This window comes from Bacillus sp. HY001, assembly GCF_007558965.1.
Lineage (GTDB): Bacteria > Bacillota > Bacilli > Bacillales > Bacillaceae_G > Bacillus_A > Bacillus_A mobilis.
In genome coordinates this window covers 56,165-106,383 of sequence record NZ_VLTE01000026.1, presented here as the reverse complement: position 1 = coordinate 106,383, position 50,219 = coordinate 56,165, and the positions used below count along the sequence as shown (strand labels likewise).

50 protein-coding genes, 1 pseudogene, 1 riboswitch and 1 other annotated feature (1 of these 53 cut by a window edge) are annotated in these 50,219 nt (G+C 36.5%); of the genes and pseudogenes, 34 read left to right on the top strand and 17 right to left on the bottom strand.

Annotated elements, in window-relative coordinates; genetic code table 11:
* Nucleotides 1-1,026: 1,026 nt before the first annotated feature.
* The 8 genes from FOT98_RS13710 to FOT98_RS13675 all read left to right on the top strand — a co-directional run bounded on the left by FOT98_RS13710 (nucleotide 1,027) and on the right by FOT98_RS13675 (nucleotide 10,119).
* Nucleotides 1,027-2,346, top strand: a complete 1,320-nt coding sequence (locus tag FOT98_RS13710) for an aromatic amino acid transport family protein (protein ID WP_001014164.1) — start codon at nucleotides 1,027-1,029, stop codon at nucleotides 2,344-2,346.
* Between the two features lie 111 nt (nucleotides 2,347-2,457).
* Complete coding sequence (locus FOT98_RS13705; RefSeq protein WP_080467655.1) at nucleotides 2,458-2,880, top strand: SpoIIAA family protein; 423 nt, start codon at nucleotides 2,458-2,460, stop codon at nucleotides 2,878-2,880.
* A gap of 223 nt (nucleotides 2,881-3,103) precedes the next feature.
* Nucleotides 3,104-3,580, top strand: coding sequence for a heme-degrading domain-containing protein (locus FOT98_RS13700; RefSeq protein WP_061678964.1), 477 nt, complete (start codon nucleotides 3,104-3,106; stop codon nucleotides 3,578-3,580).
* Nucleotides 3,581-3,965: 385 nt separating this feature from the next.
* A complete protein-coding gene (gene zwf / locus FOT98_RS13695; RefSeq protein WP_063261542.1) occupies nucleotides 3,966-5,450 on the top strand; it encodes a glucose-6-phosphate dehydrogenase in 1,485 nt (494 codons plus the stop codon).
* 96 nt (nucleotides 5,451-5,546) lie between these two features.
* Nucleotides 5,547-6,440 (top strand): phosphogluconate dehydrogenase (NAD(+)-dependent, decarboxylating), encoded by an 894-nt coding sequence (gene gnd, locus FOT98_RS13690; protein ID WP_063261541.1) that lies wholly within the window; start codon nucleotides 5,547-5,549, stop codon nucleotides 6,438-6,440.
* 38 nt (nucleotides 6,441-6,478) lie between these two features.
* Nucleotides 6,479-7,147 (top strand): fructose-6-phosphate aldolase, encoded by a 669-nt coding sequence (fsa, locus tag FOT98_RS13685; RefSeq protein WP_063261540.1) that lies wholly within the window; start codon nucleotides 6,479-6,481, stop codon nucleotides 7,145-7,147.
* A gap of 245 nt (nucleotides 7,148-7,392) precedes the next feature.
* Nucleotides 7,393-8,934 (top strand): gluconokinase, encoded by a 1,542-nt coding sequence (gene gntK, locus FOT98_RS13680; RefSeq protein WP_063261539.1) that lies wholly within the window; start codon nucleotides 7,393-7,395, stop codon nucleotides 8,932-8,934.
* A gap of 126 nt (nucleotides 8,935-9,060) precedes the next feature.
* Nucleotides 9,061-10,119 carry a lactonase family protein gene (locus FOT98_RS13675; protein WP_063261547.1) on the top strand — a complete coding sequence of 353 codons (1,059 nt, stop codon included), beginning with the start codon at nucleotides 9,061-9,063 and terminating at the stop codon, nucleotides 10,117-10,119.
* Nucleotides 10,120-10,303: 184 nt separating this feature from the next.
* Here the strand turns inward: FOT98_RS13675 and FOT98_RS13670 are convergent, their stop codons facing one another.
* Complete coding sequence (locus FOT98_RS13670) at nucleotides 10,304-10,480, bottom strand: DUF1272 domain-containing protein (RefSeq protein WP_063261538.1); 177 nt, start codon at nucleotides 10,478-10,480, stop codon at nucleotides 10,304-10,306.
* Between the two features lie 195 nt (nucleotides 10,481-10,675).
* Between FOT98_RS13670 and FOT98_RS13665 the strand changes: the two genes are divergently transcribed.
* On the top strand, nucleotides 10,676-11,497 hold the full coding sequence (locus FOT98_RS13665; RefSeq protein WP_063261537.1) for a pentapeptide repeat-containing protein: 822 nt from the start codon (nucleotides 10,676-10,678) through the stop codon (nucleotides 11,495-11,497).
* A 42-nt stretch (nucleotides 11,498-11,539) separates the two neighbouring features.
* On the opposite strand, the gene FOT98_RS13660 is transcribed toward FOT98_RS13665, so the two are convergent.
* Nucleotides 11,540-12,424, bottom strand: coding sequence for a DMT family transporter (locus FOT98_RS13660; RefSeq protein ID WP_063261536.1), 885 nt, complete (start codon nucleotides 12,422-12,424; stop codon nucleotides 11,540-11,542).
* Between the two features lie 325 nt (nucleotides 12,425-12,749).
* Between FOT98_RS13660 and FOT98_RS13655 the strand changes: the two genes are divergently transcribed.
* On the top strand, nucleotides 12,750-13,535 hold the full coding sequence (locus tag FOT98_RS13655) for a glycosyltransferase family 2 protein (RefSeq protein WP_080467647.1): 786 nt from the start codon (nucleotides 12,750-12,752) through the stop codon (nucleotides 13,533-13,535).
* Here the strand turns inward: FOT98_RS13655 and FOT98_RS13650 are convergent.
* The 5 genes from FOT98_RS13650 to FOT98_RS13630 form a co-directional block, all read right to left on the bottom strand.
* Nucleotides 13,504-14,427 carry an NAD-dependent epimerase/dehydratase family protein gene (locus FOT98_RS13650; protein ID WP_063261534.1) on the bottom strand — a complete coding sequence of 308 codons (924 nt, stop codon included), beginning with the start codon at nucleotides 14,425-14,427 and terminating at the stop codon, nucleotides 13,504-13,506. The two genes, FOT98_RS13655 and FOT98_RS13650, sit on opposite strands and share 32 nt — an antisense overlap.
* Nucleotides 14,424-15,647 (bottom strand): class I SAM-dependent methyltransferase, encoded by a 1,224-nt coding sequence (locus tag FOT98_RS13645; protein WP_063261533.1) that lies wholly within the window; start codon nucleotides 15,645-15,647, stop codon nucleotides 14,424-14,426. The genes FOT98_RS13650 and FOT98_RS13645 overlap by 4 nt, the downstream gene beginning before the upstream one ends.
* Nucleotides 15,648-15,659: 12 nt before the next feature.
* On the bottom strand, nucleotides 15,660-16,715 hold the full coding sequence (rfbG, locus tag FOT98_RS13640; protein ID WP_063261532.1) for a CDP-glucose 4,6-dehydratase: 1,056 nt from the start codon (nucleotides 16,713-16,715) through the stop codon (nucleotides 15,660-15,662).
* Between the two features lies 1 nt (nucleotide 16,716).
* Nucleotides 16,717-17,484: a glucose-1-phosphate cytidylyltransferase gene (gene rfbF, locus FOT98_RS13635; RefSeq protein ID WP_061678953.1), complete on the bottom strand. Its 768-nt coding sequence runs from the start codon at nucleotides 17,482-17,484 to the stop codon at nucleotides 16,717-16,719.
* 99 nt (nucleotides 17,485-17,583) lie between these two features.
* Nucleotides 17,584-18,297, bottom strand: coding sequence for a hypothetical protein (locus tag FOT98_RS13630; protein WP_063261531.1), 714 nt, complete (start codon nucleotides 18,295-18,297; stop codon nucleotides 17,584-17,586).
* A 357-nt stretch (nucleotides 18,298-18,654) separates the two neighbouring features.
* Between FOT98_RS13630 and FOT98_RS13625 the strand changes: the two genes are divergently transcribed.
* From FOT98_RS13625 to FOT98_RS13585, 9 genes and pseudogenes are all read left to right on the top strand, one after another.
* Nucleotides 18,655-19,062, top strand: coding sequence for a MerR family transcriptional regulator (locus FOT98_RS13625; protein ID WP_000285637.1), 408 nt, complete (start codon nucleotides 18,655-18,657; stop codon nucleotides 19,060-19,062).
* Nucleotides 19,063-19,183: 121 nt separating this feature from the next.
* Nucleotides 19,184-20,512 carry a hemolysin family protein gene (locus FOT98_RS13620; protein WP_063261530.1) on the top strand — a complete coding sequence of 443 codons (1,329 nt, stop codon included), beginning with the start codon at nucleotides 19,184-19,186 and terminating at the stop codon, nucleotides 20,510-20,512.
* 52 nt (nucleotides 20,513-20,564) lie between these two features.
* The gene (locus tag FOT98_RS13615) at nucleotides 20,565-20,978 is read left to right on the top strand and encodes an ATP synthase subunit I (RefSeq protein WP_063261529.1); all 414 of its coding nucleotides are present in this window, start codon (nucleotides 20,565-20,567) and stop codon (nucleotides 20,976-20,978) included.
* 199 nt (nucleotides 20,979-21,177) lie between these two features.
* A complete protein-coding gene (locus FOT98_RS13610) occupies nucleotides 21,178-21,726 on the top strand; it encodes a DUF2179 domain-containing protein (protein ID WP_002172712.1) in 549 nt (182 codons plus the stop codon).
* A gap of 165 nt (nucleotides 21,727-21,891) precedes the next feature.
* Nucleotides 21,892-22,806 carry a tetratricopeptide repeat protein gene (locus FOT98_RS13605; RefSeq protein WP_063261528.1) on the top strand — a complete coding sequence of 305 codons (915 nt, stop codon included), beginning with the start codon at nucleotides 21,892-21,894 and terminating at the stop codon, nucleotides 22,804-22,806.
* 77 nt (nucleotides 22,807-22,883) lie between these two features.
* A pseudogene (locus tag FOT98_RS13600) lies at nucleotides 22,884-22,970 on the top strand (CGNR zinc finger domain-containing protein); the annotation flags it as partial.
* Between the two features lie 41 nt (nucleotides 22,971-23,011).
* Nucleotides 23,012-23,767, top strand: a complete 756-nt coding sequence (locus tag FOT98_RS13595) for a class I SAM-dependent methyltransferase (protein ID WP_063261527.1) — start codon at nucleotides 23,012-23,014, stop codon at nucleotides 23,765-23,767.
* 148 nt (nucleotides 23,768-23,915) lie between these two features.
* Nucleotides 23,916-26,423 carry a collagen-like protein gene (locus FOT98_RS13590; RefSeq protein ID WP_063261526.1) on the top strand — a complete coding sequence of 836 codons (2,508 nt, stop codon included), beginning with the start codon at nucleotides 23,916-23,918 and terminating at the stop codon, nucleotides 26,421-26,423.
* Nucleotides 26,424-26,445: 22 nt separating this feature from the next.
* Nucleotides 26,446-28,959 carry a BC_3345 family exosporium-associated protein gene (locus tag FOT98_RS13585; RefSeq protein WP_080467646.1) on the top strand — a complete coding sequence of 838 codons (2,514 nt, stop codon included), beginning with the start codon at nucleotides 26,446-26,448 and terminating at the stop codon, nucleotides 28,957-28,959.
* 54 nt (nucleotides 28,960-29,013) lie between these two features.
* On the opposite strand, the gene FOT98_RS32370 is transcribed toward FOT98_RS13585, so the two are convergent.
* Nucleotides 29,014-29,157 carry a hypothetical protein gene (locus tag FOT98_RS32370; RefSeq protein WP_000945246.1) on the bottom strand — a complete coding sequence of 48 codons (144 nt, stop codon included), beginning with the start codon at nucleotides 29,155-29,157 and terminating at the stop codon, nucleotides 29,014-29,016.
* Nucleotides 29,158-29,253: 96 nt separating this feature from the next.
* Nucleotides 29,254-29,396: riboswitch (cyclic di-AMP (ydaO/yuaA leader) on the bottom strand.
* Nucleotides 29,397-29,434: 38 nt separating this feature from the next.
* Nucleotides 29,435-29,896 (bottom strand): GNAT family N-acetyltransferase, encoded by a 462-nt coding sequence (locus tag FOT98_RS13580; RefSeq protein ID WP_063261524.1) that lies wholly within the window; start codon nucleotides 29,894-29,896, stop codon nucleotides 29,435-29,437.
* Between the two features lie 136 nt (nucleotides 29,897-30,032).
* Here FOT98_RS13580 and FOT98_RS13575 point away from each other — a divergent pair, with 136 nt between their 5' ends.
* Entirely contained in the window at nucleotides 30,033-30,281 is a 249-nt protein-coding gene (locus FOT98_RS13575) for a GlsB/YeaQ/YmgE family stress response membrane protein (protein WP_000539721.1), read from the top strand.
* 63 nt (nucleotides 30,282-30,344) lie between these two features.
* On the top strand, nucleotides 30,345-31,466 hold the full coding sequence (locus FOT98_RS13570) for an AI-2E family transporter (protein ID WP_063261523.1): 1,122 nt from the start codon (nucleotides 30,345-30,347) through the stop codon (nucleotides 31,464-31,466).
* A 74-nt stretch (nucleotides 31,467-31,540) separates the two neighbouring features.
* Here the strand turns inward: FOT98_RS13570 and FOT98_RS13565 are convergent, their stop codons facing one another.
* Nucleotides 31,541-31,840, bottom strand: coding sequence for a hypothetical protein (locus FOT98_RS13565; protein WP_063261522.1), 300 nt, complete (start codon nucleotides 31,838-31,840; stop codon nucleotides 31,541-31,543).
* Nucleotides 31,841-31,992: 152 nt separating this feature from the next.
* Nucleotides 31,993-32,200 (top strand) — a binding site (T-box leader).
* 4 nt (nucleotides 32,201-32,204) lie between these two features.
* Here FOT98_RS13565 and FOT98_RS13560 point away from each other — a divergent pair.
* Complete coding sequence (locus FOT98_RS13560) at nucleotides 32,205-33,242, top strand: tryptophan--tRNA ligase (protein ID WP_144291072.1); 1,038 nt, start codon at nucleotides 32,205-32,207, stop codon at nucleotides 33,240-33,242.
* Here the strand turns inward: FOT98_RS13560 and FOT98_RS13555 are convergent.
* Both FOT98_RS13555 and FOT98_RS13550 read right to left on the bottom strand, forming a co-directional pair.
* Nucleotides 33,239-33,697: an NUDIX hydrolase gene (locus tag FOT98_RS13555; RefSeq protein WP_063261520.1), complete on the bottom strand. Its 459-nt coding sequence runs from the start codon at nucleotides 33,695-33,697 to the stop codon at nucleotides 33,239-33,241. The two genes, FOT98_RS13560 and FOT98_RS13555, sit on opposite strands and share 4 nt — an antisense overlap.
* Nucleotides 33,698-33,714: 17 nt before the next feature.
* Nucleotides 33,715-34,554: a DUF2785 domain-containing protein gene (locus FOT98_RS13550; protein ID WP_063261519.1), complete on the bottom strand. Its 840-nt coding sequence runs from the start codon at nucleotides 34,552-34,554 to the stop codon at nucleotides 33,715-33,717.
* Nucleotides 34,555-34,677: 123 nt separating this feature from the next.
* Between FOT98_RS13550 and FOT98_RS13545 the strand changes: the two genes are divergently transcribed.
* Both FOT98_RS13545 and FOT98_RS13540 read left to right on the top strand, forming a co-directional pair.
* Nucleotides 34,678-35,400, top strand: coding sequence for a GNAT family N-acetyltransferase (locus FOT98_RS13545; protein ID WP_063261518.1), 723 nt, complete (start codon nucleotides 34,678-34,680; stop codon nucleotides 35,398-35,400).
* Between the two features lie 172 nt (nucleotides 35,401-35,572).
* Nucleotides 35,573-36,595 (top strand): tyrosine-protein phosphatase, encoded by a 1,023-nt coding sequence (locus FOT98_RS13540; protein WP_063261517.1) that lies wholly within the window; start codon nucleotides 35,573-35,575, stop codon nucleotides 36,593-36,595.
* A gap of 38 nt (nucleotides 36,596-36,633) precedes the next feature.
* On the opposite strand, the gene FOT98_RS13535 is transcribed toward FOT98_RS13540, so the two are convergent.
* Nucleotides 36,634-37,059: a DUF1648 domain-containing protein gene (locus tag FOT98_RS13535; RefSeq protein WP_080467644.1), complete on the bottom strand. Its 426-nt coding sequence runs from the start codon at nucleotides 37,057-37,059 to the stop codon at nucleotides 36,634-36,636.
* A gap of 319 nt (nucleotides 37,060-37,378) precedes the next feature.
* Between FOT98_RS13535 and FOT98_RS13530 the strand changes: the two genes are divergently transcribed.
* The gene (locus FOT98_RS13530) at nucleotides 37,379-38,089 is read left to right on the top strand and encodes a YjjG family noncanonical pyrimidine nucleotidase (RefSeq protein ID WP_063261515.1); all 711 of its coding nucleotides are present in this window, start codon (nucleotides 37,379-37,381) and stop codon (nucleotides 38,087-38,089) included.
* Nucleotides 38,090-38,199: 110 nt separating this feature from the next.
* Nucleotides 38,200-39,162: a tubby C-terminal domain-like protein gene (locus FOT98_RS13525; protein ID WP_063261514.1), complete on the top strand. Its 963-nt coding sequence runs from the start codon at nucleotides 38,200-38,202 to the stop codon at nucleotides 39,160-39,162.
* Nucleotides 39,163-39,209: 47 nt separating this feature from the next.
* On the opposite strand, the gene FOT98_RS13520 is transcribed toward FOT98_RS13525, so the two are convergent.
* Together FOT98_RS13520 and FOT98_RS13515 are read right to left on the bottom strand one after the other, a co-directional pair.
* Nucleotides 39,210-39,413, bottom strand: coding sequence for a helix-turn-helix transcriptional regulator (locus FOT98_RS13520; protein WP_063261513.1), 204 nt, complete (start codon nucleotides 39,411-39,413; stop codon nucleotides 39,210-39,212).
* Nucleotides 39,401-39,760, bottom strand: coding sequence for a DUF3796 domain-containing protein (locus tag FOT98_RS13515; protein WP_063261512.1), 360 nt, complete (start codon nucleotides 39,758-39,760; stop codon nucleotides 39,401-39,403). The genes FOT98_RS13520 and FOT98_RS13515 overlap by 13 nt, the downstream gene beginning before the upstream one ends.
* A gap of 332 nt (nucleotides 39,761-40,092) precedes the next feature.
* Between FOT98_RS13515 and FOT98_RS13510 the strand changes: the two genes are divergently transcribed.
* From FOT98_RS13510 to FOT98_RS13475, 8 genes are all read left to right on the top strand, one after another.
* Nucleotides 40,093-40,287: a hypothetical protein gene (locus tag FOT98_RS13510; protein WP_063261511.1), complete on the top strand. Its 195-nt coding sequence runs from the start codon at nucleotides 40,093-40,095 to the stop codon at nucleotides 40,285-40,287.
* Nucleotides 40,288-40,375: 88 nt separating this feature from the next.
* A complete protein-coding gene (locus FOT98_RS13505) occupies nucleotides 40,376-41,101 on the top strand; it encodes an ABC transporter ATP-binding protein (protein WP_000570199.1) in 726 nt (241 codons plus the stop codon).
* Complete coding sequence (locus FOT98_RS13500) at nucleotides 41,094-42,752, top strand: putative ABC transporter permease subunit (protein WP_063261510.1); 1,659 nt, start codon at nucleotides 41,094-41,096, stop codon at nucleotides 42,750-42,752. Before FOT98_RS13505 ends, FOT98_RS13500 begins: the two co-directional genes overlap by 8 nt.
* A gap of 56 nt (nucleotides 42,753-42,808) precedes the next feature.
* Complete coding sequence (locus FOT98_RS13495) at nucleotides 42,809-43,567, top strand: SDR family oxidoreductase (RefSeq protein WP_063261509.1); 759 nt, start codon at nucleotides 42,809-42,811, stop codon at nucleotides 43,565-43,567.
* A gap of 338 nt (nucleotides 43,568-43,905) precedes the next feature.
* Nucleotides 43,906-44,616 carry a hypothetical protein gene (locus FOT98_RS13490; RefSeq protein ID WP_063261508.1) on the top strand — a complete coding sequence of 237 codons (711 nt, stop codon included), beginning with the start codon at nucleotides 43,906-43,908 and terminating at the stop codon, nucleotides 44,614-44,616.
* Nucleotides 44,617-44,844: 228 nt separating this feature from the next.
* Nucleotides 44,845-46,389: a hypothetical protein gene (locus tag FOT98_RS13485; RefSeq protein WP_063261507.1), complete on the top strand. Its 1,545-nt coding sequence runs from the start codon at nucleotides 44,845-44,847 to the stop codon at nucleotides 46,387-46,389.
* Nucleotides 46,386-47,645 (top strand): hypothetical protein, encoded by a 1,260-nt coding sequence (locus tag FOT98_RS13480; protein WP_063261506.1) that lies wholly within the window; start codon nucleotides 46,386-46,388, stop codon nucleotides 47,643-47,645. Before FOT98_RS13485 ends, FOT98_RS13480 begins: the two co-directional genes overlap by 4 nt.
* A 137-nt stretch (nucleotides 47,646-47,782) precedes the next feature.
* Entirely contained in the window at nucleotides 47,783-48,841 is a 1,059-nt protein-coding gene (locus FOT98_RS13475) for a pyruvate kinase (RefSeq protein WP_063261546.1), read from the top strand.
* A 47-nt stretch (nucleotides 48,842-48,888) separates the two neighbouring features.
* Here FOT98_RS13475 and FOT98_RS13470 read toward each other — a convergent pair whose 3' ends face one another.
* Complete coding sequence (locus FOT98_RS13470; protein WP_073515676.1) at nucleotides 48,889-49,173, bottom strand: DUF1292 domain-containing protein; 285 nt, start codon at nucleotides 49,171-49,173, stop codon at nucleotides 48,889-48,891.
* A gap of 232 nt (nucleotides 49,174-49,405) precedes the next feature.
* Nucleotides 49,406-50,219: the 3' portion of a LysR family transcriptional regulator gene (locus FOT98_RS13465; protein ID WP_063261504.1), read on the bottom strand. It continues 62 nt past the right edge of the window; 814 of the gene's 876 nt are visible here — the last part of the coding sequence; the start codon falls outside the window, past its right edge — the gene reads right to left on this strand; the stop codon is at nucleotides 49,406-49,408.

Below are 50,219 nucleotides of genomic sequence, written 5' to 3'. Positions count from 1 at the left end.
TATACATAAAATGGGTCATCCTTCCTTGCGGTATGCATGGAAGGATGACCCATTTAGTTAAATTTTATTCATTTCCTTAAGTTGATGGCTATGGTCCATATGGGCAGCTTATTTTATTTTTTCGTTTAGCAAAAGGTTAGCGGTTCTCTCGTTACCGATCAAGTTAAAAATGTATATGAATGCAACTTCTGTAATATATATCCTTAAAATCGGTTTATACATTTGAAGAGATGTTTCTTTTTAACCACATTAATTATTTAATAGAATATCTTTTTTAAATCAAAATAAAATTTTTCGGTAAAGAAATATATAAGTATTTTTAAAATAAGTAACTTAGATAAACAATATTTTACTGTGTTTTTTGCTGAAAAATTCCGTTTTAAGTGATAGGGACAAGGGTTTTGTGCTAACTGTAAAATATTATCCATGTAAAATTATATCCAATTAATATTTCTGAAAATATAAAAATATTAATTTTATAAATATACACGTTATAATGAGGGCGTCGAGAGAAATTTTATTATCTCTGGAGAAAATATAAAAAATGCGATTACTAGTAAGAAAGGTGTGTGGTTAGAGGCGAAATGTATGTAAAGTGCTTCAGTGGCTTGTGTAATCAATACCATAAATGCTGCCGAAGCTATTAAAGTGATGTATAGAATTGAGAAAGAAATGCCTCACAAATGATGAGAGGCTGGTTTAGCTAAAATTACTGTTAAAAGTAAAAAAGAGAAACCATTAAAGTAATACACTGTTATTAAAAATGTTGCAACGTATTATATGAAGTCTATTCTATATTGTTCTCTTAAGCGGTCTTTATATAAAGAGCGGATATTACGAGTAAACAATTTTGTGAACGCTAACAATTATATTAGGACGCTAACTAGCGAGTGTTTCAATTTGGATTCATTTTGATGAAGGACATACAATGTAGGGCAACTTGTAAGGAATTCATTTTCTAAAATAGGAAATGTTCGTTAGCGATAAAGAGAGACGCGAGAATAGAATACAAGGGGGAGCTATTATATGAACGGGAATACTGCAAAGAAAATAGAAGTTCAAGCTGAAAATACCGCACTAAAAAATGAGCAATATGCAGATCCGAAAAAGTGGCATAAGCAGGATACTACATGGGCATTGAGCCTATTTGGAACTGCAATTGGAGCAGGGGTGCTCTTTTTACCGATTAATGCAGGTTCAGGTGGATTATTATCATTACTACTAATTACATTGCTTGCATATCCAGTTATGTATTACTCACATAGGGCACTTGCTAAAATGATATACGCTTCTAATTCTGCTGATGAGGGGATCACAGGTACAATTAGAGAGTATTTCGGAAATAAAGCAAGTATCATTTTTAACATCGTATATTTCGGTTCAATTTATACAATCGTACTAATGTATTCGGTTGCGCTTACAAATACTGCAAGTAGTTTTATCGTACATCAATTGCACATGCCAGAACCTCCAAGGGCTATTTTATCACTTGTATTAGTTCTTGGTCTTATCGCTATACTGAATTTTGGGCAAGATATTACTGTAAAGATCATGAGTATGCTAGTGTATCCTTTCATAGCTTCTCTACTGTTTATCGCAATATCTTTAATTCCACAGTGGAATACGTCAATGCTTAGCTTCTCAGCTGTTTCTACTGCTTCAACAGGAACAGGATATTTTGGAACGATATTGTTGGTTCTACCAATCATCGTATTCTCATTTAATCATTCACCTATGATTTCATCATTTGTTGTGAAGCAGAGAGCTACGTATGGCATAGAAGCTACTGATGCTAAATGTGCGCAAATACAAAAAGTTTGTTATATCATGACATTCGCTGTAGTTATGTTCTTCGTTTGGAGTAGTACATTAAGCTTGACTCCAGAGGATTTAAAAATGGCAAAAGAGCAAAACTTATCAATTCTTTCATATCTTGCGAATGAGCTTAATTCACCTGTAATTACGATTGCAGCTCCAATCATTGCTTTTGTGGCTATTACAAAGTCTTTCCTTGGCCATTATATCGGAGCGTTTGAAGTAATGCGTGACATGATTATTAAGTTCGGTAAATCACGTGGGAAAGTAATTGAAGAAAAAACAATTAAGACAATCGTTCTTACTTTTGTTGTATTATCATGCTGGTTTGTTGCTTATACAAATCCAAGTATCCTTGGACTTATTGATTCTCTAAGTGGTCCATTAGTTGCTGCTATCTTATGTCTATTACCGATGTATGCAATCAATAAAGTACCAGTACTAGCTAAATACAAAGGGAAAATGAGTAACGTATTTGTTATTATTGTAGGTGTACTTACTGTTTTAGCAAGTATTAAATCATTATTCTAATTCACGATTGTTAGTTCTAATGCAAAATAAAATAGAACGATTTTGGGACAGGCTTCTCCGTTTGGAGAGTCTGTCCTTTTTAATGCGCTACATTTTTATCTTGTTGATTTTATGAGATATTTCCGCATAATTGTAGCTAAGGGAGATGATTTTAGGTTGAGTAAACTGAATATTAGTACAACGGTTTCGGGAGATATAATTGTTACCCGTCTTATCGGCAAGATTAAAACAGATGATGTGTATGAATGGTTTAATTGCTTCGAGCAAGTTTGTCAGCAATTCATTTCTGAGGGGCGGAAATACAAATTACTGGTCGATAGAAAAGGATACATACCAGATCATTTTTCTGTTCAAAAAGCATGGAAAGATAAGTTTTTCAATGAAACGATTTTGAGTCATAGTAAGGCAATTGCTTTTCTTCTTGAAGAAGGAGAGATACTAAATTATTTACAACAATCTAATACAAAAGAAGCTGTGAAATTTTTTGGTGATTATGAACAAGCATTCCTTTGGTTGAATGAATATTCCATATGAAATTGTTAGCGAACCGGTTGCTTAAGTAACTGGTTTTTTTATGCTTGTATGTAGCAGGAAGAAAACTGCTATACGAAATGTTTAGCACTAGAGGACATACATTTTTAATGAGTTAAATATAATTCATAATAGCACCAAGAAGAGAAGAGTACGTTTTACGGTATTAGTTATATGGAAAGGTCGTACGATAGAGTCGCATAAAGTGAGTAAGGGGGATAAACATATGAGTACTTCAAATTTGAATGAAATCAGTAAACAAATTTTAATAGAGGAGGAAACACTTCAATTTTCCTCTTTTACAAATGAAGATGCTTTGCAAATAGGTTTATTTATCGTTGAAACGGCGAGGCAAGAAGGGAAATTGATTGCTGTTGATATAGCAAAAAATGGTGTGCAACTATTTCATTTCAAGATGACAGGGACAACTGCGGAAAATACGCAATGGATTGAGCGTAAAAAACGAGTTGTTTCTTTGCATAATCATAGCTCGTATTATATGCAGATACAAAGTGAAATAACGGGCGTTCCATATAATGAAAAGTATCTTTTAGATAGGTCGGATTATGCTGCGTTTGGTGGATGTTTTCCGGTCCAAATAAAAGATGTAGGGGTTATTGGAATGATAACAGTTTCAGGATTACCACCAGAAGAGGATCATGAATTAGTTATAAGGGCCGTTAAAAATCATTTGAAGCAATAGTAAAAAGGCAAAATCGAACAAGAATATGTTCGGTCTTGCCTTTTTATTATTCAGTTCAACATATTTCTAATAAGATGTTACGGAATTAATATCTTTAATTCGAGACAGTTTTCTTGACGATAATAATCTATGTGGTTAATATGTAATACATAACATAATTAAATTACTAAAAGTAATTAAGTTATTTTATATAAGTTAAAATAGGTAAGTAGTATGTGGTAAAAATGCTTTGAATTGCCACTATTAATATTGGGGACAATTAGAAAGCGACAAATATAAAAATTTTAAAGTTAAGAAGCAAGAGTGAATCAACAATAATGGCAGCTTCTGTACAATGCATTTTTACTATAGTAAAAATGACTATACATCACGAGGGGGACTGAAATTGGAATCAATGACCTTTGTTTTATTTGGAGCAACAGGGGATTTAGCTAAAAGAAAAATTTACCCCGCGCTATATAATTTATATAGAGATCAAAAGCTTCCAAAGCAAATATCCGTTATTGGGCTTGGAAGACGTGAAGTATCTCATTTAGATTTTCAAAAAAGAGTAAAAGAATCCATAGAAACTTTTTCTCGTCGCAGGGAAGAAGGTGCTCTGGAAGTAGAAGATTTTTTAGAGTATTTTCGTTATTGTCCGTTAGATGTGAATAAGCCGGAAGACTATAAAAGGTTATTACAAGTAGTTCGTGAAAGGGAAGAAGAACAAAATATACAAGGGAATAGAATGTTCTACCTTTCAGTTACTCCTGACTTCTTTGAGACCATTGCTTTAAATATTAAGGGAAGTGGACTCGATGAAACGGATGGCTGGAAGCGCCTAATGATTGAGAAACCGTTTGGTCACGATCTTCCATCTGCTCGAGAGCTGAATGATAAGCTTAGCCGAACGTTTGAAGAAGACGAAATATATCGTATTGATCATTATTTAGGTAAGCCAATGGTTCAAAATATTGAAGCACTTGAATTTGCAAACCCTGTTCTCCAATCGATTTGGAATAAAGAACATATTGCGAATGTACAAATAACAGCGAGTGAAACGGTTGGTGTAGAAGAAAGAGCAGCATATTATGATCATGCAGGGGCCATTCGCGATATGGTTCAAAATCATATGTTGCAAATATTAATGATGACTGCAATGAATTTGCCGGAAAAGATAAATGCATGTGAAATTCGTGAGGAAAAACGAAAGGTAATGGAGACTCTTCGTAAAGTGAAAAAAGAAGACGTTCAGAACCATATCATTCGCGGACAATATGCTTCAGGGGAGATAAAGGGCCAACAAGTTGCAGCGTATAGAGAGGAGCCAGGAGTAAATCCTTCTTCTCAAACAGACACATTTGTTGCGGCGCGCCTATGGATCGATAACGCATTTTGGACGGGCGTTCCTTTTTATATACGAACAGGAAAAAGAATGAAAGAAAAATCTACTCGTATTGTAATTGAATTTAAAAATACATTAAAACAGCAATATCAAGATAGTAATCCTAATGCAGAGCCTAATTTGTTAATCATTGAAATTAGCCCAAATGAAAATGTTTCACTCCAATTAAATAGTAAAAATCCATTGAACAATGGCGAGCTTGAACCAATCCGTATTCATTTTACTTGTGAGCAAACAGGAGTGGGAATACCTGAAGCTTATGAAAGACTTATCTATGATGCTGTATGTGGAGATTCTACATTCTTTGCGCACTGGAGAGAAGTTGAATTGTCATGGGAATGGGTACAGCCAATACTTGAAGCATTCGAGGAAAACTTGTTACCACTTCATGAATATAAGTCGGGTTCGTATGGTCCAGATGCTGCGAATGCTCTGTTACAAGAAAGTGAGTTTAAATGGTGGTTAGATGAGGAATTGAAAAAATAAGTACATTCTTACAAGTGAAGCAATATGACAAAAAGATATTCATCATTTTATTAACATGTATTTATGATGAAAGGTAATTCAAGGAGGAATTATATTATGAGAGTAGGATTAATTGGTTTAGGAAAAATGGGATTAAATTTAGGGAAAAATTTAATTGATCATAAACATGAAGTAGCAGCATTTGATTTAAATACGAGTGCAGTGGAAGAAATGAAAGAGTACGGTGCTACAGGTACATCTAGTTTAAGCGAACTTGTTCAATCATTGGAATCACCAAGAATTCTTTGGGTAATGGTTCCGCATGCTGTTGTTGATTCTGTTATTAATGAGATTACACCGCTTTTATCAAAAGGAGATATTTTAATTGAAGCTGGTAATTCGCATTATAAAGAATCTATCCGCCGATATGAGCAATTAAAGAAAGATGGTATTCACTTTATGGATGCAGGAACTTCTGGCGGAATGGAAGGCGCTCGCAATGGTGCATGTTACATGATTGGAGGAGATCAAGAAGCTTGGGATATCGTTGAACCTATTTTCCGTGATACAGCTGTAGAAAGTGGATTCTTATATGCTGGAAAAGCTGGTAGTGGTCACTTCTTAAAAATGGTTCATAACGGAATTGAATACGGTATGATGGCTGCTATCGGTGAGGGATTTGAAATTCTAGAGAAAAGTGAATTTGACTACGATTATGAAAAAGTATCAAGAGTATGGAACAACGGTTCAGTTATTCGCTCATGGTTAATGGAATTGACTGAAAATGCATTTTCTAAAGATGCGAAACTGGATGAAATTAAGGGTGTTATGCATTCTTCTGGTGAAGGGAAATGGACAGTAGAAACAGCATTAGACCTTCAAACAGCAACTCCTGTTATCGCAATGTCTCTATTAATGCGCTACCGCTCATTAGACAATGATACGTTTACAGGAAAAGTTGTAGCAGCACTGCGCAATGAATTTGGTGGACATGCGGTAGAAAAGAAATAATATAACTCGTTAACGTTAAAAAATGGAGGGAATAAATCATGAAGTTTTTTATTGATACTGCAAATCTTGAGGACATAAAAAAGGCATATAAACTAGGTGTTTTAGCTGGTGTTACAACGAATCCGTCTTTAGTAGCGAAAGAAGGCATTAAGTTTGAAGACCGTATTGCAGAAATTTGTCAGGCAGTACCTAACGTTGAATCTGTTTCGGCAGAGGTAACGCCAGATGCTGTTACAGCCGAAGAGATGATCGCTCAAGCAGAAGAACTGATTAAAATTAACGGTAGCGATGAAAAAGTTACAATAAAACTTCCGATGACACTAGCAGGATTAGAAGCTTGTCGTTATCTTACTGAAAAAGGTGTGAAAACGAACGTTACACTTATTTTCACTGTGAATCAAGCTCTTTTAGCTGCTCGAGCAGGTGCAACGTACGTTTCTCCATTTTTAGGTCGTTTAGATGATATTTCTGAAGATGGCGTATTATTAGTTGCTAAAATTGCTGAACTATTCGATGTTCATCTATTAGATACACAAATTATTGCGGCTTCTGTTAGACACCCAGATCATGTCACTCGTGTAGCGATGGCAGGTGCTCACATTGCAACAATTCCTTATAAAGTAATTGAACAACTTGCTATGCACCCACTAACAGATCAAGGTATAGAAAAGTTCGCTGCGGATTGGGCGAAAGCGCCTAAGTTATAAGGAAGTAAAGTTTTCACAAATTGCTATTTCATGAGAGGACCAATCCCTATGTAATTTCATCCTGTAAAATAAATCCCGAGTTTGGTACCTTATTACATGAAAGCAGCAATATGAAAAGACACCATGCAGTTTCAAAACAGCACAATGGTTATAAAAAGGCCCCATTATGAGAGTGAAGTTTATGAAAACGTAGCTCTCATAATGGAGTGTCTTTTTTGTTATCGGAATAATTTGAAAGGGGTTACATAGTGAGTTCGAAATATATGATTGGTGTAGATATTGGAACAACTAGTACAAAAGCAGTTTTGTTTTCGGTTGATGGATCTGTTATTGCAAGTCATGGAATTGAATATCCTTTATATTCTCCTACGCCAGAAACAGCGGAACAAGATCCAGAAGAGATTTTTCAAGCGGTCATACATACGATTAAGGAAACTATACAATCAAGTAATGTACAGCCAGGTGATATTCTTTGTGTTTCTTTTAGTTCGGCCATGCATAGTGTCATTGCTGTAGACGAAGCAGGGAAGCCGTTAACGAGATGTATCACTTGGGCAGATAATAGAAGCGCGAGCTGGGCAGAAAAAATAAAAACTGATATGAATGGTCATGAAATTTACCTTCGTACTGGAACGCCAATCCATCCTATGTCACCACTTTCGAAATTAGTTTGGCTTAAAAATGAACATGTTGAGTTATTTGCAAAGAGTTATAAATTCATCTCAATTAAAGAGTATGTTTTCTATAAGTTATTTCAGAAATATGTAATTGATTATTCTATTGCATCAGCAACAGGAATGTTCAATTTGAAATCTTTAAAATGGGATGAAGAAGCCTTGCGTGTTGCAGGAATCACAGAGGAAAAGCTATCTACAGTTGTTCCAACGACGCACAGTTTAATAGGGATGCATGAAGAACTTACAAGAGAGATGAATGTACTTGTTACTACTCCTTTTATAGTTGGTGCGAGTGATGGGGTACTATCGAATTTAGGTGTAAATGCAATAGAACCTGGAGTAGTTGCTATTACAATTGGTACGAGCGGTGCAGTGCGAGTTGTAACGAATCAGCCTGTAACGGATCCGAAGGGGAGGATTTTTTGTTACGCGTTAACTGAGGACCTTTGGGTAATTGGTGGACCGGTTAATAATGGTGGTATGATTTTTAGGTGGGTTCGCGACCAATTATGTACGTTAGAAGTTGAGCATGGGAAACGTTTAGGGAAAGATCCATATGAAGTGCTTACGGAAATTGCAGCGAAAGTGAATCCTGGTTCTGACGGTTTATTATTTCATCCATATTTAGCAGGTGAAAGAGCTCCTTTATGGAATGCGAATGCGCGGGGATCTTTCTTTGGGCTTGGCCTACATCATAAGAAAGAGCATCTTATCCGTGCGGTTTTAGAAGGAATCATTTATAACTTGTATACAGTCCTTCTTTCGTTAAAAGAATTAATTGGCGAACCGAAAAAAATTCAAGCGACAGGTGGTTTTGCAAGGTCAGAACTTTGGAGACAGATGATGGCGGATATTTTTCATCAAGACGTACATGTTCCGGAAAGTTTCGAAAGCTCTTGCTTAGGAGCGGCAATCCTCGGTTTATATAGTTTAGGTGAAGTAGATTCATTACACGTAGTTTCTGAAATGGTAGGTGCCAACTTTTATCATGAGCCAAACATGGAAAGTGTGGAGAAATATAAAGAATTAACACCGATTTATATTCGTTTGGCACGTCACTTGGAAGAAGAATATGAAAGTATAGCAGCGTATCAAAAAAAGTGGGTTTAAAGGCTATTTAGAAGGAAAATGTGGTAACGTATAAAGAGGTACTCCGATTTTTTAGGATACTCTTTCAACATAAAATATTTTAAGTAGTATGGTGAACGAAAAATATAGGGAGAGAGGGTTATGAAAATGGCGGATAACAAAGAGTTTATCGGATATGTTGGAACGTACACGAAAGAAAATAGTGAAGGGATATATAAGTTTACGTTAGACACGGCAGCGCAAAAAATTAGTAATGTAACACTTGCGGCTAAGCTGGATAACCCTACATATGTAACGATCAGCAAAAATAATGAATATCTCTATTCTGTTGTTAAAGAAGGAGAAGCTGGTGGTGTAGCTGCTTATTCGATTAATGGTCATACTGGAGAGCTAACGGAACAAAATAGACAAGTAGTAGAAGGGGCTTCTCCTTGTCATATTAGTGTGGATAGTGGAAATCGTACGGTAGTTACAGCGAATTACCATAAAGGAACGATTGAGTCTTTTGTAGTAGATGAGGAAAATGGGACTGTTAACGTTGCCTCTATTATTACACATAAAGGTTCAGGTCCGAATAAAGAAAGACAAGAAAAACCACATGCACATTACGCGGGATATACTCCAGATGAAAAATATGTGGTAGGTGTTGATTTAGGAATTGATAAAATCATTACATATGAAATAAAAGATAGTAAGTTAAAAGAAGTGAATAGCTTGTCTGTGAACCCAGGAAGTGGTCCGAGACATATTGCTTTTCATCCGAACGAAAAGCATGCTTATGTGATGACTGAACTTAGTTCGGAAGTTATTGCATTATCATATAATCCGGAAGAAGGGTCCTTTACAGAGTTGCAATATATTTCTACCGTTCCGAAAGAATTTGATGACAATAGTCAAGGAAGTGCGATTCATATTTCTTCTGACGGCCGTTTTGTATATGCAGCGAACCGTGGCCATAATAGTATTGCTGTTTTCAGTGTGGATCAAAATTCAGGTGAGCTTACATTTGTTGCACATACATCTACAGAGGGAAATTGGCCGAGGGACTTTGTAATAGATCCGACTGAAAAGTTTCTTATTGCTACAAATGAAAAGTCACATAATCTTGTGCTATTTTCAAGAAATGAAACGACAGGGAAGTTAACACTGCTGCAATCTGATGTTGTTGTACCAGAGCCTGTTTGTGTGAAGTTTTTGAATGTTTAATTGGAGTTTCAATGCATAAAGTAGTGTCGTTATTTGCCGGTAAGTCGATATCCTTTGTCGAAACGTCGATATATTAAAAAAATCGTTGATATATTTGAAGTTGTGTTCGATATATTTGAAAAATCGTTGATATAATTTCAAATCCTCAAAAAAAGAGAAAAGCAAAGCGATATCGCTTTGCTTTTTACTGTTTTTTCTTAGGTCTACGTACTAATTCGCCGCCGCAGTTTGGGCAAACGTTTTCTCTCTCTTCTGTGCATGGTGTACAAAATGTACATTCATACACACAAATGTAAGCTTCAGAGTTTGGTTGAAGAGATTGATCGCAAATTTGACAGTTGGTTTTCATTTCGAGTGCCATAGTAAGTCTCCTTTTAGTTTGAATATTTATAATTTAATTATAATTCATTAGATAGAAGTTGTCTTTTTCAATTGAAAGGAAATCGAATGATAAAGTTATGATTTGAAATGAAAGAAGCTCGTTTATTTTTAAATTGATTATTTAATAAGGTTGGAATATTATGAAATAGTCAAAAGACAACAGGGGGTATATATTTTGACTAATCATAACGATCATTTAAAAGCAAACTGCGAAAAATGCTTCGGTTTATGTTGCGTGGCGTTACCATTCGCAGCATCGGTAGATTTTGCGGTGAATAAAGATGGCGGGAAACCATGTTCTAACTTACAGTCAGATTTTAAATGTAGCATACATAAAAATCTTAGAGGAAAAGGTTATAAAGGTTGTACAGTGTTTGAGTGTTTCGGTGCTGGGCAGAAGATTTCGCAAGTTACATTTAACGGGATTGATTGGCGGCAAGATGCAAAGCATGCGAGAAAAATGTATGATGCTTTTCCGATTATGCATCAGCTTCATGAAATACTGTGGTATTTGAATGAGGCGATTCTGTTAAAGGCGACACAATCGATTCATAAAGAACTAAGTAAAGCGATTGAAGAGACGGAGCGCCTTTCAAATTTAACTGCGGACGAGTTAATGAAAGTAAATATTCCATTACACCGTGCGGAAGTCAATGTTTTACTTTTAGAAACGAGTGAGCTAGTTTGGAAGGAAATGAATCCAACGCGTAAGAAACGAATGAGTCATCGCGGAGCAGACCTTATGGGAGCGAATTTGAAAAAGAAAGATTTGCAAGGAGCGGATTTAAGAGGAGCTTACTTAATTGCGGCTAACTTAAATGGAACAAACTTAAGAGGAGCAGATCTTATCGGAGCAGATTTGCGAGATGCAGATATTCGCGGCGCTGATTTTACAAATAGTATTTTTCTGACGCAAGTTCAAATTAATGCGGCGAAAGGGGATACACATACGAAATTACCGAAAATGTTGTCCCGTCCATCGCATTGGAGTGCGTAAAGAGTATGGAGCAGGCAGAGATTAAAAATCTCTGCCTGTTTTTTATTTCTTTTCAAAAGTAGTAATGAAAACACTACATACAATAAGAATACCACCAATAAAAAAGTTACTATTTAATGTCTCATTTAAGAGCAGCCAACCAAGCAATGATCCGACGATAGGTTGGAAGAAGAAAAATAATGATCCGATGCTTGCGTCCATTAATTCCAATCCTTTATTCCAAAGGAAAAAGGCACCTGCTGTTGAGACGACTCCTAAGTAAACTACGCCTAATATTACGTACGTATTTATTGTTTCGAAAGAGGCTGATTGTAGTTCCCATATCATAAAAGGTGTAATAAAAAAGAGTGAAAAGAATATGGCGTACGTTGTAATAACTAAAGATGAAAATTGAGCGGAAGCGATTTTTACATAAATGGATAGTAAAGCCCACGTAATAGCGGCTCCAACTAATATGATTGTACCGATAAAATAGGACCCAATTTCAATATCCCATCCAATTACGATGATGACACCAATTGTCGCTATGATAATAGATAGAAGTCTACGGGCAGTTAGTTTTTCTTTTAAAATGATCGCCGCAAATATAACCATAAATGCTGGTGTGGCTGATGTTACTAACGAGCCTGTATGAGCGTCAGATAATTTTGTTCCGATAAATTGACATGTAATCGAAATGAAATATCCGATAAATCCAATCCAAGCGAATAAAATCCAATCTTTTTTGCGAATGGTTACTTTCTTCTTTTGCTTTTTCTCAGCTAATTTCAAAATTGCATATAAAACAACAAAAGCTATGATAAAGCGTAGCCAAACGAGTGTCAATGGTGGGATAAAGTCGAGTACGTATTTACTAACAACATACATACCGCCCCATATACTAGCTGCTAGTGATAAACATATAGCTCCTAAAATTGTTTGTTTCATGTAAAGTACCTCCGTCTATTTTTAGGGTATTATGAGTTCCCTAAGACGAGGCATAGTGTACGTGTTATATGAATGCCCGCCTTAGTTTATAGACGGCCTACAGGTTGATCGTTTTCGAATGAAGTGTTGTAGTACATGAGTGCATTCCTCCTTCATATTTTATAATGATATTATAACTTAATTTTCAGTTTATTGGGATGTTTCTTTAGAAAATGGAAATTGTTTAAGAAAGCATAGTATATGGTAGAAAAACATATTTTTAAAATAAAAGAAACCAATTACATAACTGATAAGTATAGTAACAGTAGGATGAAAAAGTAGATTAATAGAGAAAGAGGAGGAGATTGTTATAACTACAACCGTAATTTCTCATTTTTACAATGAAGAGTATTTATTACCGTGGTGGCTTGCTCATCATACGAAACTATTCGATCATGGCATTTTAATTAATAAAGGTTCAACAGATCGTTCGGTTGAAATTTGTAAAAAATTCGCACCACACTGGGAAGTGCGAGATGCTGCAAATCCGGAATTTGATGCACTAGCGACAGATCATGAAGTGATGATGGTAGAACAAGAAGTAAAGGGATGGAAAATGATTTTAAATACGACTGAGTTTCTTTGTGTACAAGATAAAAATCAGTTTTGGAAATCACTGAATGAATTGGGAGGGAGGATGTATTGGCTGGAAGGGCTTATTATGGTCGATGATCTTAACTATAATTATCCGGACCTTAACTTTGGGATACCTTTAATGAAACAGCGATTTCACGGCTATTTACCAGAAGATTGGGCGTTATGGAGAAGAGGTAGATTTATTCATAATCATGCACACGGAAGTTATACGGTTGGAAGACATTTATCTGCACATGAATCTATGATTTATCCGCCACTTGCTTGTATATTATGGTTTGGATTTAGTCCGTGGAATGATGCGATGAGAAAGCGGAAATTACAAATTGGTCCGACTCTTTCTGAAGCTAGTAAGCATGGGGGAATGGGAACGCATCATATTATAACACCTGAAAAATTAGAAGAATGGTATAAGGATTTAGCGAGAGGAGCGAAGGATTTACGTTTTAGTGAGGCGTATCGTTATGCTTTTTTATAAATGATTCCCACCATAAAATTGTTTCTTCGATTCCTGTATTTAGATTGTATGTTGGCTTCCAGTTTACTTCATTTTTTAAACGCTCTACATTAACGCCGACGAATAAAGGTTCATCTTTAGAGAAAGGGATCGCACCTAGTTTAATTAAATGTTCTTTTCCTATCTTTTTAGCAATGATAGAAGCTAATTCTTTAATTTGTACAGATTGACCAGAAGCGATATTGATTGTGCCTGTAACGCCGTGTTCTAATACAGTTACGAGAGCATCAGCGACGTCACCCACATGGAGGAAATCTCTTGATTGTTTTCCATGTGTACATAGTGCTTCCTCGTTCTTTAATAAGGAAGTGATAATGTTAGAAACGAGCCGATTCCCTTGTTCGTGAGGGCCGTACATATGGAAAATGCGGCCCCAACACATGCTGAGGCCTGTTTGCTCAGCGTATGATTGTAGCCAGGAATGTAGTGCGTTTTTACATAATGAATACGGGGTTTTATAGGAAAGAAGTGGTGAATCTTCAAATAGTACGCCGTTAAACCATTCATACTCTGCGCCAGTACCTGCAACAACGACTCGCTCTCCGCCGCATGTTGTGAAGTGTTGAATTAATGAGATGCTAGATGTAAGCCAATAGTAATTATGAATAGACACATAACACGCTGGCGGCACTGCTTCCCAAGCTAAATGAATGAGATGACTAGGTTTCATGTCGTAAATGAGTTTTTTTACTTCTTCATCGCAAAGTAAGTTTACTTTATGCCAATGGCAAGAAAGGTGAGAAGGTTTATTTGTATTGTAAGTGGCGTGCACTTCATAGCCCTTTTGTATAAGAGAATTTACAACATATTTACCAATCCATCCACTACCGCCTGTTATAAGGATTTTTTTCATGGCTCAATTACCTCAACTTCTGGTATCGTTACTAAAAATTTGCCGCCCCATTCACGAATAAAAGAGCATTCTTTCATAATTTCATCTTTCAAATTCCAAGGAAGTATGAGAATGTAATCTGGTTTTGTACGTTTAATTTCTTCTGGAGATTGTATTGGAATGCGGGTACCTGGTAGAAGGAGATTTTGTTTGTGAGGGTTTTTATCTACTGTATAAGCTAGAAATTCTTTTCCAATCCCGCAATAATTTAAAAGGGTGTTTCCTTTAGCAGGAGCACCATAACCTATAATTTGTTTGTTTAAAGCTTTTGCTTCTATAAAAAATTTTAAAATATTTATTTTCAATTGTTCGATGTGTTTAGAGAAAAGGAGATAGCAATCTAATGTATCTAGTCCGTGATCTACTTCTTTTTGGATTAAGTTTGTAACATTGGAATGGATAGTGGATGAGTCATTATGATGGTTTATAAAAATACGCAATGACCCACCGTGCGTTGAAAGTTCTTCTACATCAACAATTTGTAAATGATGGTGAGCTAAAACCTTTTGAAGACTTATAAGTGAGAAATAGGAGAAATGCTCATGGTATATAGTATCAAACTGTTTACATGATATGAGATTTAATAAGTGCGGGAATTCAATTGTTATCGTGCCATCTTGTTTTAATAACGTTTTTAAACCGGTGACAAAATCGTGTAAGTTCGGAACGTGTGCTAATACGTTATTTGCGACGATTAAATCTGCTTGCGGTAACTTTTTTGCTAAATCATTGCTGAAAAAATTTACTTCAGTAGGAATACCTTTTTGGATAGCGATTTCTGCTACATTTTTTGCTGGCTCAATTCCTAACGTCTCGATATTTTCTTTTTGAAAGTATTGTAATAAGTATCCGTCGTTACTCGCAATTTCAATTACTTTCGAATGGTTTGTTAAGTTAAAACGTTTCATAGCCATTTCTACGTATTGCTTAGCGTGTAGTAGCCAGCTTGATGAGTAAGAACTGAAGTATAAATAGTCATGAAAAATATTGTGCGGAGATTCAAATTCATCTAATTGTACAAGCAAACAAGAGTGACAAACAAATGTGTGCAGCGGATAAAATGGCTCCATTTTATCTGAGTTTTCAGGAGCTACAAATGAGTTAGCGAGAGGGGAAACTCCTAAATCTAAAAAAGTATTTGTTAGTAATGAGTGGCAAAAACGGCATTTTTTCTGTTCCATTTTATAGCCCCCTTATAAATTTTTGAATGCATCGATTTGTTGTCGTGTGAAAGATTCCATATTTTCACCAGATGCATATTTTTTGTACCAATCAACAGTCCAAGCGATAGAATGGTCTGTTGATAACTTAGGTGTCCAACCGAGTTTATTTACTGCTTTTGTACTGTCGAGTGTTAAAATAGGTGATTCATAAGGAGTGTCTGTATGAGGAGTAAGGATTGTTAGTGGTTGATTCCATAATTTCATTATAGATTGAATGACATCATGAACGGTTCTGTTAGGTTCATTCATCGGACCGAAATTCCACGCTTCTGCATATTCGGCGTCTTGCCCAAGTTTTTCGGCTAGAAGGGTATAGCCATGTAAAGGGTCTAATACGTGTTGCCACGGGCGAATAGCGTGTTTGTTTCTAATATTTAATGTAGCGTCTTGTAAATATGCACGAATGACATCTGGGAATAATCGGTCTTCTGCCCAATCACCACCGCCGATGACGTTACCCGCTCTTACTGAGGCAAGTTTTTGCGTATGAGTGCGGAAAAATGATTTTTGATAGGAAGTTGCAACTAGTTCAGCACACGCTTTACTAGCGCTATAAGGGTCGAAACCTCCTAGCCGGTCACTTTCCACGAATGCCTGGTTACCGCTCCCGTCATTTTCATAGCATTTATCACTTGTAACATTAATGATACTCCGTATACTTTCTATATGTTTTGCTGCTTCTAATACGTGAACAGTACCTAAAACATTCGTTTTAAATGTTTCGATAGGATTTTTGTATGAAATGGTGACAATTGGCTGGGCTGCTAAATGAAATAGTATGTCCGGGTTATGTTGCTGTAGGGCACGGAATAAAGAATCGTAATCTGTAATGTCGCCATTAATTGATGTGCACTCTTTTGCTACGTTACCTTGTTCAAAAAGGTTAGGAGTTGATGGAGGATGAGAAGAGTAGCCGATTACTTCTGCACCTAATGAAGTTAAAAAAAGGGTGAGCCATGAGCCTTTAAAGCCGGTATGTCCTGTAATAAATACTTTTTTCTTATTCCAAAAAGATGATGAAGCCATATTACCAAACCTTCCACGGAGCGTTATTATTTTCCCATAGCTCGACTAATTTATTTTTATCGCGCAATGTATCCATCGGATGCCAAAAACCAGTATGCTGAAATGCGGCTAATTCGTTTTTGTTTACTAGCTGAACTAAAGTGTCTGTTTCAAAAACTGACTTCTCTCCACTGATGTAATTGAAAACATCAGGATTTAAAATGAAAAATCCACCGTTAACCCATCCACCATCACCTAAAGGTTTCTCTTGAAAAGATGTGACAGACTGTTTATCTAAGACGAGAGAACCGAATCTCCCAGGAGGTTGTACGGCTGTAACAGTAGCTATTTTTCCGTGTTTTTTATGAAATGCAATAAGATCTTGTATATTTACATTGCTTAATCCATCACCATAAGTAAGGCAAAAAGGTTCATCCCCGACGTAATTTTGTATTTTTTTAACCCGTCCACCCGTTTCAGTATTTAGACCGGTATCGATCAGTGTAACTTTCCACGGTTCAATACGATGAGAATGGCTAGTAATTGTATTGTCGCTTAAATGGATTGTGAAATCTGACATGTGTAAGTTGTAATTTAGAAAGAATTCTTTAATTGCATATCCTTTATAGCCTAAGCAAATAATAAACTCAGTAATGCCGTAATGACTATACAAGCTCATAATGTGCCATAGAATAGGCTTTGTTCCAATTTCAATCATAGGTTTTGGTTTTAAATGCGTTTCTTCCCCAATCCGAGTCCCGTATCCACCAGCAAGAATAACAGCTTTCATTTTTTTCCTCCTAAAATAAAAAATATAGCATATACAGTATTTATATTGTATGCAAACGCTTTTGTTTTTGACTAAGTGAATACAAATGTGTGAAGAGTATTAAGGTTTGAATTTGGGGAATAACTGTTGAAATTCAGGGTGGTTACGTAGGTCTTGTATTGAGCTATTAAGGGTTAAAAATCGAGTTTCAAGTTCGTCAGAGGACTGGCCATAATGTGTTTGGAGTCCCATTTGAATACCCATTTTTGAAAGGGTAGGTGTAATTTGTAGTTTTCTTGCCTTTGCCCGATCATTCCAAGGACTAAAATAAAATTTTAAAATGAAAGAAGGATAGTTATAAACGATATGTTGGTGTCGCGAATAATGTCTACCAGAGAAATACGCGCCATCAAGATGGTTGTGTATAAATCTCCAGGCACATCCCAATGCTGGATTATAAGGGAAAAGTCCATGATATCGTTGTTCTACTAATGGGATAGAATACCTTAATTTTGAATAATTGTAATCATGCTTATCAATCATGACAATCATTCTAATCGCATACATATTTTGGTTTAGCGTATGAAGTGATGAGAAAAATTTATCTACATTATTACAACAAAGAAATTCCGTAGTATTTAATACCATCTTCCAACCTGAAACTTCTCTTTCAATTTCCATCACTTCAATATCAGTATTAGTGGGATCGAAATCAAGAAATCTCGAATTTCGTACTTCCCAGTTGGGAGCAAATAATTTACAAATTTCAACGGAACGATCTGTAGAACCTCTATTAATTAATATGCCGTGATCAAATATTTTTGTATGATGCATAAGCCACCATGGTAATAAATATTCCTCATTATAAAAGTGAGAGATAATTGTCCTAGTGATTTTAATCTCCTCCAATTACATAAATAATGATTTTATTTTAATATTATTATCATATGTTTTATCTTAAGTAAGGTTGAAAGAAACGTGTGATTCCATTTTTACATTTTGTTATCTGTATATTAAATAATGGCAATCAAACTATATAGATAGAATTATAGAGTGTGAATATACTACATACTTAGATGGCATGTGAAATTTTGTATAAATTATGAATAAGAAACCGTCACGTTTGACTGTACAGTTTATGTATTGTATGATGGTAGTAATATAAACAAGGGGGGGAAGATCGTTGGGAAGGTGTATCGAATCGGACAGTTGGCTCTCATGGCTCACGTGTCGAAACGAACGATTGATTATTATACGAATCTAGGAATCTTAAAAGCGGAGCGATCTCAATCTAATTATCGCTATTACGACGAAACAGCATTTGAGACATTACAATTTATTGAGAAGTGCAAAGAAATGCATATGCCGCTTTGTGAGATTAAAGAGAAAATCGAGGAGAAGAAGAAGCTGCTCGGTATCAATGAACACGTTTCGAAACAAGTGAATGAAGTGACAGACCATATTCATCGATTAGAAGCAGAGTTAACGGAGTTAAAGCCGCTTTTAGATGGATTGACTGATTCACAACGTGAAAAAATATCGAAATCTTTATCTGGTCAAACGACAGCTTTAATACAGACACTTGCTCTATTATTATAGAATAAAGTGAAATCCGACCTCTTTAATTTTTGTATCGGGCTATGTTTTCTAATGAACAAATAAGAAAACATTATAGTATACAGGAGGTGGACACCTTAGTTTTTTAAACTAAGGGGATTCATTGGAAATATTTAATTTAGTCATGGTTGCGATTTTAATCGCATTTACTGGATTTTTCGTAGCAGCAGAGTTTGCGATTGTAAAGGTACGTTCAAGTCGTATCGATCAGCTTGTTGCGGAAGGGAAACGCGGTGCTTTAGCAGCGAAAAAAGTAACAACAAATTTAGATGAATATTTATCTGCTTGTCAATTAGGTATTACAGTTACAGCTATGGGATTAGGTTGGTTAGGTGAACCGACAATCGAAAAGTTATTACACCCGTTATTTGAGAAATGGAACTTAAATCCTTCTGTTTCATCAGTATTAACATTTGGTCTTGCTTTTATGTTAATGACATATTTACACGTTGTAGTAGGGGAATTAGCTCCGAAAACGATGGCAATCCAAAAGGCTGAAAAAGTAACGTTGTTATTGGCAACACCGTTAATGATGTTCTATAAAATCATGTATCCATTTATTTGGGTATTAAACGGTTCAGCTCGTGTTGTAACTGGCATGTTCGGTTTAAAACCAGCTTCAGAACATGAAGTAGCTCATACAGAAGAAGAATTACGTCTTATCCTTTCAGAGAGTTATGAAAGCGGCGAAATTAACCAAGCTGAATACAAGTATGTAAATAACATTTTTGAATTTGATAATCGTATTGCAAAAGAGATTATGGTACCGCGAACAGAAATCGTTGGTTTCTACCTGGAAGATTCAGTAGAAGAACACATGAAAGTAATCCAAAATGAGCGATACACACGTTATCCGATTTTTGGAGAAGATAAAGATGATATTATCGGTATGGTCAATGTAAAAGATTTCTTTATTCGATATATGACCGAAGATCAAAAAGATTTATCATCCATTCGCTCGTATATGCGTCCGATTATTGAAGTGATGGAAACGACTCCAATTCACGATTTATTACTTCAAATGCAGAAGAAGCGAATTCCGATGGCTGTTTTATATGATGAGTACGGAGGAACAGCAGGGATTGTAACGCTTGAAGACATCTTGGAGGAAATCGTCGGCGAAATTCGTGACGAATATGATGAAGATGAAGCACCACCAATTCAGCATGTGAATGAGCACCATAAAATCGTTGATGGAAAAGTGCTTATTTCAGAAGTAAAAGATTTGTTTGGATTACACATTGAAGAAGACGATGTGGATACAATCGGTGGCTGGATTATGATGCAAAATCATGAAATTGAAGAAGGACAACATGTTGAGGCGGAAGGTTATGCATTTAAAGTGTTAGAAAAAGACGCTTACCAAATTAAACGTGTTGAAATTCGTAAGATGGAACAAGAGCAAGAAGAAGAGAAAGCAGCAACTGTGTAAGTTGCTGCTTTTCTTCTAAAGTATAAAAAATGCGAAATTAGGAGCGGATATTTTGATTCAAGCAGCCTTACGTGTATATCGATTACAATTGTATGTGATCTTTAGTGGTTTACTACTTATGTGGACGATTACTCCGTTTGGAAAACAAGTAACAGGGTTTGGTATCGGATTAGCTGTAAGTGCATATTGCCTTTGGTTATTAGCTCGCAGAGTAGAGAAACTCGGAAAAAGTATCGTAATGAAAGAAAAGGCTCCTGGATTAGGAATGTTAAACCGATTTGCAGCAGCCATTTTAGGGGCTATTATCATGTATGAAATTGAGCATGAAATGGAAATGTGGGCATTTGGTACAGGCATTTTAGGTGGTCACTTTTTAATGATTGCGAATTTAGCTTATGCAAATATGCAGTTAGTGAAAGAAGAAGAGAAGCAAAGGGAACATGCTTCGAAAAACATAGAGCTATGATGAAAGGGACCTAATGGGGTTCCTTTTTGTGTTTAAGCACGTTAATGAAGGTAATCAAAATTACGACAAATATAATACGCTTCTTTTTTACGTTTTTCAATAGTATGAAAAATATTGTAAAAAAATTTAAAAACCCATCGATTTCTAAAGGTTATGTATGTTATTATGACAAAAGACTTTTTGAAAGAGGTGGATACCAATGTTACAAGCGTTACTTATTTTTGTGCTTCAAATTATTTACGTTCCAATTTTGACAATCCGTACGATTTTGCTTGTAAAGAATCAAACAAGATCCGCTGCTGGTGTTGGATTGTTAGAAGGGGCTATTTACATTGTCAGTTTAGGTATTGTGTTTCAAGATTTATCAAATTGGATGAACATCGTTGCCTATGTCATTGGCTTTAGTACAGGACTATTATTAGGCGGTTATATAGAGAATAAATTAGCAATTGGTTATATTACGTATCAAGTTAGTTTACTAGACCGTTGTAATGAATTAGTAGATGAATTACGTCACTCTGGATTTGGCGTTACAGTATTTGAGGGCGAAGGTATTAATTCAATCCGTTATCGCTTAGATATCGTTGCAAAGCGTTCTAGAGAAAAAGAACTGTTAGAAATTATTAATGAAATTGCACCGAAAGCGTTTATGTCTTCTTATGAAATTCGTTCATTTAAAGGTGGATATTTAACGAAGGCGATGAAGAAGAGAGCGTTAATGAAAAAGAAAGATCATCATGCATCGTAAAGAAAAGGGAGTAGTGCAGCTTTAAAAGCATGGCATAATCTCAAAAATAAAAAAAGAGGAATCTATTTTGAAAAAGGTTCCTCTCTTTTTTATGGAAATTCCAATTTTTGTATTTTAAAATAATGCTAGGTAATAGATGAATTCATTCACTTCGGAGGTAGTTACTTGAACATTAACGAGAAGGCAATTGAAATGTTTGAACAAAATGAATATGAGGAAGCAATGAAGATGTTTCAACGAGCTGTACATGAATCTAGAGATGTACAATCTCTCAATAATCTTGCTTGGATGTACTTTTATGAGGAAGAAAATGACGATAAAGCTCTGGAATTAATAAAAGAAGTTGTGAAGCTGAATCCTTCCTCATACTTTCCTTATAACATATTAGGGGACATTTACATAAAACAAAAAAAGTGGGCAGAAGCAAAAGAAGCATTACAAAAATCTATTTTGATTCAACCATCGGATGAAGCATTTCACAATGTAGCTGTAGCACATTATAACCTTGGAGAGTTTGAAAAAGCTTCAGAATTTTTCTTGCGAGTTGCAGGGGATTCGGACTATATCATGTATATCTATGTAAAATGTTTAATCGATTTAGGACGAACGACAGAAGCGAAAGAGAAGTTAGATGCTTTTAACAGGAAATCTGATGATTTTGTAGGAGAAATTAATGTAGCAGATTTATACGTTGAGTTGAAGTGCTATAAAGAAGCCATTCAATGCTTCGAAAAGGGATACAAAGAAGTTTGGAAAAGCCCCGATTGGATTGGTAGATTTGTGTATGCTTTATATAAAGCTAATAACTACTCGCGGATAAATGAAGTGATACGGGAATCTATCGAAGCGAAAACAGCAGAAATAGAAGATGTTAAAAATGAAGAAGTAGAAGAAAACTGGACAGAAGAAGATAAGAAAGAGTTAATTGAGGAATATACAGAAGAAAATAATTGTTATAAAGCAATGATAGCACGTATCAAATCTGGATATGTTCCAGAGTTAGAATTTGAAACTTATCATTTAGGCGGTTGCTATTTATTTGGTTGTAAAAGACATAATCATCTTGAATATGGAGAGTGAAAAGATTCGACTGTCAAATATGATGGTCGAATCTTTTTATTATAGGTCACTTTTTGATTCCGAATAATGATTGTGGGGAAGGAGGAAGAGCATCATCCAGGACGATTGCGAAAGTGAAAAATTACCGGGCGAAGAGAAAAGGAAGATCAGGTTATAATGTGTAATTTATAGTAGGGGAAGAAAATGGGATGGGGGAATGTAGAATATGAAAGGGACACAAATGTTAGCGTTAAATAAAAAGTGCTGGGATACAGTGGCACCATATTTCTTTCAAGTAGATTGTTTACCGAAATATGGCCCGTATACAGCGTCTGAAGATGAGATTCATTTGTTTGATTCAATTAGAAATAAAAAGGTTCTTGATATTGGATGTGGGAGTGGGCATTCGTTGCAATATATGGCAGAACGTGGGGCGGAAGAGTTATGGGGTCTTGATCTTTCAAGTGAACAAATTAAAACAGCGAATGAAACGTTAAAGAGTTGGAAGCCAAAGTTAGTATGCGGAGCAATGGAAGAGGAAGTGGATATTCCGAAAGGGTATTTTGATATTGTATACTCCATTTACGCATTAGGATGGACTTCGAATTTAAGAAAAACGTTGGAACTGATTTATTCGTATGTAAAGCCAGGAGGAAGTTTTATTTTTAGTTGGGAGCACCCAGTATATTCAAATTTACAGTATGGTACAGAAGAAATTGCTTTTAAGTCTTCTTATCATGAGGAAACCCCTATTACGTTTGAAACATTTAAAGGGGAAAATGTACAAGCGACATTATATAAGAGAAAAATAAGTACATACATAAATGAGTTAAATAGAGTGGGATTTACAATTGAGAGAATAGAAGAGCCTGAACCATCGAGCTTATTTGATGAAGAACGAGCTGAACCTTCTACGAAATATTATTCTTTATATAAAGCTAGAATGGTGCCGACTACCTTTATTATTAAGGCGAGAAAGTAAAGTATTTTTACATAAAGAAGCCTATCGTTTCAAACACATGAAATGATAGGCTTCTTTATTTTTAAAAAAATGAGGTCAGGTGTGTACTTTTCTTATAAAAATGCATTTCATATAAAAGGTGTAATTATTTTTAGGAAGGGGGATTGTTGTGCGTCGTCATAGAAAGTGCAAAAAATTTGGAGTGGCACTGCCTCTTCCACTTATAGGAGCAACTGGTCCAACTGGTAATAGTGGTCCAATCGGTCCAACTGGAGGGCATGAAGGTCCTGTTGGGCCTCCGGGAATTACTGGTCCTACAGGAGCAACTGGTCCACAAGGTCCTCAAGGTATCGAGGGAATACAAGGTCCACGAGGGACAACAGGTGCTCAAGGAATACAAGGTGCCATTGGTGATACCGGAGAGCAAGGAATTACTGGTTCGATTGGCTTACAAGGTCTTCAAGGATTAATTGGAGAGCAAGGTCCAGTTGGTGATATTGGATTACAAGGAGTAGAAGGTATACAAGGAATTACAGGCCCTGCTGGTAGTCAAGGTCTACAAGGTCCCCCGGGGATAGAAGGGGAAATTGGAGAACAAGGGCAAACGGGCGCACAAGGAATGCAGGGAGAAATAGGTGTAACCGGGATATCAGGTGTAACGGGCCCACAAGGACTTCAAGGAGCGCAAGGAATACAAGGAGAGGACGGAACGACAGGTCTACAAGGAGAAGAAGGTCCACAAGGCATACAAGGAATTACTGGAGAGCAAGGACACCAAGGTGATCAAGGAATACAAGGTGTAATTGGCCCAACTGGTTCTACTGGAATACAAGGACCTCAAGGGATAAGCGGAATAAAGGGGATAACAGGTGTAATAGGTCCTCAAGGCCCACAAGGTGGTCAAGGAATACAAGGGATAAATGGATCCACAGGTTTTCAAGGAGCAAAAGGAGCACGTGGTATAACAGGAGCAACTGGAAGTATTGGTATGCAAGGACCAGAAGGCCCTCCGGGTGCTCCGACGGGAACAACCGGTCCAATTGGTCCATCTAGTGGAGTGACTGGTCCATCTGGCCCACCCGGTCCACCTGGGGGGCCAACAGGTCCAACAGGTGAAACCGGTGCACATGGTGTAACAGGCGGAACTGGTGCAATTGGAGTACAAGGGTTACAAGGTATAACTGGTCCCACTGGCCCTCAAGGTGTAAGGGGAGCACAAGGTTCTCAAGGGGTAATTGGTGTAGCTGGAATGCAAGGTGCACAAGGTTCTCAAGGTAACCAAGGAGTAACAGGAGCAACAGGTGCAGAAGGTCCCCAAGGAACTCAAGGTCCACAGGGAGAAATTGGTCCAACAGGTGCAGAAGGTCCTAAAGGTGTGCAAGGAATACAAGGGATAACGGGTCAGGCAGGAGCACAAGGAATACAAGGGTTACAAGGGATAATCGGTCCCACTGGCACAACAGGAGCGGCAGGAGCCCAAGGTCCACAAGGAATACGAGGGGAAACAGGAGCAGCTGGAGCACAAGGGATACAAGGGCCTCAAGGAATACAAGGAGAAACAGGAGCAGCTGGATTGCAAGGGATACAAGGACCTCAAGGAATACAAGGGGTAATTGGATTAACTGGTGCGCAAGGTGCACAAGGTCTTCAAGGAGTCCAAGGAATAATCGGTCCAACTGGTGTGATTGGTTTGCAAGGACCTCAAGGAACACAAGGTATAGTAGGCCCAACAGGAGCGCAAGGTTCTCAAGGTATGCAAGGGATACAAGGAATAACAGGTCCGACAGGTGCACAAGGAATTAGAGGGCCTCAAGGGAATCTAGGAGAAAACGGGATAACAGGATCACAAGGAGTGCAAGGTGCGCAAGGTAATCAGGGACCTGAAGGACCACAAGGAAATGTTGGGATTACGGGGGAAACTGGAGAAACAGGAGCGACAGGAGAAACAGGGGCGACCGGTGCGCAAGGTATACAAGGTGCTCAAGGGATTATGGGAATACAAGGAAATACAGGAGTGACAGGACCTACCGGTGCAACAGGAGTAACCGGAATACAAGGTGTGCAAGGTATTCAAGGAATACAAGGTCCAACTGGAGTAAGGGGAATAACAGGGGTTAACGGTAGTATAGGTCCAGCTGGAGCGCAAGGTAGTCAAGGGCCGATTGGAGCTGTAGGACCTACTGGAGTAACTGGTAGTCAAGGGCCTATAGGTTTTTTAGGAATTGTAGGTGCAACAGGAGCGACTGGCTTACCTAGCGGTGGCGGTTATTTCTTTTCTACCTCAACAAGTGCAATTGCAGCGAATGCATTAGTACCAATTAATTCCGGATCTACAGTTTTTGGTTCTGATGTGAGTTTAACAAATGCAACAACTGTAACGTTAAGTACACCGGGAATATATTTAGTAAGCTATTATTTTCAAGGTGATCCAAATGGGGGGAATGAAACGATTTCCGTGAGGCTTACGTTAAATGGAACGCAAGTCGCAGGAAGTTTTATTTTTTATGTTACAGGAGGGACTTTTGTATTAGAACCAGCGATTTCTAATACGATGGTCATTAATGTTGCTTCTTCAAATGCTACTTTATCTTTGCAAAATGGCCCATTAGTTATTGGGCATGTAACGACATTATCTGGTGTGATAACTGCTAGTTTAAATGTATTAAAAATAGTTTAATACGTTAGTGATAACGGGGGAGATGCTTGTGAGGGATCAAGATAAGTGTAGTAAGTTTCAAGCACCTATTCCTTTTCCGGCGTCAGGTATTACGGGGCCGACTGGTCCAACGGGTCCGACAGGTTCTTTAGGTGGACCGACTGGCCCGCAAGGAATACAAGGCGTACAAGGACCAATTGGTCCAACCGGTCCGACAGGAATTCAAGGAGTGCAAGGTGTGCAGGGAGAGATTGGTCCAACGGGTCCAATGGGTTTAACAGGACCAAGGGGGGCTCAAGGTAACCAAGGGCCGACGGGAGAACAAGGTCCACAGGGGATACAAGGAGTTCAAGGTATTCAAGGTGAACGGGGGCCGACTGGCCCAACCGGAATACAAGGTATACAAGGAATACCAGGGCCAATGGGAGAAACAGGTTCAACCGGAATACAAGGTATACAAGGTATGCAAGGTGAAATGGGGCAGGCGGGTCCAACCGGAATACAAGGTATACAAGGAGTGCAAGGTGAAATTGGTCCGACTGGTCCAACGGGAAATACGGGTATACAAGGTGTTCAAGGGAATTTAGGAGGTAGTGGATTACAAGGTGTAACAGGTATACAAGGTATTCAAGGTCCGATGGGGCCGACCGGTCCAACAGGTTTACAAGGAATACAAGGAGAACAAGGGCTGATGGGACCAACAGGTGCAACTGGTGTTCAAGGTTTACAAGGTCCACAAGGTGATATGGGCCTAACCGGCCCAACTGGTTCTCAGGGGATACAAGGAGTGCAAGGTGTAATAGGACCAACAGGTGCAACTGGCTTGCAAGGTGATCCAGGTCCAACAGGATCGACAGGTCAGGCGGGAGTAACTGGTCCAACAGGATCTGCAACGGGTCCAACCGGAGCAACAGGTCCAACCGGTCCGCCAGGAGGCCCGACCGGTCCAACGGGTCCAGCCGGATCGCCGGGAGGTCCAACCGGTCCAACTGGAGCAACGGGGGCAACTGGGGCGACAGGAGCAACAGGCGCGACTGGAATACAAGGAGTACAAGGAATACAGGGACCGACAGGGGTAACAGGTTTAACAGGTTTGCAAGGCGTACAGGGTCCAATGGGGGCAACAGGTCCAACGGGTGACCAAGGGATTCAAGGTCCACAAGGAGTAGAGGGGGCAACCGGCCCAACCGGAATACAAGGTTTACAAGGAGTACAAGGACCAATAGGAGCAACCGGTCAGGCAGGTCAACAAGGAGTGCAAGGGGCACAAGGGCCAATTGGTCCAACCGGACCGCAAGGAATACAAGGAATACAAGGTGAGCAAGGAGTAATGGGAGCTACTGGACCAACAGGTTTACAGGGTCTGCAAGGAATCCAAGGCCCAATCGGCCCAATCGGTCCTCAAGGTTTACAAGGAGTGCAAGGTCCAAGTGGAATAACTGGTCCAACCGGTCCTCAAGGAATACAAGGAATACAGGGGCCACAAGGAAGCATCGGCCCAACCGGTCCGACTGGAATTCAAGGCGTGCAAGGTCCAGAGGGTCCAACTGGTCCAACGGGTGCAACAGGCCCGCAAGGAATACAGGGAATACAAGGGATTCAGGGTCCAACCGGTCCACAGGGCATTCAAGGTCTTCAAGGAATACAAGGTCCGATTGGTCCAACAGGCCCAACTGGACCGCAAGGAATCCAAGGAATAACCGGATCAACAGGTGCAACCGGTCCAACTGGGGCAACAGGACCGACGGGAGCAACTGGTCCACAAGGAATCCAAGGAATTCAGGGGCCGCAAGGGGTAACGGGGCAAGCGGGAGCAACAGGCGAGACAGGAGCAACCGGTCCACAAGGCGTGCAAGGAATCCAAGGGCCACAAGGGATAACGGGGCAGGCCGGAGCAACCGGAGTGACTGGAATAACAGGCCCACAAGGAATCCAAGGAATTCAAGGTCCACAAGGTGTGATGGGAGCAACCGGATCAACGGGAGCGACGGGAGTGACTGGTGCGACAGGGCCGACAGGAATACAAGGCATACAAGGAATAAGAGGAGCAACAGGGGGAACGGGAGTAACAGGCCCAACCGGTGCCACGGGCCCAACAGGCTTAACAGGAGCAACCGGATCATCTGCAATATCAACAGGGGGCGGTTATTTCTTTTCTACCTCAACGAGTGCAATTGCAGCAAATGCCAACATCCCAATTAATTCTGGATCCACTGTATATGGAACTGGTGTATCTTTAACTAGTGCCACAACGGTTACCGTATCTACACCAGGCATATATTTGGTAAGTTATTATTTTCAAGGAGACGCAAGTGCTGGGAATGAGACAGTATCTGTCAGATTATTATTAAATGGAGCTCAACTAACAGGGAGTTTTATACAAAACGTAACGACATCAACTGTAGTAATCGAACCTGCCATTTCAAATACGCTTCTTGTGAATGTAACGAGTGCTAATTCAACATTAATATTACAAAATGGTCCATTAGGTGTAGGGCATGTGACGACTATAGCAGGTGCGATTACGGCAAGTTTAAATGTAGTGAGAATATTATAAGGAATATAAAAAACACAAGGAATGTCTGTATAGACACACCTTGTGTTTTTTTCTTTATCTTTTCGGTTGAAAAATATGTTGAAAGAAGTATTTGTGATGTAAGTTATCTACAACTTTATTTGCTTGATATGTGCGGTGTTGTTCGAGTCGAAGTCTTTGCTCCATCATTTTGATTGCGTGATCAGATAAACGTAACATTATACATGTCTCCTTTTCTATAAATATAGGTGTCTATTGGTATCGATCCCATATTTATAATTAAGGAGGTACACTGTGTAACATAGGCAAAAAGCACCTTCCTCTCCCATTACGCTTACGAGGTTAGCTGTCGGACTCGGGAAGTGAGAGTTTCCCTACTTAAATAAGATTCGCCCCAAGTAGCATGGCTACAAAAATGGTTCCCCCGCTCCAAAATTTGGACTCAGCAAAAGGTTTTATAAAGTAAAAGATAACATAAATAAATTGATGAGTCAAACTATTTGTTGTTTTCTGATTTTTTTAGTGAGGTTAAAATCACTCCATCAGGTAATATGATATCCTTTACTTCAATAAATCCATGTTTTTTATATAAAGACAGAGCGGGGGTATTTTCTTTCCCTGTTTGTACAATATATGTTTGTGAAGGGGAGAACATGTCAAATACATATAGTAGTAGTTTTGTTGCAATTCCTTTATGAAAATGATCAGGGGATACTACTAAACGATGAATATCAACTTCCTCTTCATCCATTTTAAAAGAAATAAACCCGGCAAGCGTATCTTCATAAAAATAGCCGTGAAAAATTTCATCACATGATTGAATATCGGCTACAGTATCATAAAGACGAGGGATAGCCGTACTATTTATATATTTTGCTTCAATTTCATAAGCGGGTATTTGAATGTTTAAAATAGAAGTAGCGGTGTTGTGAGAAGTAGTAATTAATTTTTGAATCATAGGGTAAAACCTCCTTGTAGACTTTATTTTCATAGATTTGACAAGATTTTTCTTTATTGGATATAATAATTATAATAGTTACATAACAATTTAGTATGAAAAAGAAATACACCATAATAGAAATGGAGGGCTAAAAATGGGATGGATTATCACATTAATAGTTGGTGCTATTATAGGTGCAATTGCAGGTTCTATAACGGGTAAAAATTTTCCAGGTGGTATGTTCGGAAATATTATCGCAGGTTTATTAGGTGCTTCGTTAGGTGGTAGATTATTTGGATCTTTTGGGCCATCATTTGGTGGGATTCATGTCGTACCAGCATTATTAGGGGCAATCGTGTTAATTCTTATTGTATCATTTGTAGTGAAAGCTGCAAGGAAATAAAGATATAGATCATGATGAAAAGCCCTGAATAAGGGCTTTTCATCATTCGAAGAGGTGGTTTCGTTGGAGAAATTAAATATTAGAAAAAGAGATAAGTTGAAAAAGTTTTTTAGAGAGCAAAATTATTTAGCGGTATTACTTGGCTTTGCGTTATTGTTTATTAACATATTACTGCTAACAAAAATTTCTTTTGTGTTTACTCCGTTTATCGTCTTTTTAAAAACAATTTTCTTCCCCGTATTATTAGCGGGTGTACTATTTTATATTTTGCATCCATTCGTTTCGCTTTTAGAAAAGAAAGGTGTTTCAAGAATCGTGTCAATCGCTTCTATATATATAATAGTACTAGGATTATTTGTGTTTTTAGTTGTAACAGTAATCCCGATTATTAAAGATCAAATTGATGCATTAATAGATAACTTACCGTATTTCGGTCATGAAATTGAACGAGCAGCACGTAGATTTGGGGAAAGTAATTTACTAGGTAAAATTCAGGAGAATTTAAATATTGATGTAGCGAGTATGGTAAAAGACTATACAGTTGATTTTACGAAGTCGTTATCATCAGTAACAGGAAATGTAACTGGATTTTTAAGTACTATTACAGAAGTCGTTTTAACGTTTGTAATGGTTCCATTTATATTGTTCTACCTTTTAAAAGATGGTGAACAATTACCGAATCACTTTTTAAAGTTTATTTCAGAACAAAGACAACCAGCAGCGATGAGAATACTAGATGATATGCATTATGCGATTAGCTCATATATTAGAGGGCAAATTATCGTTAGCTTGTTTATCGGTATTATGCTATTAATCGGTTACCTTATCATTGGTATTAAATATGCGGTACTGCTCGCTATTTTAGCGATGATTGTAAATATCGTTCCGTACGTAGGACCAATCATCGCAATTACACCAGCTTTAATTATCGCATTTATCGACTCGCCATCAATGGTGCTAAAAGTAATTATCGTTATGATGATTGTACAATTAGCAGAAGGTAAATTTATTTCTCCGCAAGTAATGGGGAAAAAGTTAGACATTCACCCGATTACTATCATTTTTATTATTTTAACTGCCGGAAATTTATTTGGTATTATGGGGATTATTTTAGCAATTCCAGGGTATGCGATATTAAAAGTGTTAGTGACGCACGGGTATAGATTTGTTAAGTTGAATACGTGAAAAAAAAGCTAAAACAGGTAAGACTGTTTTAGCTTTTTTTCATTTATAGTTTTGTTATAGTAAACAAATTCACCTTATGCGTATGCTTTTAATTCAATAATAGGTAGATTGCTTTCCTTTAGTTTGTAATCAAATATTAAATCGTCCATACGAAAATTATCATCTACTTCAAGAGAAATGAAAGTACCCCCGATTTCTATTTGCTTTCCGTTCTCATTTTCAAAATTGAGCGTACCGTCAAATGTTTCTATGTACTCATCGCAGGTGTATACATATATAGCGATAGGTGTGAAATGTATAATTACCCCTAAAGTATCATCGTTAGTCTGAATAACGCTCGTAACTTTATTCATTTTTTTAGTAAACCAACCCAAAACATCACCTCGTTTTTGTAGTACAAATCGATTCTATATATATTGATTATATATCGTTCGGAATAAATTGGTAATCACTATTGCTAAAATCTAACAAAAAAAGAAAATTCAGTTTTAGATGAACGAGAAATGTGATAAACTGTAAAAAATAACGAAAAGCAATGAAAGAGAAGAGTACATATTCAAAACTTTTCAGAGAGCTGATGTGTGGTGGAAATCAGTAAGGGATGAATATGGAATGGGCTCTGGAGCTTCTAACTGAAATGAGTAGGTAAAGACGGTTGCTTCACGTTAAGAAGTTGAAGTGAGCTATAATGATAGCTAATTAAGGTGGTACCGCGGGAGTCTCTCGTCCTTTTTAAGGATGAGGGGCTCTTTTTATTTTGAGAAAGGAGGAGTTAGGATGAGTGAGAAAATAATGTTAACTGGGATTAAGCCGACAGGTTATCCGCATTTAGGAAATTATATTGGCGCAATTAAACCTGCGTTGCAAATGTCAAAGAAGAATGAAGGGAAAGCATTGTATTTCATAGCTGATTATCATGCGTTAAATGCTGTGCATGATCCGGGTCAGTTTAGTAGTTATACGAAAGAGGTAGCAGCTACTTGGTTATCACTCGGACTTGGAGAAGATGTTATTTTTTACAGGCAAACAGAAGTGCCGGAGATTCTAGAACTAGCTTGGATATTAGCTTGCCTAACTCCGAAAGGTCTTATGAACCGTGCCCATGCGTATAAAGCGAAGGTAGAGCAAAATAAAGAAGCGGGTTTAGAGGTCGATGCAGGGGTTAATATGGGGTTATATACGTACCCGATTTTAATGGCGGCTGATATATTATTATTTCAAGCAACTCATGTACCTGTCGGAAAAGATCAAATTCAGCATATTGAAATAGCGCGTGATATTGCGGCGTATTTTAATCATACATTTGGCATGACGTTTACGCTTCCAGAGTATGTCATACAAGAAGAAGGTGCCATATTACCTGGCCTTGATGGAAGAAAAATGAGTAAAAGTTACGGAAATGTGATCCCGTTATTTGCAGAACAAGAAAAACTACGAAAGTTAATATTTAAAATCAAAACAGATTCTTCACTCCCAAATGAACCGAAAGAACTAGAAACGTTATTTATGATATATAAAGAATTTGCGACAGAAGATGAAATGCAGTCTATGCGTGAAAAGTATGAGACTGGCATTGGATGGGGCGATGTGAAAAAAGAGTTGTTTCGTGTTATAGACCGCGAATTAGCTGAACCTCGTGAAAAATATGAGATGTATATGAATGAGCCGAATTTATTATATGAAGCGTTAGAAAAAGGTGCTGAGCGGGCAAGAGAAATCGCGAAGGTAAATTTAGCAGAAATAAAGAAACGGATTGGATTTGAGAGGGAACGTTAAGCGTTCCCTTGTTTTTGTCGGTAATCAGTAACAATCCTCTCAATAACAGAAGGAAGATTACTAGGTAACTCATCAAGTGGAAAAAAGCATAGTTCTTTCGATTCCGTTTGGTCGCATACAAGCTCACCGTGGAATTCATGGCAAATATAAACAACGAGTACACCGTGTACTTGATCGCCGTTTGGATAGATTTGAAAGAAATCGGGTCCTGAGTATGTCCGGAATAGTTTTTGATTTTTAATAATAAGTCCAGTTTCTTCAAATACTTCTCGCTTTAAAGCATCTTCTAATGTTTCGTTATATTCTAATGCACCTCCAATAATGCCCCAGCGGTTAAAATCTGTACGGAGTTGCAGTAATATTTCATTTTTCTCATTTAATATAATGGCGTGTGAACCTATTAAAATAAGTGGATGATTTCCTACTAAATTTCTCATGTCTTCAATATAACCCATGTCATTTCTCCTTGTTTTTAATAATAGTTAGGAAGTTCTTTTAACATTCTTTCTGTTTTACGTGATGTATAGGCTAAGTTGTGATCATCTTTTGTTCTGAAAAATAATGTGCGTAAAAAGGTTTTAATGTTGGCACATAAAATACAATACTCATTAAGCGAAAGGCGTTTTCTAATTTGAGGAAGCCTTTTTATTTTTTTATGAATAATAGAGACTAACTCATCTTGCGGGAAGTCATGATACAGCATTGCTAGTAACGGTGTAATAATGCGTTCGTCTTCGTTATTATGAAAAAGATCAGATGGGATAAAAATTTTATTTAATAAACAATGGATTAATTCCCCGTACCATTCAAAGGTCGTATAGGAATTGTGAACAATTTCAGTAAAGGCATCTGATACGTGGGCAATACAATGAGCCCATCCTTTATTTTCAATATAGCCTCGAAAATCCGTTTCTAAGTTTGTATATGAAATGAGTTTGTTTTTTATTTCTTCGATATCCTCCTCTGTAAAAAAGTAGTGGGAGTTAGCGAATTGGAGTATTAGCGCAATTAATGAAACAGTGTAAGAACGTGTGAAAACCCCATCTGTATGTGGGGAGTGAATGTCACAATATAAATACTCATCACTTAAACAAGTATGTAAAAGTAATTTCAGCTGATCATCCATAAGGAATTCATGATGAATGAAATAGGAAAAGCATTTATATATAAGTTGGTAGCGAACGTAACTATCAGTTGTTCCGACATACTGAAGCATGTTAAGTGTCAACTCATTAATATCTATATGTTGCAGTTGCGTATAGTCATTTTGTTGTATAAGCTCTAACTGTTGTTGCAATGCTGTAATATCCAATGGAGAACCTCCTCCGCACTTTAAAGATGCGATGTTTTCTAGTATTCTATATATTCAAGGACAATCCTGCTCATGCAAGGAGAACAAGTAGAAATTCGAGTATGACATAGATGAGGGAAGTATATGATGACTATAGAACAGTTAGAAAAACATTTTAAAATAAGAAGAAATGCTTCTTCTATCATGATAAAAGAAAATAATGCAGAGCCTTTTACAGAAGAACAATTAAAGGAAATGATGCAGTATTGCGTTACTGAGGCTGAAAAAGAGGGACTAGAAAATTTACATTTTGAGATTTCTTCAAAAAGCCCGAATTATGATGTGTATAAAAAATGCTTCGAAACGTATTTATTTGAATATGTTACTGAAAACATAATTGTGTTTAAGGATATATATGAAGTAGAAGATGTAGAAAGTGAAATTGATTATAAGCTTATTGAAGAGATTGGCGAAGACGTTTTTTACTCACTGTGGAATGAAGTGACGGGAAAACAAATCGATTATGATCAATTTGTAAATATGATGTTGCAAGAAATCGGTGAGCAATGGAAAGAACATTGTTTAACAGCAAGTATCAATGAAGAGCCGATAGGAATTGTAATCCCGCATATTGAGAGAGGTACGTTAGAAGAGGGGAAACTCATGTATTTCGCAGTCGCTCCAAATGTGCGAAATAAAGGGTATGAAGCAGCATTCTTTAAAGGAGCAATGTTTGTCTTAAAAGAAATAGGTGCATCTTATTATATTGGCGAGACAAATGTACAAAATGAGTGGATGAAGGATGTTTTTGAAAAGAACGGATGTCAGTTGCTGAGCAGTACTGAGCGATATGTGAGGAAGTTTTAGGTGATGAACAAATTACATACGTATTTCGAGGGAATCCGTGTACAACTTATGAACAAGTAAAAGAACTTCTTGCCTATTTGTAAGATAAAAAGAAAAATGAGAACGACAAAATAGATATTTCTATAATACAATAAAGAAAGATTCGATTATATGAGAAAGCGTTGGTGAAAGAATGGAGCAGCAAAGAAATTGGTTACAAGCGACTGTAGAAAGAAATGAAGATAATACGTTATATATAAAGTGGGAAAATAATATAGAAGAAGTTCGTATTTACTGGAGTACTTCACCAGAGCATATTGAAGAAAATGGAGAATTACTTGCAACGATAAATGGAGAGTCATCATGTACAATTGAAAACCCGAGTGAAAATGAGCGTCCATATTTTAGACTAGTAGGAAGTAATGGACAAGCAGTGACAGTAGCTGAGCGTAGATTACCATTACAAGGGGCGTTTAACTTCCGTGATATGGGAGGATATGAAACGACTGAAGGCCGTAAAGTAAAATGGGGCAAGTTGTACCGTTCTGAAGAATTAGCAGGGCTAACAGAATCGGATATCGACTATTTACAAAAGTCTGGCTTAAAGTTAATTTGTGACTACCGTACAGACTTTGAGGTAAAGCATAAGCCAAATCCTGAGATTACAGGTGCTCGTCAAGTGTGCTTACCAGTTATGCAAGATTTAGCGAAAGACTTGAATATAAATGAATTTTTCCAAGTTGGTGACCTTTCTATGTTAGGGAAACCAGGCGAGTATCTTATGAAAATGAATCAAGATTTCGTAAGTGGTAATGAAGCATTCGTGAGCTTCTTAAACTTAGCGCAAAATCCAGAAAACTTACCGTTAGTCAACCACTGTACAGCTGGAAAAGACCGTACTGGATTTGGATCGGCACTGTTATTACTTTTACTAGGTGTACCGGAAAAAACAGTAATGGAAGACTACTTACTAAGTAACGGTTTCCGTGAAAAGTTAAATGAAAAAATGATGGCCTTTTTAGGTGCAAAATTACAAAACGATGAAAGTAGAGCGATATTAGGTGCGATGTTTGAAGCTCGTGCTGAGTATTTACAAGCTGCGATTGATGAAGTGAAAAAGCAATACGGTTCAGTTGAAGCGTATGCTGAAAAAGCACTTGGCTTTACGAAAGAGTCGCTAGAAGAAATGAAAGTGTTATTGCTAGAAGAGAAATAAGAAGGAGGGAGGCTAATTGGATTAGCCTCCTGTTTCTATTATGAAATTTTTCGTTGCCTTATTATTCCTATGATAATTGGAATAACTGTCCCAATTAACAATATCGGTAAAAATAATTTTCCGAAACCGCCGCTCCAATCTAGAGCGATTGAAATGGTTTCAAATTGGATGAAAGCAAAAATAAGTAAACAGACATTTTTTAATTGATTTAGCATTTTTCTACTGTTTAAATAAAACTGTTTAGCATTCGATTCATTCAGTCTTTGTGGATAGTTATGTACTTCTGGAAAATTCTCTAAAGTTTGCATTAAAAGGAGTATGAATAGCCCTATTCCTGGCAGAAGTAAAAGTTCCCACTTTGATCCCCAGCGATCTACAGCCCCATATGCATTATAATGTGCGGGCACTTCCTCGGGTAATTTTCCCCAAATGATGATCAAAAAAATGATTGATCCAAAGAACAATGAATATCCAATGATATCTCCAATCCATTCACTTTTTGTTTTTGGGATTTGTACTTTAGGTCTTTCCCATGAATTTACTATGTTTTTCCGCCCCTTTCTATTCCTGTATTACCTTTTTAAAAATTGGATTCATTATCCAAATTATCTCAAATATATAGTGTTTTCACAATTAATTATTTTTGAATAACATGACTCGTGTGCCGTAAACAACTGTAAGATTTCTATACAGCTACTATTCGTAAAGGGAAAAAGTTCGACTTAAGAGACAATTAATGAGAAAATACAAGTTGTAAATAACGTACTAGTTGAGGAGATTATAATGAAATATAAAGTTATATTATTCGACGTAGATGATACATTATTAGATTTTCCTGAAACGGAAAGAAACGCATTACATAACGCGTTTGTACAGTTCGGGATGCCTACAGGGTATAATGATTATCTTGCAAGTTATAAAGAGATTAGTAATGGATTATGGAGAGATTTAGAAAATAAAATGATTACGCTAAGTGAATTAGCGGTAGATCGATTTAGACAATTATTTGCCCTTCATAATATAGAAGTAGATGCACAGCAATTTAGTGATGTATACCTTGAAAACTTAGGGAAAGAAGTACACCTTATAGAAGGTGCAGTGCAATTATGTGAGAAACTACAAGATTGCAAGTTAGGTATTATTACGAATGGATATACGAAGGTGCAACAATCGAGAATTGGAAATTCGCCTTTATGTAATTTCTTTGATCATATTATTATTTCAGAAGAGGTTGGTCATCAAAAACCAGCACGTGAGATTTTTGATTATGCATTTGAAAAGTTTGGGATTACTGATAAATCAAGTGTACTAATGGTTGGAGATTCGCTAACTTCTGATATGAAAGGCGGAAAAGATTACGGCATTGATACGTGTTGGTATAATCCGAGTTTGAAAGAAAATAGGGCAGATGTTAAGCCGACTTATGAAGTGAAGAGCCTGCTACAAATTTTAGAAATTGTGGAAGTGGCGGAAGAAAAGGTAGCTTCATATTAATTGTGTTGATATTTTTCGATAAGTCGATATATCGAAAAAATCGTTGATATAATTTGAGTTGCGGCCAATATATAGGTAGGATAGGTGTAATAACTAGAGGTGAGTAAAGAATGTTAACGTTTTTATTTGAGTTAGACAAGGCTATTCCGCAGAAGGATGAGCCAAAGTATGATGCTTATACAAAGGGCTTTATTGAAGGGGATTTAACGATTCGTGCGAGTGACAGCGTACTTTTCCAGAAGTCATGCATGAAGGTCGCAGAGCTCGGCATTTATTTAGGACAGTGGATGGAACAAGTACAATACGGTCAAAACGTACATATGAATTATGAAACGAGTGACCGTGAGGAAGTAATTCTCGGCTTCGTATACGAAGAGGAAGATCAGTGGAGAGTTTCTTCTAGTTGGCAACAATTTGAACTTCAAGAGCGTATATCCACTACAGCATTAGTAGAAAGCGTTGGGCGTTATTTGAATGAGCTAAATAAGGAACTGCGAGCGATAGAATATCCCGTAACGTTTGATCAGTACTTAAGAGGAGAGCGAATGATGCAGCTTTCTTACAAACGACTGTGTGATAGTAAAGCGGATACGACGTCGATAGAAGTTTACAATGAAAGCGAAAGAGTAGGCGCAGTACGGGGCTATTATAAAAATACGTTGATGAAAGTGCTAGACTTTATTCCGAAGGTTGGTAGTAATATCATTTACGAAATAAAGGATGGTAAAGACAATATTCGCGTCATTGCAAAGGATGTAAGTAGGCAGCGTCAAAGAAGGATTTTAGTAACGTACATTGATCATAATGATGCGAAGCATGAAATACTTGTATGTGACGGAAAGTTACTAGATGCAAATTTCCTATTTACCTTTACATATAAGACAGAAGAATATGTTGTTCATAAAACTACAATTGGGCTTGGGAAGTTATTACGAAACGGCTATGTAATTGCAGATTGGAATATTCGTCTTGAGGAAGATATGTATGATATTGAGATGAGTGTATATGATGAGGGTTATATAGAGGATCAATACTTATTATTAGGTGTATTTCATGCTGTTTTGTATGGGTGATAAATGAAAAATACCGGTATTCTTTGTGAAAAGAATGCCGGTATTTTTTATTTATCCTCAAAAATAAAAATCTCATCAATCGTACTATGAAGTGCCTTCGCTATATCGTGAGCGAGTTGTAAGGAAGGGTTATATTTTCCTTTTTCGAGATGGCTAATTGTTTCACGGCGTACACCAACAGTTTTCGCTAAATTTTCTTGTGTCATGTTCGATTTGGCGCGGTATTCTTTTATTCTCGTTACGAACGCCATGGCGCATCTTCCATTTCATCAACAGGTTTATCGTAAAAGAACATAGAGAAGCCGAACGTAAGAATGAGTGTGCTGAAAATAAGAGCGATATCAATCTCTTGTAGTGTAGGATTTGGAAATAACATTTCAATAAACATAATGATAGCGGTAGTAAGTAATGTAACGATAAATGCGTTGCGGCACGATTTATTGACAATTTGTTCAAATAATTCATCGTGTTGAACCGTTCTATAAGTCGTGAAAAAGGAGAAGAAACAGAACATAGTAAACAATCCTTTTTCATAAAAAAAGCCGAGGAAACCGAAGAAACCGAGAAATCCTAAATATTTAATCCAAGTTGTTTTCACGATAGATTCTCCTTTCAATGTTAGAAATAAAGTGAAACTTTAATCAGTGGGGGTTTTCTTCATCCCCCACTGATTATCAGCCCTCACCAATCGGACTTTTATGGGCAGTTGATCCCCCACCTAACTTCTTTGCTTTCGCTGAATTTTGAGGTGGGGGTCTTACTGCCCATTAAAGCGGGATAAATCACGTTATGTTATAAATATATCACATATAGAAATGTGTGGTAATAATAGTTTTCCAATTCTTTTCATAATAATAGTAAAAAGAGGAAAAATACTGCGAAATAAAGAGGATAATATTGTAAAATGGTTGTAAGGAGGGGGAGGAAGGAATGCTAACTGGGATCATGATCGTTGTATTACTTGTAGTGATTACTGTAGTGGCAACGGTGTTAATTGGGCGGAATGGTGATGCGAATTATAGTAAAGCGACAAAAGGGAATATTAAACGGCTGACGATGATCTATATTTTACTAGCTGTCGTTTTAATCGTTGGATTAGGCGTGTATATTTATTTTAAAGGTTAAAAAACTGAAAAAATATAAAAATCTAAAAATAGAAGTATGCTATAATATTGATATAGTTATTTGGTAATTAAGGAAAGGATTGGATGGAATGATTGAAATTACGAATGTGTCAAAAAGTTATAATGGGTCTACCTATGCAGTAAAAGATTTAAGTTTATCTGTGCCTAGTGGAGAAATCTTTGGATTTTTAGGACCGAATGGTGCGGGTAAATCAACGACGATTAAGATGATTACTGGTATTCATGGGGTGGACAAAGGAACGATTACGATTAACGGTAAAGATATTATGAAAAATCCGATGGAAGCGAAAAAGACGTTTGGTTATGTTCCAGATAGCCCAGATATGTTTTTACGATTAAAGGGAATTGAATATTTAAACTTTATGGCAGATATGTATGAAGTGCCGAAAGAAGTACGCCAAGAACGAATCGAGTCTTTAGCGAAGAAATTTGATCTTTACAATGCGTTATCGGATCAAATTCAAAGTTACTCGCACGGTATGAGACAAAAAATCGTTATTATTGGTGTGCTCGTGCATGAGCCAGATGTATGGATTTTAGATGAACCATTAACAGGGCTTGATCCGAAATCTGCATATATTTTAAAAGAAATGATGAGAGAACATGCGGATAAAGGAAAAATCGTATTTTTCTCGACGCACGTATTAGAAGTTGCAGAAAAAATATGTGACCGCGTTGCAATTATTAATAAGGGAAATCTTCAGTTTAAAGGAAATTTAGATGAAATGAGAGATCATTTTAAATCCAATGAATCACTTGAAAAAATGTTCTTGGAGATGACGGGCAATGAGTAAAATTTGGACGTTAACGAAAGTATTATTGAAATTAAATTATGCAGATTTTATAACAGATAAGAAGAAGCGATGGGCGTATGTCTTTTCATTTGCAGCCATTTTATTTGTCGGCTTTTTAATATTTGGTTCGATGACGCACGGAATGTATGAAGGGATGAAACATTTAGGGCAAGACCCAGGAATGATTATCGCAATGGGACTTGCGATTGCGAGTATATGGGTATTTTTAATGAGTATAACGAACATTTTAACTGTATTTTACTATAGTAATGACATTGAAATGTTATTGCCATTACCATTAAAACCAGCTCAAATTATTTCGGCAAAATTTTTAACGGTATTAATTACACAATACGTAATGAGTTCATTTATTTTATTACCAATCTTTATTACGTACGGGTTAAAAAGTAGTGCATTTATTACATATTACATATACATGATTTTTATTTACTTACTTTTCCCGATTGTGCCGTTAGTATTAGCTTCGTTACTGATGACAGTTATTATGAGGTATACGAATATAGCGAAAAATAAAGACCGAGGCAATATATTTATTGGAATCGTAAGTATACTATTTATTGTAGGAATTAATGTATTTTTACAGTGGAAAAATAAAAGCTCGTTTTCTGAAGATGCACTTACGAATTATCTTGCGAACAACCAATCTTCACTTTTAGTACAAATGACAAATTATTTTCCAACTACATATTTTGGAGCAGTAGCATTAGTAGAAAATGCAAATTGGAAGGGTCCATTATACGTAATTATCTTTGCACTTATTTCATTTGTATTCTTTGTGTTGTTTTATTACATTGCAGAGCGTACATATTTAAAAGGGGTTATTGGACTTTCAACGAGTACAGCAAAAAAAGAGGTTATTTCAGCAGAAGGTTTACAGAAATCAACGGTACAAAGTTCACATTTAAAAGCGTATGTGAAAAAAGAATTTAAAACGTTATTCCGTACACCACAATTTTTCTTAAATTGTATCGTACAAACTTTCGTTATGCCGATTATGTTATTCTTTATTTTATTCGTGCAAGATGGAAATTTAAAGTGGATTACAGGGTATATTGATAATCCAAAATCAGCAGGTCTTGCAATTGGCGTTGGTCTTTGTGCATCGCTATTTTTAATGGGAAGTAATGTTATCGCAACAACATCATTTTCACGAGATGGAAGTTCATGGTTTGTGAATCGTTATTTACCAGTAAAAGCTTCGGATATCTTTTTTGCAAAAGCGATTACTGCTTGGTTAATTAATGTGATTATTTTAGCGGTATTCGGTATTACGATGGCAGTTGTAGCGGGGATTTCTCCTGTATTCATGTTATTGTGGTTTTTACTAAGTGCGAACGGGTTACTGTTAATTAATTTAATCGGTACGCGCTGGGATGCACAAACTGCGGATATACATTGGGATACAGAGCAGAAATTATTTAAGAGTCGCTATACAACTTTGTGGAATTTTTTAGCGAATATCTTTATAGCTTTAGTTATTGTAGCGGGAGTAAGTTTATTGTACTTCTTCCTTCAAGTAGGACTATGGGTTATGTTTATTGTTTTATTTGTATTGTTTACCATTGCCAACTATATTTTAATTAAAATGTTAAAAATAGGTGCAGAACGCATATTGGCAAATATTGAATAAAAAGATAGATCCTCTGTATTCGTGCAGGGGATTTATCCATAGATGGAGGAGAAAAGGTGAAGAAAATAGCAATTGTAACAGGGGCAACTCGTCTGAATGGAATTGGTGCAGCTGTATGCAAGGTGCTTGCTCAAGAAGGGATAGACATTTTTTTCACGTACTGGTCTCAGTATGATAAAGCGATGCCGTGGGGAATGCATGACAAAGAGCCCTTTTTGTTAAAAGAGGAGATTGAAAGTTTAGGTGTTCGTTGTGAAATGGCAGAAATCAATTTATCGCAGTCGTATTCGCCAAATCGTTTGTTTTATATGGTCTCAGAACGTTTAGGTGATCCATCTATTTTAATTAATAATGCAGCGTATGCTACTCATACGAGAATTGAAGAATTAAATGTAGAACAGTTAGATAAACATTATACAGTGAACGTCCGCGCTACTATGTTATTAAGTTCATTATTTATAAAACATTATGCACTGAAAACGAGTGGCAGTATTATTAATCTTACGTCAGGGCAGTCGTTAGGCCCGATGCCAGATGAATTAGCATACGTAGCGACGAAAGGAGCAATTGAAGCATTTACAAAATCAGTAGCACCGGTTGCGATGGAGAAGGGGATTACAGTAAATGCAGTTGATCCTGGGCCGACAAATACAGGATGGATTACAGAGGAGCTGAAGCATCATTTAGTATGGAAGTTCCCGCAAGGTAAAGTAGGGGAACCGTCGGATGCAGCACGCTTAATTTCTTTTTTAGTAAGTGAAGAAGCAAAATGGATTACAGGGCAAGTCATACATTCAAATGGTGGTTACTCATAAATATATTATGTTAACAATTGTTGAGAAACAAAAAAATGAAAGAAAATTTTATTTTTTTGTTTAAATAAAATGTCAGTAAAGATAAAAATTTGATAGGAGAGTATATCGTCATATGAAGATAGTAATTCTTCATGTGACAATATACTCTTTTTCTTTTGCTACAGAGAAGAAAAATGAAGTAGAAGAAACTCGAATGTTCAAATAGGTTTATCGTTTTTTGTACGTATTATTATGAAGATTACTGTCGGAAAGATGGTAATTCGTATGAAAAGGGATTTTTTAAGGGGAAATCGAATCGTAAAGGGGAGGATAAATTATATAAACATAGGGGGATTTATATGAAAATGAAAAAGGTCGCTATCGCATCGATAACAATTGGTACAATGCTTACTATGGCAGCTTGTAGTCCTTCAGCAGATAAAGAGAAAGACAAGAAAGAACAAGTAACAGCGCAAAATGAAGGAGAAGCAAAAACGACAAGTGCAGATGAGACGTCAAAAACAACGAAAGATAATGAAAAAGAAACAAATACTTCTTCAAATGAAAAAACAGATAAAGATGCAAAAAATACGAAAGAATCATCAGGAACAGAAAGTAACGGTAAAACGTCATCTCAAAATGAGAATGTGAAAACAAAAGAAAAAGAGACGACAGGAAAAACGAATGATCAAACGACTAGTGGAAAAACGACAGATCAAAGTACAAGCACAAACTCAAATGGAAAAACAACGAAAGATCCGAAGAAAAGCGTAGCTGTGAAAACAAATGTTAAAGAAGTTGCTGCATTAATTGAAAGCTTAGACAAGCAATTAGCTGCAAACCCTAAATTAGAAACAGTAAATAAACTTGGAAAACAAATTAATGAAAAGTGGGATGTAATCGAGAAAGAGTTAGAAGCATCACATCCAGCTGAATCTAAAACAATCGGACAAAGTATGTATCCGTTAATTGTAGGAGCGGAGAAAGAAAAAATTGATATTAATAAAATGAAATCATTAACGACGAAAACGAAAAAAGATTTAAATCAGTTATTGACGAAACTTTCGTAGTTTCAAAAGCCTACTTGTCGGAGTAGGCTTTTTTATGTTGTTTAAAGGGGGAGATGTATACTTCTCCAGAAATTATCGAATGAAATTTAATAACAATTATTGTTAAATATAGGTTAATATAATGATAAAGTGATATAAGAGAAAGAGTCGTATTCATTATTGTTATAAAAGATGTAACGTATTTAATACAATTTATATAAAGTTTTTGGAAAACGGGGGCAGTTTTGAATGGTAGGTAAAAGTTTAGCTAATGGATTAATGGCGGCAGAAGGGGAGCAATTACGTTTAATTTATGCTTTAGTTATGGAGACTGGAATTTTTAGTATGATAGCAAATAAAACGAAAGACTTTTTTGATAAAGATGTAGATCATTCAAAGCAACAGCTAGATTTAGAAATTGCAAAACTAAGGAATATTGATGACAATACATTACGTTTACAATTATTTTTATATATGACAAAAGAATTTGACCTAGCAGGTTCGCATTATAATACATCTTATGAAATAGAGAATAAATGTGGAGAAATTCTTCAAAAAGCACATGTATTTCAAATGAAAAAAGATAAAGGTTATAGTGCGTTTGTATCACGCAATGAGCATTTAACAATCGATAATCAATTAGCATTGTATCAAATGCAAAAAATATTTGAGTCAATTGGCGGCGAATTAAAAAATCTAACTGCGGATCAAGAAGAGCATTTTGCTAATCAAATTGAGCAATTTATTGAGTCTCTACCAATAGAGCAGCAAGAAAAGATTAAAGATAAATTAAATATTGATGCGATAACAAATGCTACGATAAAAAAACTCATTGCGACGCAAGGAAGTGCTGTATTGTTGGCTGTTATTGTAGAGATTGCAGGATTTGCGGCATACACAACTTTAACATCGTTAATTGCTGGGACAGCTAGTTTAATTGGATTGACATTACCCTTTGGTGCTTATATAACAGCAACATCTGCATTATCAGTTTTGACAGGGCCAGTAGGCTTTATCTTGGTTGCTGGATTAAGTAGTATGATGATGTTAACACAAAGTAAAAAAGTGAAGAGAACATTATTACAGATGGGGATTGTTCAATTCATGCTACCAGTATTTTTAGGAGATTCGAAAGTGTATGAGTATGATACTTTTATTCAAGAATGGTCCCGATATTATAACGAGCAAACTAAATTGTTACATGTAATTTCTAATAATAAAAAAGAATGTGTAATGATAACTCAACAATTAAAAACGAACAAAGAGAGTATAGTGTATTGCGATAATCAATTAACGGAAAGTACAAGTACTTATAATAATATAGTGAATCAACTTATTCATTCATTAATTCTAGTAAGTGAAGATGAAAAGACAGATTCTTTCAAACAGAAGAGTATGAAAATCGCAAATTTAGAAATAGAAGTGCGTAATAAAGAAGAATCCATTAGAAAAAATAAACAGGTAGATTCTTTTTGGGGCAAAGTTAGTGGGATGCTTTCGAATGTTTCATATGAAAGTGACATTTCAAAAATAAAAAAACAAATCCATGAATTGAAAAGGGAGCAGGCAATTGAAGTGATTTCTATTCGTCCTATAATGTTAAACAAAATGTGTAATGAAGCTCATTTTGTTATGGAGGAGAAACGAAAAGTAATTGAAAAATTGACTAAGTTAAAAGAGCAAAAAAGAGAGATTGAAAAAAACTTATCAGCCGTAAATAGTATGCTTTATCAAAAACAGGATGAATTACGTACGCTACAAAAAGAAGTATATGGTTTAGGTGATATCGTATGATTCAAAATGAACATTTTTGGAATTATTGGCGTATTGGTGAATTTGAACAGGCGATGAAGTGTACAGTAGGTAAGAAAAGTCAAAGAAAAGGCGCTAGGTTATTTGGAAATACAAATCAATCCGAAGAAACGAATAGTATTGCTGGCATTAGTGTAGGTGAATTTTTATATGATTACTTCATGATAAATCCGACGGTTGTTGAAGGGATTGATTTTGCACGTAGTGAGGATGTAAGCTCAATATTTTCATTGGCTCAGTTTGCAAAAACGATAGATTTAGATGTAGCGACTGGAGATATGGCTCAATTGCAAGGGTATGTAGCTGAACAAATGATTGCCCAAAGGCTAGAAGCAGCAGGATACGACGTACAGTTTCCAGAAACCTCAAATCAAGCTGGGTGGGATATTCTTATTGATGGGAAACAGTTTCAAGTAAAATGCGGTAGTAATAAATCAATTGTTGATGAACATTTAAAACGTTATCCTCATATTCCTGTATATGTGAACGATGAATTGGCGGTACATTATCCAGATCATCCAGATGTTTATAGTATTGGGGTAACGAGAGAAGAAGTTCTTGAAGCAACACAATCTACGTTATCTCATGCAGAGGGGATACTTGATTTTGAGTTACCATGGATTTCAGCAAGTGTGAGTTCGTTTTATAATTTAAGGCGAGTTGTGAAGGAACAATTACCTTTACAGATTGCAGCAAGAAATGTGGCTATTGACACAACGAGTCGTGCATCGTTAGCTGCTGCAGGACAAGCAGCTTTTACTTTTGCTGCAAATGCTATATTTGTATCAGGAGGAGCATTTGTTATAGTATTGCCTCTAGTAGGTGCTTTTGTCGGATTAAAACAGAGCTGGCGTGTTACGAATAAATTAAAGAAAATTCTTGCGAAGAAGGAATTTAGTCAATTAGAAAAAAGTTTACATGATCTAGTTATAGTTATGAAGAAACAACTAGGTTTGAAAGAAGAAATAAAGAAAGAAAAGTGGCAAGGAATTTTACACAAAATTTTTAATAAAAAACCTATAGCTAATTTAGAAGCAATTCATCAAGAAAGAATCCAATTTATCGGTAACATGAACAAGGAACTAACTGCAATTGAACAAGAAATAAATAAAGATGCTTTACGTGCATTTGAAAGGTTATTTGCGGTATTAACAAAATCAGGAATTCATGTACACAGTATTCGTAATGAACTTATGAATATAGAAAAAACGATGAAGGCATTACATAAGAAATTATAGTGCTTTTCTTAATTGAGTAATGATAAGCTCTAAGTAATAACTTCATTTTGTCATCCGATTTATATTTTGGGACAACATCTATAACGAGAATGAATCATTTTTTAGTGGGAATCCTAATGAAAAAGGATGGTGATAAAATGACAATCGATCGAGTTTGTACAATTGGGCCAGCAAGTAATAATCAAGATACGTTAGCGCAGTTAATAAACAATGGTATGAAAATAGTACGGTTGAATTTATCACATGGCACGCATGAAAGTCATAAAGATATTATTCGTTTAGTCAAATCGCTAGACGATTCTATTAAAATTTTAGGGGATGTACAAGGTCCTAAAATAAGATTAGGTGAAGTAAAAGGAGAACAAATTACACTTCAGGTGGGAGATTCTTTTACTTTGCATACGCAGCCAATTACAGGGAGTAATAAGGAATCAAGTGTTGATTATGCAGGAATCGCGAATGATGTGAAAGTTGGCAGTAGAATTTTAATTAATGATGGCGAAGTTGAATTAATTGTTGAAAAGGTAAGTGCGGATAAAATAGAAACAAAGGTCAAAACAGGTGGTAACATCTCATCTCATAAAGGGGTGAACTTACCAGGGGCAATCGTTAGTTTACCAGCTATTACAGAGAAAGATAAAAAAGATATTCAGTTTCTTTTAGAAGAGGATGTTGATTTTATCGCATGTTCTTTCGTAAGAAAACCTAGTCATATAAAAGAAATACGAGATTTTATACAACAGTATAAAGAAACATCACCTAATATAATTGCAAAAATAGAAACGATGGAAGCGATCGAGAATTTTCAAGATATATGTAAAGAAGCAGACGGAATTATGATTGCAAGGGGCGATTTAGGAGTAGAGTTGCCGTATCAATTTATTCCGCTCTTGCAGAAGATGATGATTCAGGAATGCAATCGAACGAATACATATGTTATTACAGCGACACAAATGCTTCAATCTATGGTAGATCATTCTATTCCAACAAGGGCTGAGGTAACTGATGTGTTTCAAGCTGTGCTGGACGGAACGAATGCTGTTATGCTTTCTGCTGAAAGTGCGTCAGGCGAGCATCCGATTGAAAGTGTAAAAACATTACGTCTCGTTTCTGAATTCGCTGAGCATGTGAAAAAAGACGGGCCTTTTGTGATGAAAGATGTACTGGAATTGCTGCATGAGTCTCTAGATGAGTGATAAATAAAAAGAGGGCGGATATGTATCCGTCCTCTTGTTTTTCATTCCTATTCTTCTTGCTCTTGCTCATCCAAAATTTTATCAAAAGCAGCAGATACTTTATCAAACTCTTCATCATTTTCAATGTATGAAAACTCATTATCTTCTTCTACTTTTAAAAAGAAAATATCAATGTCTTCCTCAGATTCTGTTTGAATGTCCTCTACGAAGGCAACTGCGATATATTCAGCACCTTCGACATCCATCGCTCCAAGTACTTCTACTTCCTGATCCTCATTATTCTCATCACTAAGTGTAAACACTTCGCCAACTTCAATATCAGACATATTCATTCTCCTCCTGTTCAACTCTAAATAATAGAGCGTTTAAACTGCATACATACTAATATATCTTTCCATGAAAAATCAATTTCATACATAAGAAAAATCAAATTCTATGTCTTTAGTATGAGTATCCATCAATAAGGATTATTTTTTGTATGCTATATGATGAAATTCATTCTGTCCATAGCTTGTCTTGTTATATCTCACAGTCACTACCTAATTAATCATTTGTTCACACATTCTAATCAACCATTTCCCAAAATTGAGTTGCTGCAGTAGAGATTCGTTGGTTTTTTAACTTTACTATTACAGGCTCTAGATGGAAATCAAATTGTTCCAATTCTAAAAGCTTTGTATGTGCTAAAAATGGTGATGTATAATCCATTCTTGGAATAATGGATAAGCCGAGTCCTTTACTAACAAGTGCTACAACCATACTTATATCTTTACACTCGATAATGATATTAGGCTGGACTTTGTATGTATGAAACGCTTTGAGTAGGTTTTCATTGAATGAGAGTCCTTCCATTGCTCCGAGCATAATAAATGGGAACTGCGTAATTTTTTCAATTGTTACATGTTGTGGTGGAAATGATGTTTCCCAACTTGCAGGGATAATTACAGCAATTGGTTGTTTTTTTAATGATTTTAGCTCATATTGTTCACTATTTCCTAATCGCAAAAGTAGGGCGATATCAATTTCTCTTTGCTCTAGTTTTTTTAATAATTCTTCTGAATTTCCTGTTACTATATTTATTTTAACATTAGGGTATTGTGTTCTAAACGTACTAACATAGTCAACGAGCATATTCGAGCATGTAGAAGAGACACCGATATTTACAGTTCCGCCTATACCTTGTTCAATTTCTTGAATTTGCTGCTTTACATCTTGCACTTGCATTAGCATTTGTGTGGCATACTCGTATAGTATTTCACCTGTTTCTGTAAGCTCCCATTTTTGACGATATCGATGAATTAAAGTTGTGCCAAGATCAGTTTCGAGTTTTTTTAATAATTGACTAAGTGGTGGTTGCGCGATATGGAGCACTTCTGCT

What these genes read in the sequence shown, in the direction of transcription:
- FOT98_RS13710 (WP_001014164.1), top strand. Translation starts at nt 1,027, where the DNA reads ATGAACGGGAATACTGCAAAGAAAATAGAAGTTCAAGCTGAAAATACC.
- FOT98_RS13705 (WP_080467655.1), top strand. Translation starts at nt 2,458, where the DNA reads ATGAGATATTTCCGCATAATTGTAGCTAAGGGAGATGATTTTAGGTTG.
- FOT98_RS13700 (WP_061678964.1), top strand. Translation starts at nt 3,104, where the DNA reads ATGAGTACTTCAAATTTGAATGAAATCAGTAAACAAATTTTAATAGAG.
- gnd (WP_063261541.1), top strand. Translation starts at nt 5,547, where the DNA reads ATGAGAGTAGGATTAATTGGTTTAGGAAAAATGGGATTAAATTTAGGG.
- fsa (WP_063261540.1), top strand. Translation starts at nt 6,479, where the DNA reads ATGAAGTTTTTTATTGATACTGCAAATCTTGAGGACATAAAAAAGGCA.
- FOT98_RS13675 (WP_063261547.1), top strand. Translation starts at nt 9,061, where the DNA reads ATGGCGGATAACAAAGAGTTTATCGGATATGTTGGAACGTACACGAAA.
- FOT98_RS13670 (WP_063261538.1), bottom strand. Translation starts at nt 10,480, where the DNA reads ATGGCACTCGAAATGAAAACCAACTGTCAAATTTGCGATCAATCTCTT.
- FOT98_RS13660 (WP_063261536.1), bottom strand. Translation starts at nt 12,424, where the DNA reads ATGAAACAAACAATTTTAGGAGCTATATGTTTATCACTAGCAGCTAGT.
- FOT98_RS13650 (WP_063261534.1), bottom strand. Translation starts at nt 14,427, where the DNA reads ATGAAAAAAATCCTTATAACAGGCGGTAGTGGATGGATTGGTAAATAT.
- FOT98_RS13645 (WP_063261533.1), bottom strand. Translation starts at nt 15,647, where the DNA reads ATGGAACAGAAAAAATGCCGTTTTTGCCACTCATTACTAACAAATACT.
- rfbG (WP_063261532.1), bottom strand. Translation starts at nt 16,715, where the DNA reads ATGGCTTCATCATCTTTTTGGAATAAGAAAAAAGTATTTATTACAGGA.
- rfbF (WP_061678953.1), bottom strand. Translation starts at nt 17,484, where the DNA reads ATGAAAGCTGTTATTCTTGCTGGTGGATACGGGACTCGGATTGGGGAA.
- FOT98_RS13630 (WP_063261531.1), bottom strand. Translation starts at nt 18,297, where the DNA reads ATGCATCATACAAAAATATTTGATCACGGCATATTAATTAATAGAGGT.
- FOT98_RS13610 (WP_002172712.1), top strand. Translation starts at nt 21,178, where the DNA reads ATGTTACAAGCGTTACTTATTTTTGTGCTTCAAATTATTTACGTTCCA.
- FOT98_RS13595 (WP_063261527.1), top strand. Translation starts at nt 23,012, where the DNA reads ATGAAAGGGACACAAATGTTAGCGTTAAATAAAAAGTGCTGGGATACA.
- FOT98_RS13585 (WP_080467646.1), top strand. Translation starts at nt 26,446, where the DNA reads ATGCTTGTGAGGGATCAAGATAAGTGTAGTAAGTTTCAAGCACCTATT.
- FOT98_RS32370 (WP_000945246.1), bottom strand. Translation starts at nt 29,157, where the DNA reads ATGTTACGTTTATCTGATCACGCAATCAAAATGATGGAGCAAAGACTT.
- FOT98_RS13580 (WP_063261524.1), bottom strand. Translation starts at nt 29,896, where the DNA reads ATGATTCAAAAATTAATTACTACTTCTCACAACACCGCTACTTCTATT.
- FOT98_RS13575 (WP_000539721.1), top strand. Translation starts at nt 30,033, where the DNA reads ATGGGATGGATTATCACATTAATAGTTGGTGCTATTATAGGTGCAATT.
- FOT98_RS13560 (WP_144291072.1), top strand. Translation starts at nt 32,205, where the DNA reads ATGAGGGGCTCTTTTTATTTTGAGAAAGGAGGAGTTAGGATGAGTGAG.
- FOT98_RS13555 (WP_063261520.1), bottom strand. Translation starts at nt 33,697, where the DNA reads ATGGGTTATATTGAAGACATGAGAAATTTAGTAGGAAATCATCCACTT.
- FOT98_RS13545 (WP_063261518.1), top strand. Translation starts at nt 34,678, where the DNA reads ATGATGACTATAGAACAGTTAGAAAAACATTTTAAAATAAGAAGAAAT.
- FOT98_RS13540 (WP_063261517.1), top strand. Translation starts at nt 35,573, where the DNA reads ATGGAGCAGCAAAGAAATTGGTTACAAGCGACTGTAGAAAGAAATGAA.
- FOT98_RS13530 (WP_063261515.1), top strand. Translation starts at nt 37,379, where the DNA reads ATGAAATATAAAGTTATATTATTCGACGTAGATGATACATTATTAGAT.
- FOT98_RS13525 (WP_063261514.1), top strand. Translation starts at nt 38,200, where the DNA reads ATGTTAACGTTTTTATTTGAGTTAGACAAGGCTATTCCGCAGAAGGAT.
- FOT98_RS13520 (WP_063261513.1), bottom strand. Translation starts at nt 39,413, where the DNA reads ATGGCGTTCGTAACGAGAATAAAAGAATACCGCGCCAAATCGAACATG.
- FOT98_RS13510 (WP_063261511.1), top strand. Translation starts at nt 40,093, where the DNA reads ATGCTAACTGGGATCATGATCGTTGTATTACTTGTAGTGATTACTGTA.
- FOT98_RS13505 (WP_000570199.1), top strand. Translation starts at nt 40,376, where the DNA reads ATGATTGAAATTACGAATGTGTCAAAAAGTTATAATGGGTCTACCTAT.
- FOT98_RS13500 (WP_063261510.1), top strand. Translation starts at nt 41,094, where the DNA reads ATGAGTAAAATTTGGACGTTAACGAAAGTATTATTGAAATTAAATTAT.
- FOT98_RS13490 (WP_063261508.1), top strand. Translation starts at nt 43,906, where the DNA reads ATGAAAATGAAAAAGGTCGCTATCGCATCGATAACAATTGGTACAATG.
- FOT98_RS13485 (WP_063261507.1), top strand. Translation starts at nt 44,845, where the DNA reads ATGGTAGGTAAAAGTTTAGCTAATGGATTAATGGCGGCAGAAGGGGAG.
- FOT98_RS13480 (WP_063261506.1), top strand. Translation starts at nt 46,386, where the DNA reads ATGATTCAAAATGAACATTTTTGGAATTATTGGCGTATTGGTGAATTT.
- FOT98_RS13475 (WP_063261546.1), top strand. Translation starts at nt 47,783, where the DNA reads ATGACAATCGATCGAGTTTGTACAATTGGGCCAGCAAGTAATAATCAA.
- FOT98_RS13470 (WP_073515676.1), bottom strand. Translation starts at nt 49,173, where the DNA reads ATGAATATGTCTGATATTGAAGTTGGCGAAGTGTTTACACTTAGTGAT.